Source organism: Streptomyces sp. XH2, from assembly GCF_049725035.1.
Lineage (GTDB): Bacteria > Actinomycetota > Actinomycetes > Streptomycetales > Streptomycetaceae > Streptomyces > Streptomyces roseoverticillatus.
The window spans coordinates 399,218-454,577 of sequence record NZ_JBMMMZ010000002.1 but is presented as its reverse complement, the minus strand read 5'-3'; the positions used below and the strand labels follow the sequence as shown (position 1 = coordinate 454,577).

The window sequence follows — 55,360 nt, the reverse complement described above, 5'->3', positions numbered from 1 at the left end:
GGCCGCCCGCCGCGAGCGCCCGCAGCCCCTCTTCGATCCACTTGTCGCGAGGCGTGCGAATGGCGCCCATGACTGTGTCTCCCCTCACGTGACACCCATCTATACGGCACCGTATAGACGGGTCTACCTTTGATCTATACGGCATCGTATAGATCGTATGGATGGGGGACGACGACCATGAGGCTGCCGGTCACCGCGCACACCACCCGGCCCTGGCGGATCCACGAGATCGCCTACGACTTCCGCGTGGAGGACGTCTGGGAGCTCCCGACGCCGGGCGGTCCGGACGACCTCGCGCACCTGGTCACACAGTTCACGACCGGCACGGGGGACTACGTCGACTCCCCCGTGGCGCGCACGCTCTTCGCCATCCGCTGGAAGCTCGGGGCGCTCCTCGGCTGGGACAAGCCCGGCACCGGCGTGGGCGACCGGCAGCCCGGGCTGCGGGACCGGCTCCCCGCGGACCTCCGCGACGCCCCCCGGGCACCCGACTTCCGCAAGTTCACGTCCGTCTACCAGACGCACGACGAGTGGGCGGCCGAGATGTCCAACGAGACCTGCCGCGGGGTGCTGCACCTCGGCTGGGTCCCGGACGCGGACGGGAACGGGGGCTACCACGCGCAGATGGCCGTCCTGGTGAAGCCGAACGGCCTGTTCGGCGCCGTGTACATGGCGGGCATCAAGGCCTTCCGGTACGTGGGGGTGTATCCGGCGCTGCTCCGGATGATCGGACGCGGGTGGGAGGAGAGCGCGGGCGAGAGGAGCGCGAGCCGAGGAGCGTGATCCGGGAGCGCGGCCGGGGCAGCGGGAACGGGTGCGCCGGAGCCATCCCGTAGGCTGGACGGCTTGCCCCGCACCCCCGTTCGAAAGGCCTCCTCATGCCCGTGGCGCTGCTGGCGCTCGCCGTCTCGGCCTTCGGCATAGGGACGACCGAGTTCGTGATGATGGGCCTCCTGCCCAACGTCGCCGACGACCTGGGGACCTCCGTCCCCACCGCCGGCTACCTCGTCTCCGCCTACGCCCTGGGCGTCGTCTTCGGCGCCCCGCTGCTCACCGCGCTCGGCTCGCGCATCCCCCGCAAGCGGATGCTGATCCTGCTCATGGGCGTCTTCACGCTCGGGAACCTGGCCTCGGCGCTCGCCCCCACCTTCGGGACGCTCGTCGCGGGCCGGGTCCTGGCCGGGCTGCCGCACGGCGCGTTCTTCGGCGTGGGCTCCGTGGTCGCCGCCCGCCTCGCGGGCGAGGGGCGGCAGGCGCGGGCCGTCGCCATGATGTTCCTCGGCCTGACCGTCGCCAACATCGTCGGCGTCCCGGCCGCGACGCTGCTGGGCCAGCACCTGGGGTGGCGCGCGACGTTCCTCGTCGTGACCGGCATCGGCCTCGCCGCCATGGCCGCACTGGCCCGGCTGATCCCCGACCTGCCGCACGAGCAGGGCGCGGGCCTGGGCCGCGAGCTGCGCGCGCTCGGCGGCCGCCAGGTGCTGCTCGGCCTGCTGACCACCGTCTTCGGCTTCGCCGGCGTCTTCGCCGTCTACAGCTACCTGTCGGCGATGGCCGTCGAGGTCACGGGCTTCTCCGAAACCTCCGTGACCTTCGTGCTGGCCCTGTTCGGCACCGGCATGACCCTGGGCGTCCTGGCCGCGGGCCCGTTGACCGACCGGGCGCTGCGCCCCACGCTCTACGGGGCCCTGGCCGGGCTCGCGGCGGTCCTGGTCCTCTTCGACTTCACGGTGCACGTGAAGTGGGCCGCACTGGCGACCGTCGTCCTGATCGGAGCCGCCGGCTCCATGACCAGCACCCCCCTGCAGATGCTGATCATGAACAAGGCCAAGTCCGCCCCCACCCTCGCCGCCGCCTCCAACCACTCCGCGTTCAACCTCGCCAACGCGGGCGGCGCGTGGCTGGGCGGCGTCGCCATCGCCGCAGGCTGGGGCTGGACGTCCCCCACCCTCGTCGGCGCGGCCCTCGCCGCGGCGGGCCTGCTGTGCGCGGTGGTGTCGGGAGCGCTCGACCGCGACGGCGCGGAGCCGTCGAAGGTGGTCGCCGGCGGCGAGACGAACCGGGCTCCGGCCCCGGACCGGGTGGCGTAGAGACCCCGCTCTGCCGTCGGCGAATCTGCCGGGGGCAGAGAAAGCTGCCGGGGCGATGCCGGTGGCCGGAGAGTGGGAGGACAGCGTCCACCGCTCCCCGGCCCAGGAGGTCCCATGTCCCCACTCGCCCTCGAACCCCGCGCCACCGACGGCGACCCGTCACCGGCGGCGACCCGCTTCGACGACCACCTCGCCTCGCTGCTCCTCATGCAGCGCATCGTCGTCCTCGGCACGGAGGTCAACGAGGTCTCCGCCAACCGCGTCTGCGCGCAGCTGCTCCTCCTCTCCGCCGAGGACCCCCGCACCGACATCGCCCTCTACATCAACAGCCCGGGCGGCTCCGTCACGGCCGGGCTCGCGATCTACGACACGATGCGGCTCATCCCCAACGACGTCTCCACCCTCGCCATGGGATTCGCCGCCAGCATGGGCCAGTTCCTCCTCACCGTCGGCACGCCCGGCAAGCGTTACGCCCTCCCCAACGCGCGGATCATGATGCACCAGCCGTCCGCCGGCATCGGCGGCACCGTCGCCGACATCGCCATCCAGGCGGAGAACCTCGAATTCACGAAGAAGACCGTCGAGCGCCTCCTCTCCGAGCACACCGGCCAGACCCACGAGACCATCTCCCGCGACAGCGACCGCGACCGGTGGTTCACCGCCCAGCAAGCACTGGAGTACGGCATGGTCGACCGCGTCGTCACGTCCCTCGACGACGTCCGCCCGGCCGGCACGAAGCGACGCATCGGACTCTGAGGGTCTGAGGAACTGAGGAACCGACACCATGAGCCAGTACACGATCCCGACCGTGGTCGAGCGCACCCCCAACGGAGAGCGCGCCTTCGACGTCTACAGCCGGCTGCTGTCCGAGCGCATCATCTTCCTCGGCACGGAGATCGACGACGGCGTCGCCAACGTCGTCATCGCCCAGCTCCTGCACCTCGAATCGTCCAGCCCGGACTCCGAGATCTCCCTCTACATCAACTCGCCGGGCGGATCCTTCACTTCCCTCATGGCCATCTACGACACCATGACGTTCGTCCAGGCCCCCATCTCGACGTTCTGCGTCGGCCAGGCCGCCTCCACCGCGGCCGTCCTCCTCGCCGGAGGCGACCCGGGACGGCGCTTCGTCCTCGAACACGCGCGGATCCTGCTCGGCCAGCCGGCGAGCGGTGGCCGCCAGGGGACCGTCTCGGACCTCGCGCTCCAGGCGAAGGAAATGCTCCGGATCCGCTCGGAAGTGGAAGAGGTCCTCTCCCGGCACACCGGCCACGACGTCGCGTCCCTCCGCGCGGACATGGACCGCGACAAGATCTTCACCGCGCGGGAGGCCGTGGCCTACGGGCTCGCCGACGAGGTCCTGAGCCGCAGGGCGCTGTCGATACCGGCTGCCGCCTGAGGACGGAGGCGGCTGCACCACGGGGGTGTGCGGCCGCCTTTGCCTTGTCAGGCCGCGAGGCGCACTTCGCCCTGGCGGGCGGGTTGTGCGTGGGCGGGCTGTACGTGCTGTACGTGGGTGTACGTACGGCTGGCCAGCCGGATGAGCTCCTTGTGTACGAGAACGAGGAGTTCGGCCAGGCTGAGGCCGAGCGCCTGCGCGGCGGCCGCGAGCACTTCGGACGACGCCTCCTTGCGCCCGCGCTCCACCTCGGAGAGGTACGGCATGGAGATCCGCCCCGCGTCGGCCACGTCCTTGAGCGTCCGCTTCTGCGCCAGCCGCTCACGACGGAGGACGTCTCCGACGACGTCCCGCCAGAGGGGTTCCCTGGAGAGGGGCTCCCCGGCGGGGCGCAGGGGGATGACGCGGGCGGCGGCCGCGGCTGTCTTGGGCGCTTGGCTGGTCACCGTCCCAGCGTAGAAGGGCGGCAGCGGTTCAGGGGCGTTGAGCCGTTCTGCCGCCCGCGAAATATTCTTGCGCCGGTAAGAACCCACCGACCGCAGGAGACTGGCTGTGATTCTTGAGATCCGCACGTACCGGCTGAAGCCCGGCACCGGCGACGAGTTCGTTCGCGTGATGCGGGAGGAGTCGGTTCCGTTGCTGGAGAAGGCCGGAATCCGGGTGGTGGACTGCGGGGCTTCCCTGGTGGCCGAGGACGGACACGAAGAGGCGTACCTGATCCGCGCGTTCGCCTCGCTTGAGGAGCACCGCGGACAGGAAGAGGCGTTCTACTCCAGTGACGCCTGGCGACAAGGGCCCCGCGAGGCCATCGTGTCCCGGATCGACAGCTCCCACACCATCGTTCTCGACGTGCCGGAGGAGGCGGCGGAGGCGTTCCGGCGTGGGTAGCAGGCCTCCGGCCGCCAGCTCATTCTGACCCGCAGTCACACCACGGATGTGAAGGCGACGAAGTGGGCCCAGGCGGCCGCCGGAACGGCCAGTTGGGGGCCCTGTGGGCGCTTCGAGTCCCTTATGTGGACAGCTTGGGAGACGGCGGCCACTTCGACGCAGTCGCCAGCTGTCGTCCCACTGTGGCTGGACTTACGCCACGAGCAGGCGACTTCGACACAGTCGCCTCCCGCGGTTCCGCTGTAGCTGGACTTGCGCCAGGAAAGGGCCACCTCAACGCACTCGCCCCCATCGCCCTGGCTGTAGCTGGACTTGAACCATATGAGGCCGTCGCTGTTCATAGCTCTTCCGCCAACCTTCTAATGAACCGTGCCGAGTCGTCGGGGTCGAGGGCGCACTGGGCGATCATGACATGGCTCTGCACAAGGGCGTTGACCTTCTCAGGGCTGGAATGCAGCGTGCTGCTCGTCGGACCCTCTTCGTACGCGTACCGCTCGTGCGTCGGTGACTCCAGGAGGACGAACGGCCCATTGATCCCCGGGTTGGCGCCCTCGGTCGGCAGGACCTGAATGACGACGTTGCGCTGTCGCCCCACTTCCAGCAGGTGGAGGAGCTGCCGCTTGTGCGCCTCGCGACAGCCGAGAGTGTTACGGAGCGCCGCCTCACCGATGGCGAAGGTGAACGCCTTGGTCTGCGTCGCCATAATTGCCTGCCGCGCCAGACGGGCCTTTACGCGTTCTTCGACCGTCTCGTCGTCCAGCGGCGGCCAGTGCACGTCGAAGAGCCGTCGCATCGTCTCCTCTGTCTGCAACAGCCCGGGGATCAGCAGTGGCTGATACGAGGTCAGCGCAACCGCCTCCGCCTCGTACCGCATGAAGTCCTTGGCGTACGGCACGAACGGATCCGGCTGCAGGTATTCCTGCGTCGCGATCAGCTTCCCCCGTGCCCCGCACATCTGGTCGGCGACCTCCAGGAACCGCGGCGTGGGGCGCCGCCGCCCCTGCTCCATGGACTTGACCGTCTCCTCTCCGTACCCCGCCTCGCGGCCCAGCTCCTCACGTGTGACACCCGCATCCGTGCGCCACAGCTTGACCTGGTTGCCGCAGAGCCGCCAAGACATCGGCGGCTGAGAAAGCGAACTCACGATTCCCCGCCCCTTCCCGTACCTCGTCCGTATCAACGGACGCTACGGCGGACAAGGCCGGTACAAGCCGGGTTCGAACCCGCATCCCACGTGTGAGTGAACGATCGCTACGGTGACGCCCATGGCCGACCGCCGCGCTCTCCCCGTCCCCGTCCCGGGCGTCCGCGCCCGCGTGACGTTGAACATCGGCGGCTGCGGGCCGTACGCGCACATCGTCGCGGACTTCGAGCCGCCGGGGCCCGGCGGCGAAGGCGGCGGGGCGCTGGAGCTGATCAGCATCGTGCCGAAGCGGCGGCTGCCCAAGGCGATGCTTCCTGCTTTGCGGGAGGGGCTGTTGGAGGGGCTCGGCGGGGTGGCGGCGGCCGTGCTCGTCACGGACGGGAGCTTCGACGACGTGAGCTCCTGGGACCTGGGGTACCGCCTGGCCGGGCAGGAAGCGGGCCGCGCCGCGCTCATCGGGGCGGGTCTGCTGCCGCCCGCGGAAGCGGACACGCTGCGCTGGACGACGTGGCCGGGGCGGCCCCGGACGCGACCGAAGCGCCGTCCGCGCTCATATGGGTGAGAACCCCCGTAACCCGCCCTTCCGCCCCCACCCCTGCGGAAGGCTCGCCGTATGGACGCCGTACGGGTCGCACTGCTGAGGGAAGTGCTCGCCGGGACCGAGTGGTTGCAGGACACGCGCCGGTTCGCCGGGGCGTTGCGGGCCTCGGTGGCGCGGCGGCACGGGGGGCTGTTGCTGGTGGGGACGGAGGGGTACGAGCCGTGGCATCTCGCGGCGCATCTGGATGACGAGGCCGCCTGGTCAGGGCTGCCGGAGCTGTCGCCGACGCTCGTGCGGCACCGGGTGCCGCCGGGTGTCCCCGCGCACCTGTCCGTCGGCCTGGGCAGGCTGGAGGCCGCACGGCGGGGCGAAACCCTCCTCGTGGTGACCGCGGACGAGCCGGGGGACGGCCTGCTGGAGCGGGTTCACGACGCGCGGCGGGGCGGGGCGACCGTGCTGTCGCTGGACGGGGCGCCCGCGGAGGCCGGTGCGGAGCTGCGCGCGCTCGCGCACGACCGGCTGGCCGTGCCGCCGCCCGCGCCGTGTTCGACGAGGACGGAGCTCGATCTGGACACCGTGCAGCACCTGGTCAGCGCGGCCGCCGGGGAGAACGGACTGCCCGCGCCGCGCGGTGGGCGGCGGCGGTTCCGGGACCGGCTGGCGCGGCTGGCCGATCAGCTGACGGCGCCGCCTCCGCCGCGCTGGTAGGCGCGTCGAGCGAAGGCTTTGGTTCGAAAAAGCGTTTGCTGCCGATCTTCCGCTTATGGACCATGGTCTTCCGTGACTGCGCAAGACCCCCCTCCCCCCTCTTCTTCCTCTTCCCGGCGGCTCCGTGCCCTGCTGCCCGATCTGACGCCGTGGCACTCCTCGCGTGACTTCCGCCGCATGTGGGTGGCGGGTCTCGTGACCGTCTTCGGCACGTTCCTGACGTTCATCGCCGTGCCGCTGCAGCTCAAGGAGCTGACCGGGTCGGCTCTGGCCGTCGGCGCGGTCGGGGTGGTCGAGCTGGTCCCGCTGGTGGTCTTCGGGCTGTACGGGGGCGCGCTCGCCGACGCCCTCGACCGGCGCAAGCTGATCCTGTGGACGGAGGCCGGTCTCGGCGTCCTCTCCGCGCTCCTGCTGCTGAACACGCTCTTGCCGCGCCCCATGCTGTGGCCGCTGTACGTGGTCGCGGCGCTGGTCAGCGCGCTGAGCGGGCTGCAGCGACCGGCTCTGCAGGCAATCGTGCCGCGCGTCGTCGCGCACGACCAGCTGCCCGCGGCGATCGCGCTGAACTCGATGCGCTGGCAGGTCGGTGCGATCGCCGGCCCGTCCCTCGCCGGCGTGCTGATCGCGTTCGCGGGCCTGCAGTGGGCGTACGCGCTGGACGTCGTCTCGTACGCGGTCTCCGCCGTGCTGCTCTTCGGGCTGGCCCCCTCCCCCGCCTCGCGCGAGGCCGACAAGCCGTCGCTGCGCGGCATCCTGGAGGGCGCGCAGTACGCGTGGAGCCGCAAGGAGCTGCTCGGCACGTACGTGATCGACATGGCGGCGATGCTGTTCGCCTTCCCGACGGCGATCTTCCCGTTCCTGGCCGACGATCTGGACGCGCCGTGGGCGCTGGGCCTGATGTACGCGGCGGGCGCGGTGGGATCTCTCGTCGTGAGCCTGACCAGCGGCTGGGCGTCGCGGGTGCACCGGCACGGCCGGATGGTCGTCTACGCGGCGCTGGGCTGGGGCGCGGCGATGGCCGTCGCGGGCTGGCTGGGCAATGTGTGGCTGGTGCTGCTGTTCCTGGCGGTGGCGGGCGGCTGCGACATGGTGAGCGGTCTGTTCCGCTCGGCGATCTGGGATCAGACGATCCCGGACGAGCTGCGGGGCCGGCTGGCGGGGATCGAGATGCTGTCGTACTCGATCGGGCCGCAGCTGGGCCAGGTCCGGGCGGGCGGCATGGCGTCCCTGACGAACGTGCGGGCCTCGGTGTGGGCCGGCGGGCTGGCGTGCGTGGCGTCGGTGGGGCTGCTGGCCGTGTCGCTGCCGAAGCTGATGTCGTACGACCAGCGGACGGACGAGCACGCGGTACGGATGCGCCGGCTTAAGGCCGCGGACGCGGTGGCTGAGGCGGCTTAGGCACCGCCGGACACGCCCGTGGGGGTTGCTCGCCGTCGCGGCGGGATTTTCTTGCCTGCGGCAAGAAAGGCAGTGGGGTCGAAAGGCCTCGCCTTTCACTCCCGCTGCGACGGCGATCAGCCCCCACCGGGGAGCCCGGCGGTGCCGAACCCCCTCAGCCCGTTTTCGGGTCCTCGCCGGCTTCGCCGACGTCGTCGTTCCAGCGCGGATCCGTCCGCCATTCCTCGTTCCGCTCGCGCGCCGTCTCCATCGCGTGCGAGGCCTCCTCACGCGTGCCGTACGGGCCGAGCCGGTCCGCGGCGCGGCACTCGGGGCCCTCCTCGACCCGGCCGTGCTTCAGGCAGTAGTACCACTCGCCCGGTTTGCCCTCCGGGCGCTTCTTGAACAGGGGCATCGGGATCTCCCTCACATCCGTTCTCTCGCCCACATGCTCCCCGATGGGCCCTGGCTACACTCGCTGACATGTCTGGCCAGTCGCTTCTCACGCCGGGGACCCTGTCCCCCACCCGCCCCGTTCCCGCCTCCATCGCGCGGCCCGAGTACGTCGGGAAGGCGGCGCCCACCCCGTACTCCGGCCCGGAGATCCAGGACGCGGAGACGATCGAGCGGATGCGCGTCGCGGGCCGCATCGCCGCGCGGGCGATGGAGGAGGCGGCCAAGCTGATCGCCCCGGGCGTGACGACGGACGAGCTGGACCGCGTCGCGCACGAGTACATGTGCGATCACGGCGCCTACCCGTCCACGCTCGGTTACCGCGGTTACCCGAAGTCGCTGTGCGCGTCGATCAACGAGGTCATCTGCCACGGCATCCCGGACTCGACCGTCCTGCGCGACGGCGACATCGTGAACCTGGACGTGACGGCGTTCATCGGCGGCGTCCACGGCGACAACAACGCCACCTACCTGTGCGGTGACGTGGACGAGGAGTCGCGCCTGCTCGTCGAGCGGACGCGCGAGGCCCTCAACCGCGCGATCAAGGCGGTCAAGCCGGGCCGCCGGATCAACGTCATCGGCCGGGTCATCGAGTCGTACGCCAAGCGCTTCGGCTACGGGGTCGTCCGCGACTTCACGGGCCACGGCATCAACTCGTCCTTCCACTCCGGCCTGATCGTCCCCCACTACGACAGCCCGCACCACGACACCCTGATCCAGCCCGGCATGACGTTCACGATCGAGCCGATGCTGACGCTCGGGACGTACGAGTACGACATGTGGGAGGACGGCTGGACGGTCGTCACGAAGGACCGGAAGCGGACGGCGCAGTTCGAGCACACGCTGGTGGTGACGGACACGGGTGCGGAGATCCTCACTCTCCCGTAACCCTGCGGGGCGGCCGCCCGGGCGCTAACGTTTTTACCGACGGGACGTCGGGAACTCATTGACTTAGGTAAGCCTAAGTAGCAAGAATGGCTTCCCGACGCCACGCCCGTCCCCTCGGTCACCCGGAGGTCCGCCTTGGACGCGCCCGCCAGCACCGCCGGCAGCACGCCGTTCTCCACGCTCATCCGCACCGCCTCGCACGAGCAGCACACGGAGGCGGAGAACTCCACGTTCATGAGCGACATGCTCGGCGGCCGCCTCGGCGTCGACGCGTACCGCCGCTACACCGAGCAGCTCTGGTTCGTCTACCAGGCCCTGGAGTCCGCTGCCGGGTCCCTCGCGGACGACCCCGTGGCCGGGCCCTTCCTCCGCCCCGAGCTGACCCGCACCCCGGAGCTGGAGCGCGACCTGACCCACCTCGGCGGCCCGGACTGGCGCGGCGGCCTCACGCCCCTGCCCGCGACGGCGCGGTACGCGGCCCGCGTGGAGGAGTGCGCCCGCCAGTGGCCCGCGGGCTACGTCGCCCACCACTACACGCGCTATCTCGGCGACCTCTCCGGCGGCCAGATCATCCGCGGCACGGCGGAGAAGACGTGGGGCTTCGCCCGCAAGGGCGACGGCGTCCGCTTCTACGTCTTCGAGGCCATAGGCAACCCGGCCGCCTTCAAGCGCGAGTACCGCGAGCTGCTGGACGCCCTGCCGGTGGACGACCTGGAGAAGCAGCGCGTCATCGACGAGTGCAAGCGGGCGTTCGCGCTGAACACGGCGGTGTTCCAGGAGCTGGGGCGGGAGTTCCCGCTCACTGCCTAGCAGGAGCGCTGGTAGGCCACGTCCGAGAAGAGGTTCTTCCAGTCCTCCTCGGGGACGCTCGACGGGGAGGTACGGCACAGTTCCGCGTAGAGGCGGTCGGTGTCGGGGTGCAGGAGGAAGGTCAGCGCGCCGAGGCCCGCCTTCGCGGACGAGACCGCGATGAGGGGCAGCCGGTCCGGGAAGAGGAAGACGCGGCTCGCCTCCGGCAGCTCGGCGAAGTGGGGCGTGCGCCAGTCCCCGCCGGGTCCGATGTTCCAGATCCGCCAGGGCTTGGCGCCCGTCAGGATCCGGCTGCGGTCCGGGCCCTTCTTGATCTCGGCGCGGCCCTGGATCTGGTCCACAGGCATGGTGCGCGTCTTCCGTGGGTGCCGGAGGTCCTTCACGTCCCAGAACGCAATGCTGTTGTTCCGGTCGACGGCTGCCAGTACGTCACTGCTGATCCACTGATATCCGCTCGCACCGAGCGGCAGCAGACCGCCGCGCCGCGGCCGGTAGAGGTCCGAGAGGTCCCACAGCGCCGCCTTCCGGCCGGGCTCCTCGGCCAAGAGCAGGTTCCGGGAGGCGGTGAAGCCGAGGCTTCCGTCGGGCTGGAGGCCCGTGACGGCCCCTGCCTTCCGGGGGTGGCCCGGATCGGCGACGTCCCAGAGCTGCAGCGTCTTCTTCTCCTCCACGGTCGCGACGGCCCGGGGTGTCAGGAACAGGATGCTCGCCGACCAGTCCCTCGTACTGCCCTCGAACACCGACCGGCGCACCGGTGTGCGCGGCCTGCTCACGTCCCACAGCTCGATGCGGCGGTCGAACGCCCGCCCGATGGCCAGCAGCCGGCCGTCGGGGCTGAAGCCGAGGTTCACGTCCGGGGCGTTGAGGGTGATGTCGCCGCCCGGGACCGGGGCGCCGGGCCCGCTCATGTCCCACAAGCGGAAGACATGCTCTTTGGTGCTCTTCGTCCACTTGTGGACCACAAGGACGGACGTTCCGGGCAGGAAGTTGCGGGCCTCCCAGGGCTGGGGGAGGGTCAGCTTCAGCCGCGGGGCCGTCCACCGGCTGACGTCCCACACCCGGAACGTCTCCTCCGACGAGCCCTTCGTCCGCTCCCCCGTGACCATGAGGGTGCCGTCGTGGCTGATGGGGCTGGTCCCGAAGTCGGTGTCGGGCAGTTCGCCGACGGCCGCCGGGGCGGTCGGCCGCAACGGCCACAGCCGTACCGTGCCGTCCTCCCCTCCCACGGCGACGTACGCCCCTCCGGGATCCCAGGCGACGGCCTGGGTGGGTGAGCTCACGGGCAGCTCGCTCTCCGTCGTGAGGCTGTCGGAGAGTGCGGAATCCTTGTCACCGACGCGCCGCAGAAGCACGTTGCTCGGCGTCGTGTCAGAGGCCCGCTTGCCCGCCCACGCCAGCGTGGCGCCGTCCCCGCTGAAGCCGAGGGCGGGCAGGTCGTCGAACTTCCAGTACGCGTAGGACTTGTCCGGCGCGAGGAACTTCAGCCGCTCGCCTTTCTCCACCGTCCATCCGGCCGGCTCGCTCTTCCGGCTCGCCCCGGCGAGCAGATCGCGCCGCGGGTGGAAGGCGAGGGCCGTCGCCGTGCCGGTCTTCACCGTGTCCTTGAGGACAGGCCGCGCCGCATCCCGTACGTCCCACAGCCCGATCGCGCCCGATCCGCCCGTCCCGTCCTCCGCCCCCAGAACGCCACTGCTCACCGCCAGCAGCCGACCGTCCCGGTTGAACGCGACGGACACCACGTCCTCCGCGGCGACCGTCCGGTCAGTGCGCAGTTCCGGCCGGGCGGGGTCGGCCAGGTCCCAGAGCAGGAGGCGGCCCTTCTCCAGGCCCGCGGCCAGCGTCCTGCCGTCCGGGCTGAAGACGAGCGACGACGCCGCCCCGCCGGGTGCTCCGCGCGCCGCGAGGCGGCGCGGACGAGTCGGGTCGGCGGCGTCCCACACCGCGAACCCGCCGGCCGTCTGGGCGGCCAGCAAGCGCGTACGGGGGTGGAACGCGACGACCGCCGCGGAGCCGGGGTCCAGGGCGGCGGCCTTGCGCGGGGAGGTCGGGCGGCTCACGTCCCACAGCTGCACCCGGCCGCCGCTCTGGCTGGTCACCAGCACCTTGCCGTCCCCGCTGTACGCCACGTGGTGCACGGGCCCGTCCGTCCCCTTGAGGTCCACGGGCACCTGGGACATCTGCGCCGCGTACAGGCTCGACCGGCTCTCCGGGGTCTTCGCCAGGCGGTAGGCGGCGAGGCTCAGCCGGAAGGCCGTCAGGGGGTCGCGCCCGCGCAGGGTGTCGGCCTTGGCCGCCAGCTGCCGGGCGAGCAGCACCGACTCCCGGTCCTCCGCCCGCTGCTGCGCGCCCCTCGCCAGAACGGCGAGCGTGGACGCGAGGACCGCGAGGACGACGACGATCGCGAGCGCCGCCCGGCCGGCCGTCTTCCGGCGGCGCTCGGTGCGCCCGCTCGCCGCCAGGAAGTCCTGCTCCACCGGGCGGAGCGGCAGGCGCCCGAGCCCTTCCCCGGCGGTCACGGAGCGGGCCGCCGCCAAGTGCTTGCCCGCGTACAGGCCGCTGGAGGGGCGCCCGGCCTCCGCCCAGGCGTCGGCGGCGTCGCCCAGCCTGCGCCGCACCAGCAGCCCGTCGAGGTCGGCGTTGATCCATCCGCGGAGCCGGGGCCAGGCGTGGAGCAGCGAGTCGTGACACAGCTGGGCTTCGCCGTCATCGTCGACGACGACCAGGCGGGCGTCGGTGAGGCGCTTCAGCAGCGCCGCGTGGCCTTCGAGCTCGTCGGCGCGGACGCGGCGCCGTACGGCCCTGCCGTCGCCGTCCACCAGCCGCACCATGCGCAGCAGGAGTTCCCGTAACGCCTGCTGGCCGTCGGCGTCGAGGGAGTCGTGGATGCGTTCGGCGGCGGTGCCGACGGAGGTGCGGATGCCGCCGGTGGCCTGGTAGCCGGCGAAGGTCAGCCGGTTGCCGTCGCGGCGGGCCCAGGTCTCCTGCAGGGCGTGGGCGAGGAACGGCAGGGCGATGGCCCCGCGCGGGCCGGGGGCCTCGTCCTTGAGCTCCCGCAGCAGGTGGTCGACCAGGCCGTCCTCGAAGGCCAGCCCGGCGTGCGCGGCGGGCTTCTCGACGGCCGCGCGCAGTTCGTCGCCGGCCATCGGGGGCACGGTGAGCTGGCCGTTGCGCACGAGGCGGGCGAGCCTGGGGTCGCGCAGGCAGTGGCCGAAGTAGTCGGCGCGCAGGCCGAGGACGATGCGGGGGCCGGGGCCCGGTTCGGCACCGGTGAGGGCGCGGACGAACAGCTCGCGCTCCTCGTCGTCCTCGCAGTGCGTGAAGATCTCTTCGAGCTGGTCGACGATCAGGACGCGGGGCGGCCTCCTGCCGTCCGCCGGCCCGCCGAACCGCCCCGCCCCCAGGCCTCGTTCGACCTCGCTGAAGGGCCGGCCCGTGGCGTCCGACCAGGCCGCCGTGAGCGTGCGGAAGGGCCGGGCTCCGGGTGCGGGCACGAGCAGCACGGAGCCGTGTCCCTCGCCCTCCACCTCCGCGCCGAGGCCCGCCCGCAGCAGCGAGGACTTGCCGACGCCGGAGGGGCCCACGAGGACGACGGGGCCGCAGGGTCCGGCGGCCGTCACCCGGTCGACCAGGTCCAGGGTGAGCTTCTCGCGGCCGAAGAAGACGTCGTGCTGCTCGGGCAGGAAGGGGCGCATGCCGGGGTACGGGCACTCGCCCTCCGACGGCGGCTCCGCGCCGGGCGGGACCGCGGGCGCGTAGCGCGGATTGGGGGCGACGACCAGGTCACCGATCCGGCCCTCGCTGCCGGAGTGCGGCCGGGCGGGCGCGCTCTGGAGGCGGCGGTCGAGGTGGCGGTAGAGGTCGGCGAGCGTGAACCGCTTCGGGCCGCCCGCGTCGCCCTCCCGCAGCAGGCGCAGGAGTTCGCCGCTGAACAGCGTGTACTCCTCGTCCTCCGGGGCGAAGGCGGCGGCGTAGTGCGTGGCGGAGGCGAGGAGGAAGCTGCCGTCCGGGCGGGCCGAGACGTACGGATCGCGGCGCGGCTCCCGCTGGACGGCCTCCGCGAGCCCGGAGAAGCAGCAGTCCAGGATCACCACGGGGCGGGCGGAGGAGTCGCCGAGCAGGTTCCTGATCTCGGAGTACGGGACGGCGTCGGCGGTGTCCTGCGCGGAGTCGGTGGCCGCGGTGGCGAGGTAGAGCTGCTCGGCCGGGCCGAGGAGGCCGTGGCCGACGAAGCAGAAGAGGACGACGCCGCCTTCCGCCCGCTCGGCGACGTCCCTCATGGCGGACAGGACGACCGACGGTGCGAGCGGGTCGGTGATCAAGGTGACGCGGTCGCCGCGGCCGTCCGCCATGCCGCCGACCGTGCGGAGCGCCTCGGCGAGGGCGGCGGCGGAGCGGGCGGCGCTCGGCAGGCCGGCGAGCCGGGCGCCGGCGGGGTGCTCGCCCGTACCGACCACGAGGGCGTGGCAGTCCGGGCCGGCGAGATCCCTTCCGGGGTCCTCCTCCACCGAGGTCAGGACCCGTCCGCCGGGGGCAGTTCGCCTCGCTGGAGGGCCTCGGCCAGCCGCTGGGCCAGCTCACCGCTGTCCTTGGCGCTCAGATCGCGCACCCTCTCCGTGGTGACGGTGACCTGCGCGCCGCCGGGCAGGGTGATGGTGACCGTCTGATTGCCGCGGCGGTTCTGCAGCCAGGCGACGACCGCGGCCGACAGCGCGACCGTCACCCCGCCCGGCGCGAGCACGAGGGTGAGGAGCTCGGACGCCGCGCCCATCGTGCCGGGCGCGGGCTCGGGGGCCGGCTCCTGTCTGAGCAGCGACCGCAGCTCCGGGTGGCGCTGCAGCCACCGGCGGAGGTCGTTCACCGCGCCGGGGCCGGGGTGCCCGGTGCGAGTGCCGGAGCCGGTGCCCGGGCCGCTGACCGTCAGCGTTGCCTTCACTGCGCCCTCACTGCCCCTTTCACGCCTCACGTGACTGCCGAGAGCTATGACGCTACACCGCAACGCCGTTGTGCCGCACGGGAGTTCGGTCACGGTTGCATCGCACGCGGCGGCGCCCCCCGCCGGGGCCAGTGAAGGCAGGGGACGCCGGTCTGCGGGCGCGGGGGTCAGCCCTACGCGTGGTACGGCGCGGGGGTCAGCCCTACGCCGTGGTGCGGCCGCGGGGGTTGGCCCTACGCCGTGGTGCGGCCGCGGCGGCGCGTGGCGAACACGGCACCGCCACCGGCGAGCACGAGGGCGCCGGCGGCGCCGAGGAGGGGGCCGGTGGGGGTGTTGGCACCGGTGCTGGCGAGGGAGGTGGTGTCACCGGTCGTGGCGCCGGTGCCGCCGGTGGTTGCGGCAGTGCCGCCGGTGGTGTTGGCGGTGCTGGTGTTGGTGGCAGTGGTGCCGCTTCCGGTGCTACCGGTGGTGCCGGTGCTGCCGGTGCCGCTGCTGGTACCGGCCGGAGGCTCCGGGAGCTTGGCGTCCTTCACGGTGGCGACGGCCACGGTCACCGGGTCGAACTCCGCGCCCTCCTTGTAGCCCGGGAACGTCTTGCCCTTGTACGAGAACACCTTCGCGCCCTCGGCGGTCATCTTCGCGGTCACGGCCGGGAGGAAGACCACGCCGTCCTTGGCCTTGAGCGCGTCGGTGGGCAGCGTCAGGTCGGCGAGCTTCACCGTCTTGGTGGTCGTGCCGGCCTTGGGGTCCTTGGTGGCGACGTCAGCGGTGAGGGTGCCGGACGTGCCGGAGGCGTGGACCTTGAACTTGCTGAAAGCCAGGTCCAGCTGGCCCTCGTGGCCCGTGAAGTGCACCTGCCCCTTGAAGTTCAGGTCCAGGGTGGACGTGGCCGCGTCGAACTTGCCGTCCTCCTTGGTGAGGCGGTAGCCCTCACCGGACTTCACGGCACCGTCGGACAGCTCGACCTTGCCGTCGGCCGGGCCGCTGACGATGTAGTCACGGAAGGACTTCTTCACACCCCAGTGGAAGTAGCCGTCGTAGAGGACGCCGTTGGTCTGCGGGTCGCCGGTGCCGGTGCTGCCGCCGGTGGTGCCACCGCTCTGACCACCTGTGGTCTGACCGCCCGTGGTCTGACCGCCCGTGGTCTGACCACCGGTGGTCTGACCACCGGCAGCACCACCGGCAGCACCACCGGTCTGGCCGCCCGTGGTCTGGCCACCGGTCGTGCCACCTGTCCGGCCGCCCTGCGCCGCATCGTCCGCCTTGGCCGAGACCGTGACCGGGTCCAGCTCCACGCCCGCCTTGTAGACCGGCTTCCCCCCGTACGAGAACACCTTGGTCCCGGCCTCCGTCAGCGTCGCCCGTATCTTCGGGTAGACGATCGCGCCGCCCGTGCCGCCGGCCTTCACCCCCGTCAGGTCGAGGGCCGCTATCTCGACGTCCTGCTGAACCGGGGCGCCGTTGGTCGTGACGTCGGCGGTGATGCTGCCCTTCTTGCCCTCGGACTTGAACTTCAGGTCGTCGAGCTTGAGGTCGAGCTGCCACTTGCCGTCGTCGTCGGCGTGGCCGAGGAACCGCACGCTGCCCTTGAAGGTGGTGGTGACCGCGTGCTTGTCCTGGTCGTACGCGCCCGTCCCTTCACCGAAGGTGAAGGCGCCGTTGCCGGAAGCCTGCTTGGCGCCGCCGCCCACTCTGATCTGGCCGTCGGCCGCGCCGTTGACGACATAGTCCCGGAAGGACTCCTTCACACCCCACTCCAGAGTGGCGTCCTTCAGCCCGAGGGTCGACGGCTTCCCGTCGGTCTTCGGTGGGGCGTCCGCCGCGAACGCAGGCACGGCCAGCGCCGTAGCGCCCAGCACGGTCGCCGTGGCGAGCGCGGCAAGCGCCCGGCGGGAGGTGACGGTCATCGTCGGTGGTCTCCTTAGCTAGAGCAAGAGAAGAAAAGAGCGCGCCGGCAGTCGGCGCGGAGCCGTATCGGGCTCAGCCGGCGGACCGGCGCCGGCGGCGCCGTAGGGCGACGAGGGAGGCCGCGGCCACCACGACGACGCCCACGGCGCCCGCGACTACCGGAAGCACCGGGAAGGACGAGGTGGATGAGGTGTCGGTTGCACTTTTTGTGGCCACCTTACGGCCGGAATCCGCCTTTTGACCCGCCGTCGGGTCACCCCCGGCCGGCGCCGACGCCTTCCCGAGGTCGGGCAGCGGCGGAAGCTTCGCTTCCGCGCGTAGGGGGACAGCGAGCGAGACCGGGTCCATGGCCTCCCCCTTGCGGTACATCCCGGCGAACGCCTCCGCCCCTTCCGCCGTGAGCTCGGCCGGAGCTTCGGCAACCGCGGCGAGGCCGTCCTTCTCCTTGAGGCCCGAGGCGTCGAAGGTGACGAGCGGAACGTTCCGCCGCGGCTCGCCGCCGCCGCTCGCGACATCCGCCGCCAGCGTTCCCTTGCCGTCCTTCGCCGTCACCTTGACCGCGCTCAGGGCCAGGTCGAGGTGGTTGCCGGTGAAGCGGACCGTGCCGATGAACGCGGCGTCGAGGGTACGGGCCCCCTCGTCGAACGTGCCCCTGCCGGCCGGGAAGCGGAAGAGCGCGCCGCCGTCCTGGGCGCCGTCGGTCAGCTTCCAGGAGCCCTGGGCGATGGATCCGGTGACGTATTCGCGGAAGGTGCGGCGCACGCCCCAGTCGACGGCGGCGCCGGTGAACTCGCCCTTGGGAGCGTCCTTCTTCTCCGGTTCCGGCGCACCGGAGGACGGCGCTCCGGATGCCGGCGCGCCGCTCGCCGCGGCCAGGACGTCCGCTGACAGCGCGACCGGGTCCAGTGCCGTACCGGCCGTGTAGTAGCCCGCGAAGGCCTTCGCTCCGTCGTCCGTGAGCGTCGCGGGGACGTTGGCCAGGGAGACGGCCGTCCCCGCGCCGCGCATGTCCACGCCCTTGAGGTCGAGCGCGGCCAGCGGCACTTGCGAGGCGCGGGTGACCTCGCCCGTGCCCTTGGCCTTGCTGACCATGTCGGCGTAGAGCGTGCCGCTCGCGCCCGCGATGCGGACGGTGGGGCGGCTGAGGGTGAGGTCGAGTTCGTACGAGCCGTCGGGCTTCTTGTGGCCCGTGAAGTGCACGCCGCCCGAGAAGCCGGCCTCGAAGGCCCCGCTGCCCGCGTCGTAGCTGCCCTTGGCGGAGTGGAAGCGGAACCGGCTGCCGCCGACGGTGGCGGCGCCGCCCTGCAGGTCCCAGCGGCCCTGGGCGATGGGGCCGGTGACGTAGCTCTGGAAGGAGGACTTCACGCCCCAGTCCAGACGGCCGCCGGAGACGGTCCGCGCCGCGCCGTCCGCGTGCGCGACCCCGCTCGGCGCCACCCCCGGGACCACTCCCGGCACCAGCCCCGCCAGCACGGCGACGACGGGGGCGCGAGCGGGTCTGGACGACGGCAGCATCGGGAGGCCCCTTTCGGGCGGGACAGCAGGCATTGCCGGACGTCGCACTATGGCGACTTAGGTAAGGCTAACCTAAGCTACGTCCCATCAGGTCGGAAACCCCCGGCCGGAGCGAAAGGCAGACAGAACCGTGCTTCAACGGCAGTCGGCGGGCGCCGCGATACCTACCCCACGCCGCACCGGCATACGCGCCGCACTGCTCACTTGGCTCACTTTGCTCGCCCTCGCCCTCACCGGCTGCGGCTCCTCGGGGAGTTCGAGCAGCTCAGGGGCGCCCGCGGCAGCGGCCAAGACTCCGGCGGCCGACCGTATCGAGCCACTCGCCGGCGGCGCCCCCACGGCTCAACTGCCCGCGACCGTACGGTCCGCGGACGGCCACGACGTCACCGTCAGCAGCACGGACCGGATCGTTCCGCTCACTGGCGCCCTGTCCGAGATCGTCTTCAGCCTCGGCCTCGGCGACCGGGTCGTCGCCCGCGACACCACCGCCACCTTCGAGCAGGCGGCGAAGCTCCCCGTGGTGACCCGCGCCCACGACGTCTCGGCCGAGGGCGTGCTCTCGCTCAAGCCCACGCTCGTGCTGGCCGAGACCACGACCGGGCCCGCGGAGGCCGTCGAGCAGATCCGCGCCGCCGGCGTCCCCCTCGTCGTCCTCGACCCGGCCCGGAAGCTCGCCGACGTCGGGCCGCGCATCGGCAAGGTCGCCGCGGCCCTCGGCGTCCCCGCCGCCGGCGACGCGCTCGACCGCCGTACGCGGCAGCGCCTGGAGAAGGCCGCGGGGGCCGTCCCGCACGACGGCGGCAGGAAGCCCCGCGTCGCCTTCCTCTACCTGCGCGGCACGGCCTCCGTCTACCTCCTCGGCGGCGCCGGGTCCGGCGCCGACTCGCTCATCGAGGCCGCGGGCGGGGTGGACGCCGGCAAGGAGTCCGGGCTGAAGAAGGACTTCACGCCCCTCACGAGCGAGGCCCTCGCCAAGGCCGCGCCGGACGTCATCCTCGTCATGAGCAAGGGCCTCGCCTCCGTCGGCGGCGTGGACGGCCTGGTGAAGATCCCCGGCGTCGGGCAGACGCCGGCCGGCCTGGACCGCCGCGTCGCCTCCGTGGACGACGGCGTCCTGCTGAACTTCGGCCCGCGCACGGACACGGTCCTCGCCTCCCTCGTCCAGCAGATCCACAGCGGGAAGTGACGTGAGCCTTCTGAAGACCACGGGCTCCTCCCCCGTGTCCGCCCCCGCCGGACCCGACGGCTCGCCGCCGCCCGCCCGGCGCCGCCGCGCCAGCGCGCTCCTCACCGCCGGCCTGGTCGCGGCCCTGCTCCTCGCGTGCCTGCTCTCCGCCGGGCTCGGCGCGTACGAGATCCCCCTCGGCGACGTCCTGGGCTCGCTGCTGCACCGGGCGGGGCTCGGCGGGGCCGAGCTGGACCGGGTCCCCGAGAGCGTGCTGTGGAACGTACGGCTGCCCCGCGTCGCCCTGGCCCTGCTCGTGGGGGCCTCGCTCGGCTGCGCGGGCGCGCTGATGCAGGGCGTGTTCGGCAATCCCCTCGCCGAACCCGGCGTCATCGGCATCTCGATGGGCTCGGCGGTCGGCGCGGTCGCCGCGATCGCCCTGGGGCTGGACTTCCTCGGCAACTGGACCGTCACCGCCTGCGCGTTCGCCGCCGGGCTCGTGACCGTCCTGCTCGTCTACGCGCTCTCGCGCGCGGGCGGCCGTACGGAAGTGGTCACGCTCATCCTCACCGGCATCGCGGTGAACGCGTTCGGTGGCGCGCTCGTCGGCCTCGGCGTGTTCCTCGCGGACAACGCCCAGGTCACCCAGATCACGTTCTGGCAGCTCGGTTCGCTCGCGCAGGCGACCTGGCCGAAGGTGCTCGCCGTCCTGCCGTGCGCCCTCGTGGGGCTGGCCGTCGCGCCGCTGTACGGGCGGAAGCTGGACCTCCTCGCGCTCGGCGAACGGCCCGCGCGCCACCTGGGCGTGGACGTGGAGCGGTTGCGGCTGGTGATGGTCCTGGTGGTGGCGTTGCTGACGGCGGCGGCGGTGGCCGTGGCGGGGGTCATCACCTTCGTGGGGCTGCTGGTGCCGCACGTGCTGCGGATGGCCGCGGGCCCCGGTCACCGGTTCCTGGTGCCGGGCAGTGCGCTGGGCGGGGCGCTGGTCCTCGTCGCGGCGGACCTCGCGGCCCGCACGGCCGCCCAGCCGGCGGAGCTGCCGCTGGGCGTCCTGACGGCACTCTTCGGCAGCCCGTTCTTCTTCTGGCTGCTGCGCAGGACGCGGCGGAAGCAGGGAGGCTGGGCGTGAGGCCCACGCTGTTCACCCGACGCAACCGCCGTCTCCCCCTCCCCTCCCCCCTCGGCACCGTTCTCGCCGAGGCCCGTTCCCTCTCCGTGCGTCTCGGCGGCCGTGCCGTCCTCGACGGTGTCGACCTGGGCGTCGCCGCGGGCGAGGTCCTCGCCCTCGTCGGCCCCAACGGCGCCGGCAAGTCCACGCTCCTGGCCGCGCTCGCGCACGACCTGCCCGCCGCGGCCGGCGAGGTGCGGATCGACGGCGAGCCCGCCACCGCCTGGTCGGCCGCCGAACTCGCCCTGCGCCGGGCCGTGCTGCCGCAGTCGGCCGAGCTGTCGTTCCCGTTCCCGGTGGAGGAGGTCGTGCGCATGGGCCGCGCGCCCTGGGCCGGGACGCCCGCCGAGGGCGAGGACGACGCGGCCGTGCGGGAGGCGATGGCCGCCGCGGAGGTGACCGGATTCGCCTCCCGCCCGTTCGCCGCGCTCTCGGGCGGCGAACGGGCGAGGGTCGCGCTGGCGCGCGTCCTCGCGCAGCGCACCCCGCTCCTGCTGCTGGACGAGCCGACCGCCGCGCTGGACCTGCGCCACCAGGAGCTGGCGCTGAGGATCTGCCGCGAACGGGCGGCGGCCGGGGCGGCCGTCGTGGTCGTGCTGCACGATCTCGGGCTCGCGGGCGCCTACGCGGACCGGGTGGCGGTGCTGCACGGGGGGCGGGTCGCGGCGGAGGGGCCGCCGGCCCGCGTACTCGAAGCGGAGTTGCTCACTCGTGTCTATTTGCAGCCGGTGGAGGTAATTGATCATCCGCGCACCGGTGAACCTTTGGTGATCCCGTGGCGCGCGGGACGAGATTTTGCCTCGTGAGAGCAGAATCACGCACCCTTCCGGGAACAGGGTAGGCAAGCCTCAGATAAGTTAGGGCGGCCTTATTCGGCCAGCTGCTTTTCAGCCATGCCGTTTATGGCGTGTACGTCCTTTCCGTCCTCTCCGAGCACGCCTGGAGCCCTTATGCGCGCCTTCCGCTCCTCCGCCATAGCCGCCGTCGCCGCGGCCGCGGCCCTGACCGCCGTGTCCGGCTGCGCCGAGAAGTCGGACAGCAAGGACACGGACGCGATCAAGGTCACCGCCTCCGACGACAAGTGCGAGGTCTCGAAGACCTCGTTCCCCGCCGGGCACATAAAGATCAACATCGAGAACGCCGGCTCGAAGGTCACCGAGGTCTACGTCTACGCCGCGGGCGACCGGATCGTGACGGAGCGGGAGAACATAGGCCCGAAGACCAAGGCCGAGATCACCGCGACGATCAAGAAGTCGGGCGACTACGAAATCGCCTGCAAGCCCGGCATGAAGGGCGACGGCATCCGCCAGAAGATCACGGTGACCGGCGGCGGCAAGGCGGAGAAGGCGAACCCGGAGCTGGACAAGGCGGTCGCCGAGTACCGCAAGTACGCGCAGGCGCAGGCCGACGAGACGATCCCGGCGGCGCAGAAGTTCGCCGACGCGGTCAAGAGCGGCGACGTCGACGAGGCGAAGAAGCTCTACGCGGTCTCCCGCATCGGCTGGGAGCGCACCGAGCCGGTCGCGGAGTCCTTCGGTGACATCGACCCGAAGGTCGACGTCCGCGAGGACGGCCTGGAGAAGGACCAGAAGTGGACCGGCTGGCACAAGCTGGAGAAGTCGCTCTGGGACGAGAAGAAGATCGACGAGGACGACAAGAAGCTGGCCGACCAGCTGATGACGGACCTCAAGGACTGGCAGAAGCGCGTCGGCACCGCCGAGATCACCCCGACCAGCATGGCCAACGGCGCCAAGGAGCTGCTCGACGAGGTGGCGACCGGCAAGGTCACCGGTGAGGAGGAGCGCTACAGCCACACCGACCTCGTCGACTTCCAGGCCAACGTCGAGGGCGCCGAGAAGTCCTACGAGCTGCTGAAGCCCGTCGCCGCCAAGAGCGACGCCGCGCTCGTCACGGAGCTGGACAAGCAGTTCGCCGCCCTGAAGACGCTGCTCGGCGAGTACCGCGACGGCGACTCCTTCAAGGCGTACGACAGCGTCGGCAAGGACGACCGCAAGAAGCTGTCCGACGGCGTGAACGCCCTCGCGGAGCCCCTGTCCAAGCTCGCCGGCGCCGTCGCGAAGTAACGGGGGACCTCCGATGACTGACAAGACCGACGAGACCGGCAGCACCACCACCGCCACCACCACCGCCACCGCGGACTCCCCGGAGGCCGCGCAGGGCTCCGCGAAGCCCTCCCGCCGTTCCGTCCTCGGCTGGGGCGGCGCGGGCCTCGCGCTCGGCGCCGCGGTCGCGGGCGGCACCGCCACCGCGCTGCGCCTCGGGGAGGACGCCGCCCCGGCCGCCTCGGCCGGCGACGCGGTGCCCTTCCTCGGCGAGCACCAGGCCGGCATCGCCACCCCGGTCCAGGACCGGCTGCACTTCGCCGCCTTCGACGTGACGACGACCGACCGCGCCGCCCTGGTGAAGATGCTGCGGGAGTGGACGGCCGCCGCCGCGCGGATGACCGCGGGCCACGAGGTGGGCGAGGGCGCCGTCCAGGACAACGACGAGCTGCCGCCGGACGACACCGGCGAGGCCCTCGGCCTCAAGCCGTCCCGGCTGACCCTCACCTTCGGCGTCGGCCCCGGCCTGTTCGAGAAGGACGGCAAGGACCGCTTCGGCCTCAAGGACCGCCGTCCCAAGGCCCTGATCGACCTGCCGGCCTTCCCCGGCGACAACCTCGACGCGGCCCGCAGCGGCGGCGACCTGTGCGTCCAGGCCTGCGCCGACGACCCGCAGGTCGCGGTGCACGCGATCCGCAACCTGGCCCGCATCGGCATGGGCAAGGTCGCGATCCGCTGGTCGCAGCTCGGCTTCGGCAAGACGTCCTCGACGACGCCGGACGCCCAGACGCCGCGCAACATGATGGGCTTCAAGGACGGCACCCGGAACATCGCGGGCACCGACACCGACCGCCTCGCCAAGCACGTGTGGGTCGGCGAGAAGGAGGGCCCGGACTGGATGGTCGGCGGCTCCTACCTGGTCGCGCGCCGCATCCGGATGCACATCGAGACCTGGGACCGCACCTCGCTCGCCGAGCAGGAGGACGTCTTCGGCCGCGACAAGGCCGAGGGCGCGCCCGTCGGCAAGCAGCGCGAGCACGACGAGCCGCTGCTGAAGGCCATGAAGCCCGACGCGCACGTGCGCCTCGCCCACCCCGACAGCAACAACGGGGTGACGATCCTGCGCCGCGGCTACTCCTTCACGGACGGCACCGACGGGCTGGGCCGGCTGGACGCCGGGCTGTTCTTCATCGCGTACCAGAAGGACGTCCGCGACGGCTTCGTGCCGCTGCAGGCGAACCTGGCGCGCAACGACGCCCTCAACGAGTACATCCAGCACGTGGGTTCGGCGGTCTTCGCCGTGCCGCCGGGCGTCCGCGACAAGGGCGACTGGTGGGGCAAGGCCCTGTTCGCGTGACCCGACTGTCCTTCCCGAACGGAGGCGCCGCGTGTTCGGCAACTACCTGATCGGCCTGCGCGAGGGCCTGGAGGCCAGCCTGGTCGTGTGCATCCTCGTGGCCTACCTGGTCAAGACCGGGCGCCGGGACGCCCTGCGCCCGGTGTGGGCCGGCATCGCCGCGGCCGTGCTGCTGAGCATGGGCTTCGGCGCGCTGCTCCAGTACGGCTCGCAGACCATGACCTTCGAGGCCCAGGAGATGCTCGGCGGCTCGCTGTCGGTCATCGCCGTCGGCCTGGTGACGTGGATGGTCTTCTGGATGCGGCGCACCGCGCGGCACCTGAAGAAGGAGCTGCACGGCAAGCTGGACGCCGCGCTCGCGATGGGCACGACCGCGCTGGTCGTCACCGCCTTCCTGGCCGTGGGCCGGGAGGGCCTGGAGACCGCGCTGTTCATCTGGACGGCCGTGCAGGCCACCGACGACGGCGTCCGGCCGCTGGTCGGCGCGCTGCTCGGGCTGCTGACCGCCGTGGTGCTGGGCTGGCTGTTCTACCGCGGCGCGCTGCGGATCAACCTGGCGAAGTTCTTCACGTGGACCGGCGCCATGCTGATCGTGGTCGCGGCGGGCGTGCTCGCCTACGGCTTCCACGACCTGCAGGAGGCCGACGTCCTGCCGGGCCTGGGCGACAAAGCCTTCGACATCAGCGAGCAGATCCCGGTCGACAGCTGGTACGGCACCCTCCTCAAGGGCGTCTTCAACTTCCAGCCGGACCCGACCTGGCTGCAGGTGGCGGTGTGGGCGCTGTATCTGGTCCCCACCCTCCTGGTCTTCTTCGCCCCGGGTAGGGTGGCGCCGAACCGAGCAGCCACCAAGGAGTCGAAGCCCGATGAGACGACGGCGGGCCGGCGGACCGCGCACGACGCGGACGGCCGTGACGGCGGCGGCGCTGCTGCTGACGGCGACCGGGTGCGTGACGGTGCACGGCGAACGGGAGATCGTCCCGTCGGTGGGCAGGGCTGAGGCCGCCAAGGTCCTCAAGGCCTTCACCGACGGCTACAACGAGGGTTACCGCAAGCTCGACCCGGGCGTCATCGCCCGGGTCGAGACCGGTGCCCTGGCCGAGATAGGCAGGTCCGACCTGGCGGCGCAGAGCGCGCAGACGCCCGGCGGGAACCCGGACTACCCCTCCCTGGTCCTGGACGACGCCCGGTTCACCGTCCCGAAGCAGGCCGGCTGGCCGAAGTTCTTCCTCGCCGACACGCGCAGCAACCGCGACGGCAACCGCTGGCTCGTGGTCTTCACGCGGTACGGGGTGAAGGAGCCGTGGAAGGCCGCCTACCTGTCGATCGTGAACCCGGGGAAGGTCCCGGAGTTCGTGACGGACAAGGACGGCTACGCGGAGGCCGTGCCCGCGGCCAAGGGCAAGGACCACGGCCTGCTGGCCGACCCCGGCAAGGTGAGCGCCGCCTACACCGACTTCCTGCGCACGGGCGAGGGCAGGACCTTCGTGCCGGGGCCGCGCACGACGGGGCTGCGGGAAGAGCGCGACAAGGTGCGCCGTACGACCACGTTCTGGACGGAGTTCATCGACACCCCCGAGCAGGCCCCCGCCTTCCCCGCCCCGGCGCTGCGGGTCAAGGGCGGTGGCGCGCTGGTCTTCTTCACCGCGCACCACCGGGAGAAGCGGACCATGGCCGAGGGGCTGCGGCCCGCGGTCACCGACCCGCGGACGAAGGCGCTGCTGAAGGGCGACCTCAAGCGCTCGGTGACCTACACGCGGGTCTCGGAGGCGGCGGTCGAGGTGCCTCCGCGGGACGCGGACGGCGGGATGATCAACTTCCTCAACCGGATCGACACGATGACGGCGGCGCAGGGCGAATAGCCGCGACGGCGGCGTGCGGGCGGTTTCTGCAGATCCAGCGGCTTCTGCAGGTCAGCGGTTTCCGCGGCTCGGCGCTTCTACGGCTCGGCAGCTCTACAGCTCGGCGGCTCAGCGGCCGATGGGCCAGGCCGCCTCGTGGTCGGGGCGGTCCCCCGCGTACTGGGCGCAGGCGTCCGTGAGGGTCTCCAGGAGGGTCAGCGGATCCGGCAGGGGCCGCTCGGGGCCCTGCAGCCAGGCGACTCCGGCGTCCTCCGGCAGGCGTGAGGGGGGCAGCAGCACATAGCTCCCGCGGCAGTGCCAGCGCAGGCCCGGATGCTCGTCCATCGTCTCGGGATGGCAGTCGAGCTCGCAGGGCCACCACTCGTCCTCGTCGTCCGGGGTGCCGCGGGTGGCGGTGAAGAAGAGCATGCGGTCGGGGGCGACGGTGGCCACGGGGCCCGTCTCGACGCCGGCCTTCTGCAGCCGCTCCAGGGCCTGCCGGCCGGCCTCCACGGGCACGTCGAGGACGTCGTGGGCGATGCCGGTGGCGGTGACGAAGTTGGCCTCGGGCTGGCCGCGCAGCCATGCCGTGACCTTCTCGGCGTCGGTGGTGGCGAGGGTCTGCCAGGCGAAGGAGACGGGGTGGCGGCCCGGGGTGGGACAGCCGATGCGCTCGCAGGAACAGCCGTACCCGGACGGGTGGGCGGCCGGGGCCAGCGGGAAGCCTGCGGCCGCCGCGGCCAGGAGCAGTTCCTCGCGGGCGGCGCCGTCCGCCGCCCCCGTGCCCGTACCGCCGCCCGCTCCGCTCCTGGGACGGCGCAGCCACTGGGAGAACCTGCTCTTGCGTTCCATCTATCCCCTCACTTCGACCGCGGTCTCCGGTCAATGCTGCCACCATCCTGCGCCTGGTGTGACCGTCGGACGTATCCAAAAGGTGTGAGACCGGCCGCTCGCGCGGGCGGGGCCACCCTTCTCCCCGCCGCCGCGAGCGGCTCCCCCGGACGAGTGACGGGCCGGGCGCGGGTCAGGGGAGCCGCGGGGCCATGCCGCGCAGGGCCAGGTCGACGACGGTGTCGGCGTAGGCGTGGGTGAGCGGCAGGGTGCGGGTCTGCCAGCGGTGGAAGAGCGGGCCGACCAGCAGTTCCAGGGCGATGCGGAGGTCGGCGTCGGGGTCGACCTGGCCCGCTTCCTGGGCGGCGCGCAGCCGCCGGACGTACGCCTGGAGCTGGGGTTCGAGGACCTTCTCGGTGAGGGCGCGGCCGAGCTCGGGGTCGTTGGCGGTCTCGGCGGTCAGGGCGCGGGTGGGGGCGTCGAGGCGCGCGTCGTTGAGGTCGTCGACGGTGGCGCGCAGCACGGTCTTCAGGTCGGCGGTGATGTCGCCGGTGTCGGGGAGCTCGATGGAGGCGGGGTCGATGCCCTCGGGGACGCAGGCCTCGAAGAGGACCGCGGCCTTGGAGGGCCACCAGCGGTAGATGGTCTGCTTGCCGACGCCGGCGCGGGCGGCGATGGCCTCGATGGTGAGCTTGGCGAAGCCGGACTCGCCGACGAGTTCCAGGGCGGCGTCGAGGATCGCGCGGCGGGAGCGCTCGCTGCGGCGGGAGGCGTCGGGGGCCTTGGGCGGCGGGGTGGAGGCGTCGGTCATGGCGGCAATCCTAGCGACGCATGAAGCGAGACGTATCGTCTTGACAAGACGATACGTCTCGTTGCAAGCTGACGTCTCAAAGCGAGACGGAGCGTCTCGCACGATGAAGGGAGAACCCCCATGAGCCGAAGCGGTGCGGGCAGCATGCTCGGAGTCGGCGGCACCCGCAGCAACCTCTCCCGCAGCGCCCTGCGCGGCGGCGGCCGGGGCGGGCGCGCGGGCGGCGGCACCGACGCGGCGGCCCAGAAGCGGGAACTGCTGCGGAAGTTGCGGGAAGGGCGAAGCGGAACCACCGGCGCGTGAGTGAGCCAGCGGTAAACCACCCGTACGGTTCATGCGCCAAAGCCCTTGCAGCGTGGACGATTTGGGCACGCACGACGATCCCGTGCGTGCCCAACACCACCGTGAGGAGCACTCCTTGCGTAGTACAGCTCCACGCGTTGCCACTCCGCGGCGCTATCTGATGTGCCCCCCGGCCCACTTCAGGGTCACCTACTCCATCAACCCCTGGATGGATCCGGGCAAGCCGGTCGACCTCCCCCTCGCCCTCGCGCAGTGGGAGGACCTCAGGGACCGCTACCTGGCCCTCGGGCACACCGTCGAGGAACTCGAACCCCGGCGCGAACTGCCCGACATGGTCTACGCCGCCAACGGCGCGACCGTCGTCGACGGCCGGGTGCTCGGCGCGCGCTTCGCCCACCCCGAACGGGCCGAGGAGGCCGCGGTCCACGCCGCCTGGTTCCGCGCGCAGGGCTACGCCGACGTGCTCGAACCCGAGCACATCAACGAGGGCGAGGGCGACTTCGCCGTCACCGCCTCCTGGCTGCTCGCCGGGCGCGGCTTCCGCAGCAGCCCGCTCTCCCACCCCGAGGCACAGGAGTTCTTCGGCCGGCCGGTCATCGGCCTCGACCTCGTCAACCCCCGCTACTACCACCTCGACACCGCGCTGTGCGTCCTCGACGACTCCACCGACGGCGAGATCATGTACTACCCCGGCGCGTTCTCGGAGGGCAGCCGGGAAGTCCTGAGACGGCTCTTCCCCGACGCCCTCGTCGCGAGCGAGGAGGACGCGGCGGCACTGGGCCTCAACGCCGTCTCCGACGGCCGGCACGTGCTGCTGCCGCAAGCGGCGGTCGGCCTCTTCGAACCGCTGCGGGCACGGGGCTACGAGCCGATCGGCATGGACCTCGGCGAACTGCTCAAGGGCGGCGGCAGCGTCAAATGCTGCACGCAGGAGCTCAGGGCTTAGCGCGGTTCGGCACCGCCGGGCAGCGGCGTCGTGGCGACGCGCCGCTGCGGCGGGAAAAGGCCGCCTCGCCGCAGCGGCGAGACACCCCTGCGGCGAAGGTCCGCGCCCCGCAAGGGGCGCGGGGCGGCGCCGATCTGCGGCTCCGCCGCGTGGGCGCGATCAGCCGCGCACGGCCCGCGGCCGGCGGAAGAACGTCACACCCCGGCCGGAGGCCACTCGTCGCCCCAGTCCGCGTCCCGCGCCACCTTGTACGCGTCGCCATGCCGCTTCGTCACCGTCTCACGGGTCAGGCCGTCCTCGGGCGTGCACAGTTCGAGGAGGACCTGGCCCTTGCGGATCTGCGGCTTGCGGACGATGCGGGCGGGCACGGCCTCGGAAGCCTCCGGCAGGGAACCCCGCACGGCCGCCACGTACGCGAACTTCTCGTCCTCGTACGCCAGCGAACCGCCCTTGACCTGCCGGTGCAGCGAGGAGCGGCTCACCCGCGCCGAGAAGTGGCACCAGTCCTTGCCCGGCTCTATGGGGCACGCCCCGCTGTGCGGGCAGGGCGCGACGACGCGGAAGCCGGCGGCGATCAGCCGGTCGCGCGCCTCGATGATCCGCAGGTAGCCGTCCGGCGTGCCCGGCTCGACGATCACGACCGCCTGCGCGGCGCGGGCGGCCTCGGCCACGACCGCGGCCCGGCCGGCGTCGGTCAGCTCCTTCAGGACGTACGAGACGGTGACGAGGTCCGTGCCGTCCGGCACGCGCAGGCCGTCGCCGATGATGCCCCGCTCCCAGCGGGCCGCGCGCAGGGCCGGGTCGGAGGCCGTCCCGGCGAGCTCGGCGCCGAGGGCGAGGGCGGGGGCGGCCCAGTCCAGGACGGTCGTCTCCCGGACCGTGTCCCCGTCGCTCTCCCAGGCGGACGCCACGGCCCACGTCGCCGCGCCCGTGCCGCCGCCCACGTCGACGTGCGAGGCGGGGACGAAGGCCGGCAGCCGGTCGCGGAACGCCTCCAGCGCGGAGCGGACGGCCTCGAACGTCGCCGGCATGCGGTAGGCGGCGTACGCGGCCACGTCGGAGCGGTCGCGCAGTACGGGGGCGTCGGTGGGGGTCAGCCCCCGGTAGCTGGCGATCAGCCGCTCGACGGCCTGAGCGGCCTGGCGGGGCGGCAGTCCGTCGAGGAGGCCGGCGAGCGCGGAGCGGAGTTCCTCACCGGACCGGGGGAAATGGGGGGCGTGCATTTGATGGAGTCTATGCGGGCACGGTGGCGGCTCCGCCGAGGCCACGACGAACGGCAGTCCCGGCACCGCCGGGCCGCGCCGTCGGGGTGACTCGCCGTCGCGGCGGAGGAGCCTGCCGGGGCGGAAGCCCCGGCAGACCGGCCGCACCGTGAGGACCGGGCTCGCCCGCGCCGCGGCTGCGTCGAGGGCAACGGCTCGGAAGATTCCTCCGCCGCGACGGCGAAAGACCACCACGTACGTGACCGGCGGTGCCGGACCGGACGGCGGCGAGGCCGGCGCGGGCACGGCTGCAGCCGAAGCGCGGACCGCGCACCGTCCCCCGCCCCCGCCCCCGCCGGGAGGCTACCGTCGCTGCCAAGGCCGGCACAGGCCCAGGAAGCACGCCGCCGAGGCGACCGCGCACACCAGCTGCACCGTCGCCATCGGCACCGCCGTGCCCTCCCCCGCGATGCCCACGAGCGGGGAGACCAGCGCGCCCAGCAGGAACGTGGACGTGCCCAGCAGGGCCGAGGCGGAGCCCGCCGCGTCGCGGGAGCGCATCAGGGCCTGGGCGTTGGTGTTGGGCATGGCGAGGCCCATCGCGGACATCAGGACGAACAGCCCGCCCGCGATCGGCGCGAGACCCGCCTTCCCGAAGACCCCGGAGGCCATCAGCAGCAGGGCCGCGGCGGCCAGGGCGATCACCACGAGGCCGACGGCGAGGGCCTTGTCGAGGCTGACCCGGCCGACGAGCAGCTTGCCGTTGATCTGGCCGACCAGCACGAGGCCGATGGAGTTGAGGCCGAAGAGGAGGCTGAAGGTCTGCGGGGAGGCCCCGTAGATGTCCTGGACGACGAACGGCGACGCCGAGATGTAGGCGAAGAGCGCGGCGAAGGCGAAGCCGCCGGCGAGCATGTAGCCGGTGAAGACCCGGTCCGCGAGGAGGGCGCCCATGGCGCGCAGGGCGGCGCCGAGGCCGCCGGCCTGGCGCTTCTCCGGCGGGAGGGTCTCGTGGAGGAAGCGCCACACGGCGAGGGTGAGCAGCACGCCGACGGCGGTGAGGACGACGAAGACGCCGCGCCAGTCGGTCAGGCGCAGGATCTGGCCGCCGATGAGGGGTGCGACGACGGGGGCCACGCCGGAGATCAGCATGAGGGTGGAGAAGAAGCGGGCCATGGCCACGCCGTCGTAGAGGTCGCGCACGACGGCCCGGGCGATGACGATGCCGGCGGCGCCGGCGAGGCCCTGGACGAGGCGGCAGCCGATCAGCAGCCCGGCGGTGGGGGCGAGGGCGCACGCGGCGGTGGCGAGGACGTAGACGACCATGCCGGCGAGGAGGGGGCGGCGGCGCCCCCACTTGTCGCTCATGGGGCCGACGACGAGCTGGCCGAGCGCCATGCCCATGAGGCAGGCGGTGAGGGTGAGCTGGACGGTGGCGGCGGGGCTGTGGAGCGCGCCGGTGACCTCCGGGAGGGCCGGGAGGTACATGTCCATGGAGAGCGGTGGCAGCGCGGTCAGGCCGCCGAGGACGAGGGTGACGATCAGGCCCGTGGCACGGGCCCCGGATATGCCGGGGCCCGCGGGGTCCCGTTCGGCGGGCCGGGCGGGCTGCTGCTGCTCGGCCGTGTCCTGGCCGGGATCCGTCATGCGTCGCGCTCCATGGGTTGTCGTCCGTTCAACCATGGTGTCATGACCGCGGCCAATACTTGGGTCTTACATGTTATTCAGGGGGCCGATGTGACGGGACGCACGGGTTCCGGGGCGCGTCACGCCCCGTGGAGCCCCGGCGCGCCCGCTTCCGAGACGAACGACGCGGCGGTCGCGATGGGCGCGCCCGGCGTCGTGACCTTCGCGATCGTACGGAAGTCGCCCCGCACCCGCTGCGGGTCGAGCGTCACCACCACGTAGCCGCGGCGCCCGTCGTAGTACTTCAGGTGCGGATTGGCGGCGAGCGTCGTCTCCCAGTCCGGGGGCCGCTCGTCGCCGTCGAAGCCGCTGGAGACGGAGGTGCCGAGGAGCTCCACGCCGAGCGTGGCCGAGTCCGGGTCGTCGAAGTCCTTCTTCACGTCGTACGCGAAGTGGACGTGGTCGTCGCCGGTGAGGACCACCAGGTTCCGGACGCCGGCCTGTTCGACGCCGTCCAGGACGCGGCCGCGGGAGGCGGAGTAGCCGTCCCAGGTGTCCATGCTGACGCGGGCGTCGTCGTCCGGCGTCTCCTTGTGCTGGGAGAAGGCCACCTGCTGGGCGACGACGTTCCAGGTGGCGGTGGAGGCGCGGAAGCCGTCGAGGAGCCAGCGCTCCTGCGCGTCGCCGGTGATCGTGCGGGCCGGGTCCCGCGTCTCGGGCCCGGGGGTGTGCCAGCCGTCCCCGTAGGCCTGGTCGGAGCGGTACTGGCGGGTGTCGAGGATGTCGAACTGGGCGAGCCGCCCGTAGGAGAAGCGGCGGTACAGGTTCATGTCCGGCCCGGCGGGCCGCTGCGGTCTTCTCAGCGGCATGTTCTCCCAGTAGGCGCGGTAGGCGGCGGCGCGGCGGGCGCGGAACTGGTCGACGGGGTCGTTGTCCTGCGAGATGTCGCCCGCGTAGTTGTTCGCGACCTCGTGGTCGTCCCAGGTGACGTACCAGGGGTGGGCGGCGTGCGCGGCCTGGAGCTCGGGGTCGGACTTGTAGAGGGCGTAGCGCTGGCGGTAGTCCTCCAGGGTGAGCGTCCAGTGGTCGTAGAAGGACGGGAGCGGGTTCGCCAGCCGGCGGGCGCCGCCCTGGGCGTTGATGGCGTTCTCGTAGATGTAGTCGCCGACGAAGAACACCGCGTCGAGGTCCTCGCGGGCGAGGTGGCCGAGGGCCGTGTAGTAGCCCTCGTCGAACTGCTGGCAGGAGAGCAGGCCGAAGCGGGCGGTGGCGACGTGCGCGTCGGGCCGGGGCGCGGTGCGGGTGCGGCCCACGGGGCTGATCCAGCGGTCGGCGCGGAAGCGGTACCAGTAGACGCGGTCGGGTTCGAGGCCGCGCAGGTCCAGGTGGACGGTGTGGCTGTCGGCGGCGGGCGCGTCGGCGGTGCCGCTCCGCACGAGGCGGCGGAAGGTGTCGTCCTCGGAGAGCTCCCACTGGACGGCGATGCTGCCGTCGGCGGGCAGCCCGTTGCCCGGCTCGTGGGGCGCGGGGGCGAGCCGGGTCCACAGCACCACGGAGTCCGGCAGCGGGTCGCCGGAGGCCACTCCGAGGGTGAACGGATTTTCGGAGAGGGGGGTCATGTGTTCAGACTGCGCGCGGGTGGGGCGGCTGTGAAGGGGTGCGGCGCGGGCGGGAGCCGGCGAGCGCGCTCAGAACCCGGCCCCGTCAGGCCCGCGCCGCAACCCCGCCGCCTCCCGGGCCAGTTCGGTCACACGCCCCCAGTCGCGGCGCGCGAGGACGTCGCGGGGCAGCATCCACGAGCCGCCCACGCAACCGACGTTCGGCAGGGAGAGGTACGCGGGTGCCGTGGCCGGGCCGATGCCTCCCGTGGGGCAGAAGCGGGCCTCGGGCAGCGGCGAAGCCAGGGAGGCGAGGTACGGGGCGCCGCCCGCCGCCTGCGCGGGGAAGAACTTCATCTCGCGCACCCCGCGCTCCAGCAGGGCCATGACCTCCGACACCGTCGAGACGCCGGGCAGGAACGGCACCCCCGCCGCCCGCAGCGCCGCGAGCAGCGGGTCCGTCCAGCCGGGGCTCACCAGGAAGCGGGCCCCGGCCCGCACGGCCGCGGCGGCCCGGGCCGGGGAGAGGACCGTGCCCGCGCCCACGGCCGCCTCCGGCACCTCCGCGGCGACGGCCCGTATCGCGTCGAGGGCCGCGTCCGTCCGCAGGGTCACCTCGATCGCCGGGAGCCCGCCCGCCACGAGCGCGCGGGCGAGGGGCACGGCGTCGGCCGCGTCGGAGAGGACGGCGACGGGGAGGACGGGGGCGAGGCCGAGGACGGAGGCGGTCACGCCGCCATCCTGTTCCCCTGCCACGGCTCACGCAACGGGCGTTGCGTCATGCGCAACGGGATGTGACGGCCCCTACAGCTCCGTCACGATCACGTCCAGCGCCCACGGCCTCCCGCCCTTCGCCGGGGCGCTCCCCTCCACCGCGTACCCCAGGTCGCGCAGCGCCTCCGCGAGTTCGCCGGGCCCGCCGGGCTCCGCGCCCGCCGTCAGCAGGTCCCGGACCAGCCGCCCCTTGGTGGCCTTGTTGAAGTGGCTGACGACGGACCGCTTCTCGACCCCGTCCACGACCTTCGCCTGCAGCACCCGGACCGTCGCCGTCCGCTCCGCGACCTCGCCCTTCGGCTTCCACGCGGCGGCGTAGGCGGCCGACCTGAGGTCGAGCACCAGCCCGTCACCCGCCTCCTGCGGCAGGTGGTCGTCCATGACCCCGCGCCAGTACGCGCCCAGCGCGCCCAGGCCCGGCAGCTTCACGCCCATCGAGCAGCGGTACGAGGGGATCGCGTCACCGACGCGGACCGCGCCCCACAGCCCCGAGAAGACCAGCAGGGACCGCTCCGCCCGCTCCCGCGCCGCGGCGTCCAGCGAGGCCAGGCCCAGCGCGTCGTACAGCACGCCCGTGTAGACCTCCCCCGCCGGGCGGGTGCCCGCGGTCCGCAGCTCCGCGTTCTTGGCGATCTCACCCCGCAGCCCCGGGGACAGGCCGAGCACCTCCGCGGCCTTGTCCTCGTCGCCCGCGCACAGCTCCACGAGCTCCGTCAGCACGGCCTCCCGCGCCCCGGTCAGCCCCGGCAGCGACAGCGCACCGACCTCCAGCACGGCCCCGGCGCCGGTTCCGACGGCGGCGGCCTTCCCCTCGGACGGCGGCAACAGCACGAGCACGGTGTCTTCTCCCATCGGTACGGATACGGGTCGAGTCGACGAGCCTAATTCCTTCCGTTCCTGGCGCCGCACCGTCACCCGCCCCTCACCCGCCCGGCGCCGCCGCGCCGCTCGCCGTGCCCTGCGCCCGCACCGGAAATACGCTCGTCCCATGCCACGGCGCAAGATGCACGTGACCGACGCGGACGGCAGCCCCCTGCGGGCCGCCCTGCGCAGGCTGCGTGAGGACACCGGCGTGACCGAGGACTTCCCGGCGGCCGCCCTCGCGGAGGCCGAGCAGGCCGCGCGGCAGCCCCGCCTCCCCGCGCACGACGCCACCGACCTGCCGCTCTTCACCATCGACCCGCCGGGCGCGAAGGACCTCGACCAGGCCATGTACCTGGAGCGGCGCCGGGGCGGCGGCTTCCGCGTCCACTACGCGATCGCCGACGTCGCCGCGTTCGTCCGCCCCGGGCAGGCCCTCGACGCCGAGACCCACCGCCGCGCCATGACCCTCTACTACCCCGACGGGCGCGTCCCCCTGCACCCCGGCGTCCTCGGCGAGGGCGCCGCCAGCCTCCTCCCCGACCACGACCGGCCGGCCCTGCTGTGGCGCTTCGACCTCGACGCGGACGGCCGGGTGACGGCGACCGGCGTACGGCGCGCGCTCGTCCGCAGCCGGGCCCGGCTCGACTACGCGGGCGTCCAGCACGCGATCGACACCGGCATCGCCGAGGAACCGCTGGCCCTGCTGCGCGACATCGGGCTGCGCCGGGAGGCGCTGGAGCGCGCCCGGGGCGGGATCTCGCTCAACGTGCCCGAGCAGGAGATCGTGCGCCGCGACGGCCACTACGAGCTCGCCTACCGCGCTCCCCTGCCCGCGGACGGCTGGAACGCCCAGGTGTCCCTGATGACCGGCATGGCCGCGGCCGACCTCATGCTGCGCTCGGGCACCGGCATCCTGCGCACGCTCCCCGCCGCGTCCGAGCGCGCGGTCGAACGGCTGCGGCGCGTGGCCGCCGCCCTCGGCGTCACCTGGCCGGAGGACATGCCGTACGGGGCGGTGATCCGCGCGCTCGACCCGTCCCGCCCCCGGCACGCGGCCTTCCTGCAGGAGTGCACGGCGCTGCTGCGGGGCGCCGGCTACACCGTCTTCGACCGCGAACGCCCCACGGAACGCCCGGTGCCGGCCGATCCGGGCCACGCCGCCCTCGCCGCCCCGTACACCCACTGCACCGCTCCCCTGCGCCGCCTCGTCGACCGCTACACCGGCGAGCTGTGCCTCGCCGCCGCCCGCGGCGCCGGACCGCCCGAGTGGGTGCGGGCCGCCCTCGACGCCCTGCCCGGCGAGATGGAGACGGGGGCGCGGCGCGCGGGCCGGGTGGAGCGGGAGTGCGTGGACCTGGTCGAGGCGGCGCTGCTGCGCGACCGGATCGGCCAGGTCTTCGACGCGTACGTGGTGGACGTCCAGGAGGACCGGCCGACCGCCGGCACCGTCCACCTCTACGAGCCCGCCGTGATCGGTCACGTCGAGGGGGACAGGGACGGGCCGCTGCTGGCGGCGGGCCACCGGATGCGGGTGCGGGTGATCGAGGCGGCCCCGGGCCGCGACAAGGTGTGGTTCACACCGGCCTAGCGGGCGGGCTCGGCGGCCATGAGCCCCCGTATCGCCTCGACGGCGGCGTGCGGCTCGTCGGCGTGGAAGCGGACCGTACGGACCTCGCGGGGCCGCCGGAAGAGCCGGGTGACGGTGACGGGACCGGTGAGCTCGACGGTGACGGAGGTCTGGGAGGCGACGGGCACCTCAAGGGTGCCGTCCGGGGTGCCGCTGCCGGGAAAGAACAGGTCGCGGCGGACGGCGCCGATGAGCGACGCCGGGATGCGCAGGTCCAAGGTGGCGCCCTGGCGGATCCGCAGCCCCTCCGGGCCGGCGGTGTGCGGGCGGACGACGCTGCCGGCGTGGAAGCCGAGGACGAGCAGCAGGGTGTAGACGTCGAGGGCCAGGACCACCCAGTGGAGGACGGGGTACGCGGCGGTGAAGAAGGACATCCCCGCCGTCTCCACGACGCACACGAACAGGAAGGCGTACATCGTCGACGCCTGGGCCCGGGCGTAGGGCAGCGCCCGGACGCCGTCGCCGACGCCGTCGCGGCGGCGGGTGAGCCACAGCGCGAGCCCGGCCCAGACGCGGGCCTCGTGCACGGCGAACGCCCTCGCGAGGCTCATGCGGCCGGCTCCTCTCCCGTGACGATGCGGATCGCCCGGCGCAGGGCGGCGGCCTGGGCGGGGGCGAAGTCGGCGAAGAAGGCGGCGAGGAAGGGATCGTCGCCCCCGGTGCGCCCGGCCGTGCCCTCGGCGAGCCCGGGCGGGACGACCGCGGCGAGCGCCCGCGCGGCCTCCTCCACGCGGGGATCGCCGGGGTCCACGGGCTCCGTGACCGCGGCCAGGGCGTCGAGCAGCGCGTAGGCCTCGTAGACCCGCCGGACGTCGCCGGGGCCGCGGAAGGCCGAGCGCAGCTGCTCCAGCAGGCGGTCCCGCTCCCCGGGCCCGGCCGCGGTCTCCAGGAAGGCCAGCAGCTCGCGGTCCTTCGCGGCCATGGCGGGCTCGGGGCCGGGCAGGCCGCGGGCGGCGTGCGCCAGCTCGCCGAAGAGGTCGGCGAGCCCGGCGGAGACCGGCCCCTCCGCGGGCAGCCCGCCGGTGCCGGCGCGGCGCAGCAGGTCGGCGAGACGGGCGCGGCGGGCCCGGATCGCCTCCTCCTGCCGGGCCAGGTCGGCGTCCAGCTCGGCGAGGACGTCGCGCAGCTCGCGCCCGGCGTCGTCGGCCAGGACGTCCCGCACCTCGTCCAGGCCGAGGCCCAGCTCGGTGAGGCGGCGGACGCGGGCGAGCGCGACGGCGTCGCGGAGCCCGTAGACGCGGTAGCCGTTGGCCCGCCGCGCGGGCTCGGGCAGCAGCCCCAGGTGGTGGTAGTGCCGCACGGTCCGGGTACTGACCCCGGCCAGCGCGGCGAGCTCTCCGATCCTCATGCGATCACCGTCATGGAACCAGTAGAGACGTTGACGCTGCGGCAAGGTCAAGGACCGGGCCGAGGACGCCGGCGCGGTGGGGGCGGGGCGGAGACCCGGGCGGAGACCGGGCGGCGATCGTGACAGCCCCCGCCAGGTAGCATGGTCGGCACGGCGGACGAGCCGGCCGGGCGGCCGCGTGGGATCTTCGGATCTCCCGAGGAACGTCCGGGCTCCACACGGCAGGGTGGTGGGTAACACCCACCCGGGGTGACCCGCGGGACAGTGCCACAGAAAACAGACCGCCGGGGGCCGCAAGGCTTCCGGTAAGGGTGAAACGGTGGTGTAAGAGACCACCAGCGCCTGAGGTGACTCAGGCGGCTAGGTAAACCCCACCCGGAGCAAGGTCAAGAGGGGCCGCTTCACGGCGGCCCTGCGCGGACGTTCGAGGGCTGCCCGCCCGAGTCCGCGGGTAGACCGCACGAGCCTGCCGGCAACGGCAGGCCTAGATGGATGGCCGCCTCCCCGAGGGCCGCAAGGCCCCCGGGAGACAGAACCCGGCGTACAGGCCGACTCGTCCGCCGCCCCCCTTTTTCTCCTCCCCCTGCGGGGGCGGGACTCCCTTTCCGCCGCGCGGTGTCCCGCTACAGCCAGCCGTTCTGCCGCGCCGCCCGGACCGCTTCCATGCGGTTGCGGGTCTGGGTCTTGCCGATGGCCGCGGAGAGGTAGTTGCGGACCGTCGCGGGCGACAGGTGGACCTTCGCCGCGATGTCGGCCACCGTCGCCCCGTCGACCGCCGCCGCGAGGACGTCGCGTTCGCGCTGGGTCAGGGGGTTGGGGCCGGCGCTGAGGGCGGCGGCCGCGAGGGCCGGGTCGATGACGCGCTCACCGGCGAGGACGCGGCGGATCGCCGCGGCCAGGTCCTCGACCGGGCCGTCCTTGACGAGGAAGCCGGCCGCGCCGGCCTCCATCGCGCGGCGCAGGTAGCCGGGGCGGCCGAAGGTGGTGAGTATGAGGACCTGGCAGGCGGGCATGCGGGCGCGCAGGTCCGCGGCGGCGTCGAGGCCGCTGCGGCCGGGCAGTTCGATGTCGAGGAGCGCGACGTCCGGCTTCGTCTCCAGGGCCTTGGGAACGATCTCGTCGCCGTCGCCGACCTGGGCGACGATCTCGATGTCCTCCTCCAGCCCGAGCAGCAGCGCGAGCGCGCCGCGCATCATTCCCTGGTCCTCGGCGAGGAGCAGCTTGATCATGAGCGGTGGTCCTCCTCGGACTCCGAGTCCACGGGCAGTTCGGCCACGAGCCGGAAGCCCTTGCGCCCGTCCGGGCCGGCGGTCAGGTGGCCGCCCGCGGCGGCCAGCCGCTCGGTCAGGCCCTTGAGGCCGTTGCCCGGCGAGCCGGCGGTAGCCGTGTCCGAGCCTACGCCGCTGCCGTTGTCCGTGATCTCCAGGCGTACCTGGTCGGTCTCGCCGCGCACCTCGACCGTGCAGCGGCCGGCGCCGCTGTGCCGGACGACGTTCGTGACGCCCTCCCGTACGACCCAGCCCAGCAGGGCCGCGCTCTGCGGCGGCAGCGGGGGCCCGGACTGGCGGATGTCCGGGGTGATGCCGGAGGCCTCCAGGAGGGAGCGGGCGCGGTCGAGTTCGGTGGTAAGGGTGGATTCGCGGTAGCCGGTGACGGCCTCGCGGATCTCGGTGAGGGCCTGCCGGCCCACGGCCTCGATGTCCGCCGCCTGTCCTATCGCGGCGTCCAGGTCGCGCGGGGCGAGACGGCGCACCGCCTCCGCCTTGACGACGACGACGGACATGGTGTGGCCGAGCAGGTCGTGCAAGTCGCGCGAGAACCGCAGCCGTTCGCGCTCCACGGCGCTGCGGGCCAGCTCCTCGCGGGTGGCGCGCAGTTGGGCCACGGTCTCGAAGAGGCTGAGGATCGCGGCGGTGACGAAGCCGGAGAGCAGGGTGCCGTAGGCGACAGTAAGGGTCTCCGACGGGCCGCCCCGGAAGCTCGCGATCACTCCAGCCGAGCCGGCGATGGCGAGGACGACGATGCCCAGGCGGCGCCCGCTCTCGGTCAGCCCGCGCCGCAGCACGATGCCGGTGGCCAGCGACAGCAGCGGGAAGCACAGCAGCCAGTCGCCGCCGTAGCCGATCGTCAGCGCGTACGTCATGACGGCCAGTCCGGCGAGTGAGAGGACCGGAAGGCGGGTCGTCCGCTGCTGCTTGTCCAGGCCGGTGAAGACCGTCATGGCGTACAGCACGGCGAAGGCCAGCACGCCCAGTCCACCGAGCCAGGGCAGCGGCACCTCGCCCCGGAACAGGCCTTCGACGTCCCCTGTGAGCATGAAGAGCCAGGGCAGGAAGGCGAACTTCCCCGGGGGTTTGTGCCGCTCAATCTCGGACTTGCGGCCGGCCTTGCGCGCGGACTTGCTGTCGGTCATGGCTCAGACTCTACGAAGTGCGCCGCTGAGCTGGGCAGATGCAAGTGTGGGCGGCCACCCGTGACATTTGTCCCGGGCCCGGCTATACATGGGGTCCATCGGATCGGCTAGAACGCGTTCTAGGAAGGTTCCCGATGCCCATCGACGCACGCCAGGCCGTCGCCGCCGAGCCCCGCCGCACGTCCCTGACCTGGGACCACAAGGACGTCCTGCTCTACCACCTCGGCATCGGCGCCGGCACCCCGGCCACCGACCCGGACGAGCTCCGCTACACCCTCGAAAGCCGGCTGCACGTCCTGCCGAGCTTCGCGACCGTCGCCGGCGGCGGCATGGCCCAGACCGGCGGCCTCGCCGCGCCCGGCATCGACATCGACCTCGCCGCCGTGCTCCACGGCGGGCAGTCCGTCGAGGTGCACCGGCCCCTCCCCGCCCGCGGCGCCGTCTCCCACACCTCCCGCGTCACCGCCGTCCACGACAAGGGCAAGGCCGCCGTCATCGTGCTGCGCGCGGAAGCAGCCGACGCCGAGGGGCCGCTGTGGACGAGCGAGAGCCAGATCTTCGTCAAGGGCGAAGGCGGCTTCGGCGGCGAACGCGGCAGCTCCACCCGCCTGGAGCAGCCCGCCCGCACCCCCGACCACACCGTGGAGCGCCCCGTCCGCGAGGACCAGGCCCTGCTCTACCGCCTCAACGGCGACTGGAACCCCCTGCACGCCGACCCCGACTTCGCCAAGCGCGCGGGCTTCGACCGGCCCATCCTGCACGGCCTGTGCTCGTACGGCATCGCCCTCAAGGCCGTCGTCGACACCGCGCTCGCCGGGGACGTCACCCGCGTCCGCGCCTACCGCACCCGCTTCGCCGGCGTCGCCTACCCCGGCGAGACGCTGCGCGTACGGATGTGGCGCGAGACCCCGGCGCCCGGCCGGATCCAGGTGACCGTGACCGCCGTGGAGCGCGACGACGCCCCCGTGCTCGCGGACACCGTCGTCACGCACGGCTGAGTCCGCGGCCGCACCCGTGGGACACCCACCGGATGCGACCCGCACGGCCCCGCCGTAGCGGCGGAAACGGCAGCGGAAACAACAGCCCGCCGCCGGGGCGAGGCCACCACGACGGCGGGAGTCCGGCGGATCCCGCAGCCACCGCAACCGACACGCACTGCGCATCGGAAACCGCGTCAGAGGAGTGGTCATGCGCGCAGCCGTACAGCACGAGACAGGACGGCCCGAGCTCGACGTCCGCGACGACGTCGAAGCGGTGGGCTTCGGCCCCGGCAAGGTCCGGCTGCGCATGCGGGCCACCGGGCTCTGCCACTCCGACCTCTCCGCCATGACCGGGGTGCTGCCCCAGCTCGTCCCCTTCGTCCCCGGCCACGAGGGCGCCGGGGAGGTCGTCGCGGTCGGCGACGGCGTCACCGGACTGCGGCCCGGCGACCGCGTCCTCGTCTGCTGGCTCCCGTCCTGCGGTGGCTGTCCCGCCTGCAAGCGCGGCCAGACCCAGCTGTGCCTGGCCGGCCTCATGGCGGCCGGCGCCCCCAACTTCCGCCTGGGCGGCTCCGGTGCCGACCTCTTCGGCTTCGCCGGCACCGGCACCTTCGCCGAGGAGGCCGTCGTGGGCGCGGGCTGCGCCGTGCCCATCCCGGACGACCTGCCCTACGACATCGCCGCCCTCATCGGCTGCGGCGTCACCACCGGCCTCGGCGCCGCCCTCAACACCGCCGACGTGGAGGCCGGTTCCTCCGTCGCCGTCATCGGCTGCGGAGGCGTCGGGATCTGCGCGGTCCAGGGCGCGCGGGCCGCGGGCGCCGCGCAGATCGTCGCCGTCGACCCGGTCGCCTCCCGGCGCGAGGCCGCACTGCGCTTCGGCGCCACCGAGGCCGTGCCGCCCGACGCGCTCGCCGACGCCCGGGCGCGCGTCACCGGCGGGGAGGGCTTCGACTACGCCTTCGAGGTCGTCGGCACCTCCGCCACCGCCCGCGCCGCCTACGACGCCACCCGGCGCGGCGGCACCCTCTGCGTCGTCGGGGCGGGCGCCATGGACGACCTCTTCCAGGTCAACATGTTCGAGCTGTTCTTCGACGAGAAGAAGATCCTGCCCTCCCTGTACGGCGGCGGCGACGTCCGGCGCTCCTACGAACGGGCCATCAGCCTGTGGCGGGCCGGCCGCATCGAGCTCGCGGGCCTCATCACGCACCGGGTCCCGCTGTCCGGCGTCAACGACGCGCTGGAACAGATGCGGACGGGCGAGGCGCTCCGTACGTGCATAGAGATCTGAGGGGGGTGACGGACATGGTGTCCCTGCACGGCAGGACCGCGATCGTCACCGGCGCGGGGCGCGGCCTCGGCCGCGCCGAGGCCCTCGAACTGGCCCGGCTCGGCGCCCACGTCGTCGTCAACGACTACGGGCAGCCCGGCCCGGACGGCTCCGGAGAGGCGTCCTCCGGGCCCGCCGAGGCCGTCGCCGCCGAGATCCGGGCGGCGGGCGGCCGGGCCACCGCCCACGCCGGCGACGTCGCCGACTTCGGACAGGCCCGCGATCTCGTACGGCTCGCCGTCGAGACCGGCGGCGGCTCGCTCGACGTCCTCGTCAACAACGCCGGCATCCTGCGCGACCGCATGCTCTTCTCCATGAGCGAGGACGAGTGGGACGCCGTGATCCGCGTCCACCTCAAGGGCCACTTCAACACCCTGCGCTTCGCGGCCGCACACTGGCGGGAGCGGGCGAAGGCGACCGGGCGGCCGGTGTACGGACGGGTCGTCAACACCTCCTCCGAGGCGTTCCTCATCGGCTCGCCCGGCCAGCCCAACTACGCGGCGGCCAAGGGCGGCATCGTCGGCCTCACCACGTCGACGGCGGAGGCCCTGCGCAAGTACGGGGTGACGGCGAACGCCATCTGCCCGCGGGCCCGCACCCGGATGACGGAGCAGGTCTTCGCCGGCGTCGGCGCGCCGGAGGCCGGCGGGCCCGACCCGCTGGACCCCGGGCACGTCGCGCCGCTCGTCGGCTACCTCGCCGCGCCGTCCGCGGCGGGGGTGACCGGGCAGGTGTTCCTCGTGCACGGCGGGATGGTCGCCGTCATGGAGCGGCCGAAGGTCGCGGCGCGGTTCGGCACGGCGAAGGACGTCTTCACCGCCGAGGAGCTGGACGGCCTCCTCACCCCGCACTTCGCCGGCCGCCCGCCGGGCGAGACGTTCGCGGCACCGGAGGTGTGGCGGCTGGGCCCCGGCTGACGGGGCGCCGGCTCACATGGCGCGGGGCCCCGGAAACGCCTCGGGCGCCGGGGGTCTCCGCTGAGCGGGACCACCCGGCGCCCGAGGGCTGACCGGAGCCGTGGACGGCTGCGGTCAGTGGCCTTCCGGCGTACGGCGGTGCTTGCCGTGGGCGGGTGCGCTGTTGTCGTCGGGGGAAGCGGGACCGCGGTGCCTGCCGGAGCCGGCGGCTGCGGCCTGGGCGGACGCCTCAAGGGGGCGCGCCTCGGTCGTGTCGGTTCGGGCGTCGGGCATGGGGAAAGTCACTCCGTCGGATGGGGATGCGTGCTGTGCGCGTAGGGGCTGCCACGGCAGTGGCGCACGGTGTCGGCGGACGCCGACACGCCCTCCGCGCACGGCCGTTCGGCTCACGAAACGGTGTCCGCCCGGTACAGCCACGCAACCCCCGCCCGGATTCTAACGGGACCTTGATCGCCGAGGCCACCCGGCCGGGCGGCGAGTCGGCTCCCGCTGCACGCACCTTCCGGGACCTTCCGGGGCGCCTCTCGGCGCGCCGCTTCAGGTCCGGGGCTCCCGGCCCAGCGGGGCCTGCTGCAGGGGCACGGGCCTGGACGCGGCCGCCGACCACGCTCCCGGCATGGCCGCTCCGGAGAGGCCGTGGGCGCCGGCGGGGTCCACGGCGGTCCAGACCGAGGCGGGCGACTCGGCGCGCTCGGCGGGCGCCGTGCCACCGGTCGGGGGCATGGCCACGGGCCCCTGCGGACCCGCCTGCGGCACGCCGGGTGACAGCCCCTCATGCGGCCGCTCCAGCAGCGGGCCGTCCTGCGGCGGGACGGGAACGCGGAGCAACGGCATCTGCGGCGGCGCGGCGGGGGGCGCCTGCTCGGCGTGGGCCCGGGGGCCCGGCTGCGGCGGCGTGTCCGCCCGGGGCGCTTCCCGCACCGGCGGAAGCGGCGGCTCGGAACACGGCGCGGAGGTGGCCGTCGGGCGGGGCACCTCTTGCAGCAGCGACGCGGGCTGCGGCGGCGCGGCGGCCGACTCGGGCCGGGGCAGCAGCGGCGATACGGGCCGCGCGGCCTCGTGCGGCAGCGGTACGGCAGTGCTCGCCTCGGGCCAGGGCAGCGGCGGCGATGCGGGCCGCGGGGCCTCGTGCAGCGACGGTGACTGCGGCGGTACGGCAGAGCTCGCCTCGGGCCGGGACGACGGCGATGACGCGGGCCGCGAGACCTCGTGCAGCGAGGGTGACTGCGGGGGTACGTCGATGCTCGCCTCGGGCCGGGACAGCAGCGACGATGACGCGGGCCGCGGGGCCTCGTGCAGCGACGGCGGCTCCGACGCCACGGGAGACAGCTGCGGCGGCACCGGTCGCAGGGCCTCGCCCGCCGGCGGCTGCAGCGCCCCCGGGGAGAACTGCTCCGGCCGGGCCGCCCGCAGCGGCTCAGGCTGCGGGGCCTCACGCAGCAACGGCGCTTGCGGCGCCCCCGGAGGTGTCTGTTCCGGCCGCGCCCCGGTGAAGGCCGGCTCCGGCGGCTCGGGCTGCGGGACCGTGCGCAGCGGCGGCGCGCCGAGGGGCGCCCGGCCCGGTGCCGGCTGCGGCATCCCGGGCGCCGCGCGGGGCAGCCCGTGCAGCAGCGGAACCGGCTGCGCGGCGGGCGCCACCGCCGGCTCCGGCTCCGGGCGAAGCCCGTCGTGCCGCGTCTGCGCCTGCGGCTGCACTTGCGGCTGCATCCCGGGAGAGGCCGGCTCCGGCCGCGGCACCTCCTGCAGCAGCGGCTGCTCCTGACCGGGCCCCGGACGGGGCACTTGCAGCGACGGCGCCGGCCGCCCCGCCCGGGGCGCCGCGCGGGGCGCCGCGCGGGGCGCTTCTTGCCGCAGCGGAACCGGCTGCGCGGCAGCCTCCTGCGCCGGCGGCTGCTCCTGGCCGGGGCCCGGACGGGGCACCTGCGGCAGCGGCTGCGACGCGGGCCGCGAGGCCTCCCGCGGCGCGGCCGGCGCCCCGGCCGGCGCCGACGGACCCGCCGCGCCCCGCACCTCGCCCGCCGCCGGCCCCGCCCCGCTCGTGGCACCGCCGCGCCCGCCGGTATCCCGTGTTTCTCCGCGCTCGGCCTCCGGCAGCCGCAGGCGGGCCAGGCCGCAGCGCACGTAGGGCGTCACGAACGGCAGCCGCAGCTCGCCGCCGCTGGTCCACAGGCCCGCGCCGACGAGCCAGCCGGCGGGCGCCGGGAACTGCTGGAGCTGTTTGCCCGAGGGGCGCCAGACGCCCACCCAGCTGCCGGTCGCGCCCTCGACCCGGAAGGAGACCGCGCACCCTTCGGGGGTGAGCTCCTGACCGGGCTGGGTGGCGAAGGGGGTGAGCACGGCGCCCGCGGGGCGCAGGCACTCGGGGAAGCGGACGGGCCGGGCGGAGCCGAGCACGCCCCAGCCGAGCCGGTCCTGCCCGGGGGCGTCGGAGCGGACGAGGAGGAGGCCGCTGTACGGGTCGGCGAGGAGCAGCCGGTCGTTGCTGTCCTCGGTGATCTGGAGGAGCGGGCTGGTCTCGCCGCCGCGCTCCAGGTCCACCACGACGGTCTTGGTGCGGCCGTCCAGCTCGCGGTCGAGGGCGAGGAGCCGGCCCGTGCGGTCGAGCCAGGCGCCGCCCGTGCAGCGGCCGGGCACCTCGACGACCCGCTCGGGCCCGAAGGCGCCCCCGTGCAGCCGCCACAGCGCGGTCGAGCGCTCGGCGTGGACGAGCCCGTAGGCGGAGGAGCCGCCCGGCGCGGGGGGCAGCAGGGAGAGCCGGGCGCACTCGACGGCGCCGACCGGCAGCTCCCCGGTGCCGGGGCCGGTGGGGTAGAGCAGCGAGAGCGTGTGCCGCTCGGCGACCCGGCGGCGGATGAGGACCCGGCCGTCGGCGAGCGGCTGGACCTCGCTGTCGGGCTCCTCGGGCTGGCTGCCGGGCAGCGGCACGGCGTAGGGCTCGGGGCCGTCGAGGGTCCAGCGCTCGGGGAACCAGCCGCCCGTGGCGCCGTCGAGGGCCAGCCGGGCGGCGTACGAGCCGTTCGCCGTGACCGTGAACGCCGGGCGCCTCATGTCCGTCGAGCCACTCCGCGGGGTGCTCTGCGGGGTGCTCTGGGGGGCACAGACCGTCATGAGAAACGTCACCTCCGGCACAGAACGTAGTTATCGCACTTCCTGCCGAACAATGAGAGTCGGCCCGCTTCACGCGTAAGGGTGGCTCTTGTCCGATTCGCCTGAGGGGTACGAGGAGGGTGTGCTTCGCGCGTTCCATGCCGTCACGTAAGGTAAGGCGAGCCTAAGTAGTCGCGGGGGGTGGCTGAAGAGGCCCCCTTGACCACCCGCCGGCCGTGACGGCCGGTCGGCCGGACCCGACCCTGGAGTACGTGATGTCCCTTCGCCGCCGCGGCACCGCCGCCGTCGCCCTGTCCGCAGTCGCCGCGCTCGCCCTCGCGGCCTGCGGCTCATCGGACGGCGGGAACGGCAAGGACGACGGCAGCGGCTCGAAGGCCGTGTCGGAGAGCGGCAAGGACTTCGGCAAGGCCGGCGAGCAGACGGCGAAGATGGGCACCGACGCCGCGCCCGGGCAGTTCCCGCGCACGATCAAGCACGCCCTCGGCACGACCGAACTCAAGGAGCGCCCCAAGCGCGTCGTCGTCCTCGACGTCGGCGAGCTCGACAACGTGGTCTCGCTCGGTATCCAGCCGGTCGGCTGGGCTCCCAGCGAGGGCAGCCAGGAGCTCCCGGAGTACCTGAAGAAGGACGCCGGCGACCCGAAGAACGTCGGGACGATCAACAACCTCAACCTGGAAGCCATCAACGAGCTCCACCCGGACCTGATCCTCGGCAGCAAGCTGCGCGCGGAGAAGAACTACAAGGACCTCGCCAAGATCGCCCCGACCGTCTTCTCCGTCCGCCCGGGCTTCACGTGGAAGGAGAACTACCTCCTCAACGCGGCCGCGCTCGACAAGACCGCCGAGGCGAAGAAGAACCTCGGCGCGTACGAGGCGAAGGCGAAGAAGCTCGGCGAGGACCTCGGCGGGAAGAAGCCCACGATCTCGATGGTCCGCTACCTGCCGCAGTTCACGCGCCTGTACGCCGGCCAGTCCTTCATCGGCACGATCCTCAAGGACGCGGGCCTGCCGCGCCCGAAGAACCAGCAGGCCGACAAGCTCGCCGTGGAGATCAGCCCCGAGCAGATCGACCAGGCCGACGCCGACTGGATCTTCACCGGCGTCTACGGCGCCCCGGACAAGACCAAGCGCGACACCGTCCAGGACAACCCGCTGTGGAAGAACCTGAACGCGGTCAAGGAAGGCCGCGCCAAGGACGTCTCGGACGAGACCTGGTACCTGGGCCTGGGCGTCACCGCCGCGGACAAGGTCCTCGACGACCTGCGGGGCTTCCTCGTGAAGTGACGCCCGGCGTGCGCCCCGGATCGGGCGGAGCCCGCGCGGGCACGGCGGACAGGTAGCCTTTCCTCCGTGCCCGCACTGTCTGAAGTCATCGCCGCCCTCGACGCCCTCTGGCCCCCGGAGCAGGCCGAGCAGTGGGACGCCGTCGGCACCGTCTGCGGCGACCCCGCGGCCCCGGTCGGCCGGGTGCTGTTCGCCGTCGACCCCGTGCAGGAGGTCGTCGACGAGGCCGTGGCGCTCGGCGCCGACCTGCTGGTCACCCACCACCCGCTCTACCTGCGCGGGACCACGACCGTCGCGGCCTCGACCTTCAAGGGCCGCGCCGTGCACACCCTGATCAAGCACGACATCGCCCTGCACGTCGCGCACACCAACGCCGACCGCGCCGACCCCGGCGTCTCCGACGCCCTCGCCGGCGCGCTCGACCTGCGCGTCACCGGCCCCCTCGTGCCCGATCCGGCGGACCCGGCAGGCCGCCGCGGCCTCGGCCGCGTCTGCGAGCTCGACCCGCCCATGAGCCTGGCCGCGTTCGCCGAGCGCGCCGCCAAGCACCTGCCCGGCACGGCGCAGGGCATCCGGGTCGCCGGCGACCCGGAGCGCACCCTCCGCACCGTGGCCGTGTGCGGCGGCTCCGGCGACTCCCTCTTCGACGAGGTGCGCGCCGCCGGCGTCGACGCCTACGTCACCGCCGACCTGCGCCACCACCCCGCCTCCGAGGCCCAGCAGCACAGCCCGCTGGCGCTCGTCGACGCGGCCCACTGGGCCACCGAATGGCCGTGGGTGGAGCAGGCCGCCGCCCAGCTCGACGAGATCTCCGACCGGCACGGCTGGGGACTGCGCACCCACGTCTCCAAGATCGTCACCGACCCCTGGACCGCCCACGCGGCGTCCACCGTCACCAACCACTAACAGGAGCCCCCAACTGAACGCCGCGCCCGCAGACCAGATCCGCCTCCTCGACCTCCAGGCGCTGGACACCCGCCTCGGTCAGCTCGCCCACAAGCGCCGGAGCCTGCCCGAGCACGCCGAGATCGCCTCCCTCGAGGCCGACCTCACCCAGCACCGCGACCTCCTCGTCGCCGCGCAGACCGAGGAGAGCGACACCGCCCGCGAGCAGACCAAGGCCGAGCAGGACGTCGACCAGGTCCGCCAGCGCGCCGCCCGTGACCAGCAGCGCCTGGACACCGGCGTCGGCATGTCCGCGAAGGACCTGGAGAACCTGCAGCGCGAGGTGGCCTCGCTGGCCAAGCGCCAGGGCGATCTGGAGGACGTCGTCCTGGAGGTCATGGAGCGCCGCGAGTCCGCGCAGGAGCGCGTCACCGAGCTGACCGGCCGCGTCGGCTCCGTCCAGGCCAAGGTCGACGACGCCGTCGCGCGCCGCGACGCCGCCGTCGCCGAGATCGACGCCGAGACCGCCTCGGTCACCAAGGAGCGCGAGATCGTCGCCGCCTCCGTCCCGGCCGACCTGCTGAAGCTCTACGACCGGCTGCGGGAGAAGCAGGGCGGCATCGGCGCGGCGCGCCTGAACCAGCGCCGCTGCGAGGGCTGCCGCCTGGAGCTGGACATCACCGAGCTCAACGAGGTCCGCGCCGCCGCGCCGGACCAGGTCGTCCGCTGCGAGAACTGCAGCCGCATCCTGGTCCGCACCAACGAGTCGGGCCTGTAAGCCCGATGGCTCCTCGCTTCATCGTCGAGGCGGACGGCGGTTCCCGGGGCAACCCGGGCCCCGCCGGCTACGGCGCCGTCGTCCTGGACGCGGTGACCGGCGAGGCGCTCGCCGAGGCCGCCGAGTACATCGGCACCGCCACGAACAACGTGGCCGAGTACCGGGGCCTCATCGCCGGCCTGGAGGCCGCGAAGGCCCTCGACCCCGCGGCCGAGGTCCGGGTCCGGATGGACTCCAAGCTCGTCGTGGAGCAGATGTCGGGCCGCTGGAAGATCAAGCACCCGGACATGCGGCCGCTGGCCGCCCGGGCGCGGGCGCTCTTCCCCGCGGGGCAGGTCGCCTACGAGTGGATCCCGCGCGAGGAGAACAAGCACGCGGACCGGCTCGCCAACGAGGCGATGGACGCGGGCAAGGCGGGCCGGCAGTGGGACGCGGGCGCCTCCGCGGCGGCGCTCGCCGAGCGGACGGCCGCCCGGACGGCCGTCCGCGCGGCCGGGCCCGAGGCCGAGCCCCTCGCGGAGCCCAAGGCCGCCCCCGTCGGCTGGGCCGCCCCCGCCGACCTCGGGGCGCCGACCACGTTCGTCATGCTGCGGCACGGCGAGACGGCCCTCACTCCGCAGAAGCGATTCTCCGGAAGCGGCGGCAGCGACCCGGAGCTGTCGCCCGTGGGCCTGCACCAGGCCGAGCGCGCCGGTGCCGCGCTCGCCGCCCGCGGCACCATCCAGGCCGTCGTCTCCTCGCCGATGCGGCGCTGCCGCGAGACGGCCGCGGCCGTGGCCGCGCGCCTCGGCCTGGAGGTCCGCGTCGAAGACGGCCTGCGCGAGGCCGACTTCGGCGCCTGGGAGGGCCTGACGTTCGCCGAGGTCCGCGAGCGCTGGCCCGACGACCTCGACGCCTGGCTCGCCTCCTCCAAGGCCGCCCCGACCGGCGGCGGCGAGAGCTTCGCCGCGGTCGCCCGCCGGATGTCCGTCACGCGGGACAAGCTCCTCGCCCGGTACGCGGGCCGTACGGTCCTGCTGGTCACGCATGTGACGCCGGTCAAGACGCTCGTACGACTGGCCCTCGGCGCCCCGCCGGAGTCCCTGTTCCGCATGGAACTCTCGGCGGCGTCGGTGTCGGCCGTGGCCTATTACGCGGACGGCAACGCGTCGCTGCGGCTGCTGAACGACACGGGGCACCTGCGGTGAGCCTGCGGCGGTGTTGCACCCGACTCGAGCTCGGTTCGGCACCGCCGGTCAGGCACGTGGTGGTTTCGCGCCGCTGCGGCGGAAGAAGTTGCCGACCGTAGCCCCGTAAGGGGCGCGGGGAACTGCGCGACCAGCCACGCACGGCCCGCAGCCGAACGACTGCCCGCCCGGCGGAGCCCCGCACCCGGCAGGCGCACCGCACCCGCCGGCGGGCGCACCGCACTCCGCGAACCCCTCACTCGCCCGCCCGCAGGGCCATCGCCTCCTCCAGCGCGGCGACGGCCACGACCCGCTGCCGCTCCCGTTCCTCGATGTCCTGCGCGCTCTCACCCGTGGCCGCGACCCGAGGGCATTGGGGGCACTGCCACCGGTCCGGGGCTCCGGGCGGCGGCGGGGTCATGGCGACCTCGCAATGGGGACAGTTCACGGTCACTCCTTCGACGTGGCCGCACGACGCGCAGACCCACACGGGCCCTTCCGCGTCCTGCTGCCGCCACGCAGTCCTCAGGCACTGCGCGCATCCGGTGGTGACGATCCCGGCCCGGCTCATGACAGGCGGCTCCGGGGTGGTGTCCGCGTACTCGATGATCCGTGCCCTGACCCGGTCGTCCGTGGTGTTGGCCATCCGGAGCAGGTGTGCGACGCGCGAGCGTGCTTCGTCAACGAAATCGTTCATGGCGGGAGCAGGCTACGGCGCGGGGAGCGGCGCCCGGGGCCGGCGGCGCACACGATCACCCTTGCGAGTGCCCCGCCCTTGCGTTCGAACTCATGCGAAGGACGTGCTCACGCGATGAACACGCTCACGCGAAGGGCACGTTCACACACGCCAGCCGCGCCCCCGCCGTGCCCGCCCGGCCCGGGGCCGTGTCGGTGGCGTGCTCGTGGATGACGACGGAGCGGGCCTCGCCGGGGCGGAAGCGCCAGGCGACCGAGGTGGACGACGCGCCGTCGCCCCGCCGGTCGGTGGTGAGGTCCAGCCAGACCTCGTTGCGCGGATTGGCGTACGCGGGGTCGGTGGAGGGCTGCTCGGGGTCCTTGACCTGCTGGTAGTGCGCGCCGGAGTCCTCGGGGCGGGTGCCGCACGGGTTCGTGTGGACGTGGGCGCCGAACGTGCGGTCCGGATCGACGCCGTACAGGCGCAGGTGGATGCGGGTGCCGTCGCGGCCGGTGCGTTCGGTGACGGTGACGCGGGCGCCCGGCGGGATCGCGTCGCCGTCGAACGTCACGGCGCGCAGCACATCGCCCGTGGGGTCGGCGAAGACGGCGCTGACGTCGGCGCCGTCCTTGTGGGCGTCGCCCGCGGGAGAGAGGCCCACGGGGGAGAGAGCGAGCGTCGATGCGGCGAGCAGCGCTACGGCGAAGGACATCTTCCGCCCCTTTCGGGAGCTTTGACAGCGGCTTCCTGCGTCCCCCGCTCGTGCTTCCCACGGTATCGGCCCCTCACGCACCGCGCGCGGCGGCCGGTGAGGACAATGAGCCGACCACCGCGTACCCCCAGGAGGACGACACATGCCGCCCAAGCCCGAGATAGTCGCCGCGTTCGAGGCGGCCAAGGGGTTCATGCCGCTCGACGAGGGGCTCGCCCTCCACGCCGCCGCCGAGGAGGCCGCGGGGCTGGGGCTGCCGCTGCTCGAAGTCGGCACCTACTGCGGCCGGTCGACGATCCTGCTGGCCGCCGCCGCCCGGGAGGCGGGGACGACGGCGGTCACCGTGGACCACCACCGGGGCAGCGAGGAGCAGCAGCCGGGCTGGGAGTACCACGACGCCTCGCTCGTCGACGAGACCGTGGGGCGGATGGACACGCTGCCGGTGTTCCGGCGCACGCTGCATCAGGCGGGGCTGGAGGAGCACGTGCTGGCGCTCGTGGGGCGGTCGCCGCTGGCGGCCTCGCTCTGGGGGAAGCCGCTGGGGCTGGTGTTCATCGACGGCGGGCACACCGACGAGCACGCGACGGCCGACTACGAGGGCTGGGTCCCGCACCTCGCGCCGGGCGGGCTGCTGGTCATCCACGACGTGTTCCCGGACCCGGCGGACGGCGGGCAGGCCCCGTACCGCGTGTACCTCAGGGCACTGGAATCCGGGGAGTTCACCGAGGTGTCGGTGACGCGGTCGCTGCGGGTGCTGCGGCGCGGACCGGTTACGGCGTAGGGTCCCTGCGCGGCGGGGCGGCGGCGTAGCATCGCCGGGTGTCCAAAGGCAGCTTTCCCCGCTTCCCCCGCTCGCCGCGCGCCGGCCGCCCCGGCCGCCCGGCCGGCTTCCGCACGCCCGTAGTCGTCGCGGTGGCGGCCCTGGTCCCGGCCGGGGTCGCGGGCTGGCTGCTGTGGGACGCGGAGGCGGACGGCGGGAAGAAGGCGCCGGTGGCCGCCGCGTCGGCGGCGTCGCCCGGCGGGGCCCCCGCGTCGCGGGCCCCGTCCCGGCAGCCCTCGCCGGAGGGCAAGGAGCCTTCGGCGCCCGGGTCGTCCGCGCCGGCGGACGCGCAGAGTCCCTCGCCGGCCGCGGCGGACGACGGGCCGCTGCCCGACGGGCCCCTCAAGGGCAAGGTGGTCGTGGTCGACCCCGGGCACAACATCCGCAACAGCGAGCACACCGCGGAGATCGACCGCTCCGTCGACATCGGCACGGGCCGCAAGGAGTGCGACACCACCGGCACGTCCACGGACGACGGCTACGCCGAGGCCTCGTTCAGCCTCGACGTCGCGCACCGGCTGCGCACGATCCTGCGGGCGCAGGGCGCCAAGGTGGTGTTCACGCACGACGGGGAGCGTCCGTACGGCCCGTGCGTGGACGAGCGTGCGGCGATCGGGAACCGGGCGCACGCCGACGCCGCCGTCTCCGTGCACGCCGACGGCTCGGCCGTCGGCAACCGCGGCTTCCATGTGATCCTGCCCGCTTCCGTCAAGGGCGGCCGCGCGGACACCGCGCCGATCGTCGGGCCGTCGAAGGAGCTCGGCGTGCGGATCGCGGGCCACTTCGTGCGGGTGACGCGCAGTGCCGCGTCCAACTACATCGGCGGCGGTACGGGCCTGGACACCCGCGGTGACCTCGGTGGCCTCAACCTCTCGACCGTGCCGAAGGTGTTCATCGAGTGCGGCAACATGCGGGACCCGAAGGACGCGGCCCTGCTGACGGACGGGGCCTGGCGGGAGAAGGCGGCGCAGGGTATCGCCGACGGCATCACGGACTTCCTGGACGGGTAGGTCCGAAGCGGGCCCCGGGGCCGCCGGCGCGGCCGTCCGCGCAGACCACGGGCTTGTCACGAGGCAGATACGAAGAAGACGCCCCGACCGTGCAGGCGATAGGTTCACCCGTACGATGGGGGGCCACCCCCGCGCCCCCGCATCCTCGCGTGCCGGCGACAGCGACGTTAATGATCACACTGACAAAGGACATGAGAGTGAACATCCGCTCCCTCACTCGAGGCGACGGCGTGGTGATCGGAGCAGCGGTGTTGCTGTTCATCGCCTCGTTCCTCAGCTTCTACTCGTACGACTGCGCGGGTTCGATCTGCCCCACGGAGCCCAACGGCTGGAAGGCCGGCCTCTTCCCCGTCCTGCCGTCGATCTTCCTCGCCGGGATCATCGCCGCCGGTCTCATCGTCGCCGCCCGCTTCCAGCCCGAGGGCCGCAAGCTCGTGGGCCTGGAGCTCGGCCAGTGGGGCACCGCGTTCGCCGTGTTCGCCGCGTGGTCCTCGCTGTGGACGATCATCGGCGGCGCCCAGGGCGTGTCCCCGGGCGTCGGCCAGATCCTGGGCCTCCTCGCCAACGCGGCCCTGGCCGCCACGGCGCTGATGACCCCGCGCATCCCGGCCCTGAAGGCCCCGCTGGTGAACGCCGCGGGCCCGCAGGCCCCGTCCCCGTACGGCGCCGGCCCGAACCCGGGCTACGGCTACCCGGGCCCGGGCGGTGCCCAGGCCGGTCCGTACGGCGGCGCCCAGCAGCCCTACGGCGCCCAGCAGGGCCAGCCGGACGCGAGCCTCGGCGGTGCCGCGGCCGCGCCGTCGCCCGCCGCCGGCCAGTCCGCGGCCCCGGCCGGGGACTTCGCCCCGTTCTGGTTCGCGGTGCCGGTGCCGCGCCCGCTGTACGGCGAGGACGGTTCGCCGACGCAGATCGCCGAGCTCGCGCCCGGCACGTGGTACCTCGCGGTGGAGCAGCGCGGCCAGGCCCTGGTCGCGCAGACGCAGGACGGCCGCCGCGGCCTGCTGCAGGACACGACGGGCATCCAGCGCGGCTGACGCGCGCGGTGCACGGACGGGGGGCCCGCCCCGGGTAAGCGCGGCGCGCGCGCCCGTGCGCGGCGCGGGG

The 55,360-nt window shown here is 73.6% G+C and carries 54 protein-coding genes and 1 other RNA gene (1 of these 55 only partly in view); 31 read left to right on the top strand and 24 right to left on the bottom strand.

What is annotated here, in order from left to right; genetic code table 11:
* Positions 1-70, bottom strand: partial view of a TetR/AcrR family transcriptional regulator gene (locus ACOTKD_RS05700; RefSeq protein ID WP_424887751.1) — the 5' portion only. It extends 491 nt beyond the left edge of the window; only the first 70 of its 561 coding nucleotides appear in the window; its start codon is at positions 68-70; its stop codon lies beyond the left edge, outside the window.
* 107 nt (positions 71-177) lie between these two features.
* Between ACOTKD_RS05700 and ACOTKD_RS05695 the strand changes: the two genes are divergently transcribed.
* The 4 genes from ACOTKD_RS05695 (at position 178) to ACOTKD_RS05680 (ending at position 3,489) form a co-directional block, all read left to right on the top strand.
* Positions 178-783, top strand: a complete 606-nt coding sequence (locus ACOTKD_RS05695) for a DUF2867 domain-containing protein (protein WP_424887750.1) — start codon at positions 178-180, stop codon at positions 781-783.
* 95 nt (positions 784-878) lie between these two features.
* Positions 879-2,090: an MFS transporter gene (locus tag ACOTKD_RS05690; protein WP_424887749.1), complete on the top strand. Its 1,212-nt coding sequence runs from the start codon at positions 879-881 to the stop codon at positions 2,088-2,090.
* A 114-nt stretch (positions 2,091-2,204) separates the two neighbouring features.
* On the top strand, positions 2,205-2,846 hold the full coding sequence (locus ACOTKD_RS05685; RefSeq protein ID WP_424887748.1) for a ClpP family protease: 642 nt from the start codon (positions 2,205-2,207) through the stop codon (positions 2,844-2,846).
* A gap of 28 nt (positions 2,847-2,874) precedes the next feature.
* On the top strand, positions 2,875-3,489 hold the full coding sequence (locus tag ACOTKD_RS05680; RefSeq protein WP_424887747.1) for a ClpP family protease: 615 nt from the start codon (positions 2,875-2,877) through the stop codon (positions 3,487-3,489).
* A 47-nt stretch (positions 3,490-3,536) separates the two neighbouring features.
* On the opposite strand, the gene ACOTKD_RS05675 is transcribed toward ACOTKD_RS05680, so the two are convergent.
* Positions 3,537-3,935, bottom strand: a complete 399-nt coding sequence (locus ACOTKD_RS05675) for a helix-turn-helix domain-containing protein (RefSeq protein ID WP_424887746.1) — start codon at positions 3,933-3,935, stop codon at positions 3,537-3,539.
* Between the two features lie 106 nt (positions 3,936-4,041).
* Here ACOTKD_RS05675 and ACOTKD_RS05670 point away from each other — a divergent pair, with 106 nt between their 5' ends.
* A complete protein-coding gene (locus ACOTKD_RS05670) occupies positions 4,042-4,377 on the top strand; it encodes an NIPSNAP family protein (protein WP_424887745.1) in 336 nt (111 codons plus the stop codon).
* A 35-nt stretch (positions 4,378-4,412) separates the two neighbouring features.
* Here the strand turns inward: ACOTKD_RS05670 and ACOTKD_RS05665 are convergent, their stop codons facing one another.
* Both ACOTKD_RS05665 and ACOTKD_RS05660 read right to left on the bottom strand, forming a co-directional pair.
* Entirely contained in the window at positions 4,413-4,718 is a 306-nt protein-coding gene (locus tag ACOTKD_RS05665; protein WP_424887744.1) for a DUF397 domain-containing protein, read from the bottom strand.
* Positions 4,715-5,521, bottom strand: a complete 807-nt coding sequence (locus tag ACOTKD_RS05660; protein WP_424887743.1) for a helix-turn-helix domain-containing protein — start codon at positions 5,519-5,521, stop codon at positions 4,715-4,717. The genes ACOTKD_RS05665 and ACOTKD_RS05660 overlap by 4 nt, the downstream gene beginning before the upstream one ends.
* A 121-nt stretch (positions 5,522-5,642) precedes the next feature.
* Here ACOTKD_RS05660 and ACOTKD_RS05655 point away from each other — a divergent pair, with 121 nt between their 5' ends.
* The 3 genes from ACOTKD_RS05655 to ACOTKD_RS05645 all read left to right on the top strand — a co-directional run bounded on the left by ACOTKD_RS05655 (position 5,643) and on the right by ACOTKD_RS05645 (position 8,168).
* Entirely contained in the window at positions 5,643-6,083 is a 441-nt protein-coding gene (locus ACOTKD_RS05655; RefSeq protein WP_424887742.1) for a hypothetical protein, read from the top strand.
* A 51-nt stretch (positions 6,084-6,134) separates the two neighbouring features.
* Entirely contained in the window at positions 6,135-6,770 is a 636-nt protein-coding gene (locus ACOTKD_RS05650; protein WP_424887741.1) for a hypothetical protein, read from the top strand.
* Between the two features lie 177 nt (positions 6,771-6,947).
* Positions 6,948-8,168 carry an MFS transporter gene (locus ACOTKD_RS05645; RefSeq protein ID WP_424887981.1) on the top strand — a complete coding sequence of 407 codons (1,221 nt, stop codon included), beginning with the start codon at positions 6,948-6,950 and terminating at the stop codon, positions 8,166-8,168.
* Positions 8,169-8,322: 154 nt separating this feature from the next.
* Here the strand turns inward: ACOTKD_RS05645 and ACOTKD_RS05640 are convergent, their stop codons facing one another.
* Entirely contained in the window at positions 8,323-8,562 is a 240-nt protein-coding gene (locus ACOTKD_RS05640; protein ID WP_424887740.1) for a hypothetical protein, read from the bottom strand.
* Positions 8,563-8,630: 68 nt separating this feature from the next.
* On the opposite strand from ACOTKD_RS05640, the gene map reads away from it, so the two are divergent.
* Positions 8,631-9,488 carry a type I methionyl aminopeptidase gene (map, locus tag ACOTKD_RS05635; protein ID WP_424887739.1) on the top strand — a complete coding sequence of 286 codons (858 nt, stop codon included), beginning with the start codon at positions 8,631-8,633 and terminating at the stop codon, positions 9,486-9,488.
* A 135-nt stretch (positions 9,489-9,623) separates the two neighbouring features.
* Positions 9,624-10,298 carry a heme oxygenase (biliverdin-producing) gene (locus tag ACOTKD_RS05630; protein WP_424887738.1) on the top strand — a complete coding sequence of 225 codons (675 nt, stop codon included), beginning with the start codon at positions 9,624-9,626 and terminating at the stop codon, positions 10,296-10,298.
* Here the strand turns inward: ACOTKD_RS05630 and ACOTKD_RS05625 are convergent.
* The 4 genes from ACOTKD_RS05625 to ACOTKD_RS05610 form a co-directional block, all read right to left on the bottom strand.
* Positions 10,295-14,803 (bottom strand): caspase, EACC1-associated type, encoded by a 4,509-nt coding sequence (locus tag ACOTKD_RS05625; protein WP_424887737.1) that lies wholly within the window; start codon positions 14,801-14,803, stop codon positions 10,295-10,297. The two genes, ACOTKD_RS05630 and ACOTKD_RS05625, sit on opposite strands and share 4 nt — an antisense overlap.
* Before the next feature lie 5 nt (positions 14,804-14,808).
* Positions 14,809-15,231, bottom strand: coding sequence for an effector-associated constant component EACC1 (locus ACOTKD_RS05620; RefSeq protein WP_424887736.1), 423 nt, complete (start codon positions 15,229-15,231; stop codon positions 14,809-14,811).
* A 233-nt stretch (positions 15,232-15,464) separates the two neighbouring features.
* Complete coding sequence (locus ACOTKD_RS05615; protein WP_424887735.1) at positions 15,465-17,138, bottom strand: HtaA domain-containing protein; 1,674 nt, start codon at positions 17,136-17,138, stop codon at positions 15,465-15,467.
* 73 nt (positions 17,139-17,211) lie between these two features.
* Positions 17,212-18,654: an HtaA domain-containing protein gene (locus ACOTKD_RS05610; RefSeq protein ID WP_424887734.1), complete on the bottom strand. Its 1,443-nt coding sequence runs from the start codon at positions 18,652-18,654 to the stop codon at positions 17,212-17,214.
* A gap of 160 nt (positions 18,655-18,814) precedes the next feature.
* On the opposite strand from ACOTKD_RS05610, the gene ACOTKD_RS05605 reads away from it, so the two are divergent.
* The 7 genes from ACOTKD_RS05605 to ACOTKD_RS05575 all read left to right on the top strand — a co-directional run bounded on the left by ACOTKD_RS05605 (position 18,815) and on the right by ACOTKD_RS05575 (position 26,269).
* Positions 18,815-19,840, top strand: a complete 1,026-nt coding sequence (locus ACOTKD_RS05605; RefSeq protein WP_424887980.1) for a heme/hemin ABC transporter substrate-binding protein — start codon at positions 18,815-18,817, stop codon at positions 19,838-19,840.
* A 10-nt stretch (positions 19,841-19,850) separates the two neighbouring features.
* A complete protein-coding gene (locus ACOTKD_RS05600; protein WP_424887979.1) occupies positions 19,851-20,948 on the top strand; it encodes a FecCD family ABC transporter permease in 1,098 nt (365 codons plus the stop codon).
* An 8-nt stretch (positions 20,949-20,956) separates the two neighbouring features.
* Positions 20,957-21,793, top strand: a complete 837-nt coding sequence (locus tag ACOTKD_RS05595) for a heme ABC transporter ATP-binding protein (protein ID WP_424887978.1) — start codon at positions 20,957-20,959, stop codon at positions 21,791-21,793.
* A gap of 144 nt (positions 21,794-21,937) precedes the next feature.
* Positions 21,938-23,071 (top strand): iron uptake system protein EfeO, encoded by a 1,134-nt coding sequence (efeO, locus tag ACOTKD_RS05590; protein ID WP_424887733.1) that lies wholly within the window; start codon positions 21,938-21,940, stop codon positions 23,069-23,071.
* A gap of 13 nt (positions 23,072-23,084) precedes the next feature.
* Entirely contained in the window at positions 23,085-24,407 is a 1,323-nt protein-coding gene (gene efeB / locus ACOTKD_RS05585) for an iron uptake transporter deferrochelatase/peroxidase subunit (RefSeq protein ID WP_424887732.1), read from the top strand.
* Positions 24,408-24,438: 31 nt separating this feature from the next.
* Positions 24,439-25,407 carry an iron uptake transporter permease EfeU gene (gene efeU, locus ACOTKD_RS05580; protein WP_424887731.1) on the top strand — a complete coding sequence of 323 codons (969 nt, stop codon included), beginning with the start codon at positions 24,439-24,441 and terminating at the stop codon, positions 25,405-25,407.
* The gene (locus tag ACOTKD_RS05575; RefSeq protein WP_424887977.1) at positions 25,319-26,269 is read left to right on the top strand and encodes a hypothetical protein; all 951 of its coding nucleotides are present in this window, start codon (positions 25,319-25,321) and stop codon (positions 26,267-26,269) included. The genes efeU and ACOTKD_RS05575 overlap by 89 nt, the downstream gene beginning before the upstream one ends.
* 108 nt (positions 26,270-26,377) lie before the next feature.
* Here the strand turns inward: ACOTKD_RS05575 and ACOTKD_RS05570 are convergent, their stop codons facing one another.
* Together ACOTKD_RS05570 and ACOTKD_RS05565 are read right to left on the bottom strand one after the other, a co-directional pair.
* Complete coding sequence (locus tag ACOTKD_RS05570; RefSeq protein WP_106677158.1) at positions 26,378-27,100, bottom strand: bifunctional DNA primase/polymerase; 723 nt, start codon at positions 27,098-27,100, stop codon at positions 26,378-26,380.
* A 172-nt stretch (positions 27,101-27,272) separates the two neighbouring features.
* Positions 27,273-27,890, bottom strand: a complete 618-nt coding sequence (locus tag ACOTKD_RS05565; RefSeq protein WP_424887730.1) for a TetR/AcrR family transcriptional regulator — start codon at positions 27,888-27,890, stop codon at positions 27,273-27,275.
* Positions 27,891-28,010: 120 nt separating this feature from the next.
* On the opposite strand from ACOTKD_RS05565, the gene ACOTKD_RS05560 reads away from it, so the two are divergent.
* Entirely contained in the window at positions 28,011-28,193 is a 183-nt protein-coding gene (locus ACOTKD_RS05560) for a DUF6243 family protein (RefSeq protein WP_302860213.1), read from the top strand.
* Positions 28,194-28,308: 115 nt separating this feature from the next.
* A complete protein-coding gene (ddaH, locus tag ACOTKD_RS05555; RefSeq protein WP_424887729.1) occupies positions 28,309-29,139 on the top strand; it encodes a dimethylargininase in 831 nt (276 codons plus the stop codon).
* Between the two features lie 194 nt (positions 29,140-29,333).
* On the opposite strand, the gene ACOTKD_RS05550 is transcribed toward ddaH, so the two are convergent.
* The 5 genes from ACOTKD_RS05550 to yaaA form a co-directional block, all read right to left on the bottom strand.
* Entirely contained in the window at positions 29,334-30,362 is a 1,029-nt protein-coding gene (locus ACOTKD_RS05550) for a small ribosomal subunit Rsm22 family protein (RefSeq protein ID WP_424887728.1), read from the bottom strand.
* A 342-nt stretch (positions 30,363-30,704) separates the two neighbouring features.
* Positions 30,705-31,988, bottom strand: coding sequence for a multidrug effflux MFS transporter (locus ACOTKD_RS05545; RefSeq protein WP_424887727.1), 1,284 nt, complete (start codon positions 31,986-31,988; stop codon positions 30,705-30,707).
* A 119-nt stretch (positions 31,989-32,107) separates the two neighbouring features.
* On the bottom strand, positions 32,108-33,586 hold the full coding sequence (locus ACOTKD_RS05540; RefSeq protein ID WP_424887726.1) for an alkaline phosphatase D family protein: 1,479 nt from the start codon (positions 33,584-33,586) through the stop codon (positions 32,108-32,110).
* Between the two features lie 69 nt (positions 33,587-33,655).
* Positions 33,656-34,297 carry a bifunctional 4-hydroxy-2-oxoglutarate aldolase/2-dehydro-3-deoxy-phosphogluconate aldolase gene (eda, locus tag ACOTKD_RS05535; protein WP_424887725.1) on the bottom strand — a complete coding sequence of 214 codons (642 nt, stop codon included), beginning with the start codon at positions 34,295-34,297 and terminating at the stop codon, positions 33,656-33,658.
* A gap of 72 nt (positions 34,298-34,369) precedes the next feature.
* On the bottom strand, positions 34,370-35,176 hold the full coding sequence (yaaA, locus tag ACOTKD_RS05530; RefSeq protein WP_424887724.1) for a peroxide stress protein YaaA: 807 nt from the start codon (positions 35,174-35,176) through the stop codon (positions 34,370-34,372).
* A 151-nt stretch (positions 35,177-35,327) separates the two neighbouring features.
* On the opposite strand from yaaA, the gene ACOTKD_RS05525 reads away from it, so the two are divergent.
* On the top strand, positions 35,328-36,791 hold the full coding sequence (locus ACOTKD_RS05525; protein ID WP_424887723.1) for an RNB domain-containing ribonuclease: 1,464 nt from the start codon (positions 35,328-35,330) through the stop codon (positions 36,789-36,791).
* Here the strand turns inward: ACOTKD_RS05525 and ACOTKD_RS05520 are convergent.
* Both ACOTKD_RS05520 and ACOTKD_RS05515 read right to left on the bottom strand, forming a co-directional pair.
* Complete coding sequence (locus ACOTKD_RS05520; protein WP_424887722.1) at positions 36,788-37,381, bottom strand: hypothetical protein; 594 nt, start codon at positions 37,379-37,381, stop codon at positions 36,788-36,790. The genes ACOTKD_RS05525 and ACOTKD_RS05520 overlap by 4 nt on opposite strands.
* Entirely contained in the window at positions 37,378-38,178 is an 801-nt protein-coding gene (locus ACOTKD_RS05515) for a MerR family transcriptional regulator (protein WP_424887721.1), read from the bottom strand. Before ACOTKD_RS05515 ends, ACOTKD_RS05520 begins: the two co-directional genes overlap by 4 nt.
* 158 nt (positions 38,179-38,336) lie before the next feature.
* On the opposite strand from ACOTKD_RS05515, the gene rnpB reads away from it, so the two are divergent.
* Positions 38,337-38,738, top strand: an RNA gene (gene rnpB / locus ACOTKD_RS05510) — RNase P RNA component class A.
* Positions 38,739-38,801: 63 nt separating this feature from the next.
* Here rnpB and ACOTKD_RS05505 read toward each other — a convergent pair.
* Positions 38,802-39,407, bottom strand: a complete 606-nt coding sequence (locus ACOTKD_RS05505; protein WP_424887720.1) for a response regulator — start codon at positions 39,405-39,407, stop codon at positions 38,802-38,804.
* Complete coding sequence (locus ACOTKD_RS05500) at positions 39,404-40,591, bottom strand: sensor histidine kinase (RefSeq protein ID WP_424887719.1); 1,188 nt, start codon at positions 40,589-40,591, stop codon at positions 39,404-39,406. The genes ACOTKD_RS05505 and ACOTKD_RS05500 overlap by 4 nt, the downstream gene beginning before the upstream one ends.
* A gap of 134 nt (positions 40,592-40,725) precedes the next feature.
* Between ACOTKD_RS05500 and ACOTKD_RS05495 the strand changes: the two genes are divergently transcribed.
* The 3 genes from ACOTKD_RS05495 to ACOTKD_RS05485 all read left to right on the top strand — a co-directional run bounded on the left by ACOTKD_RS05495 (position 40,726) and on the right by ACOTKD_RS05485 (position 43,818).
* Positions 40,726-41,589, top strand: coding sequence for a MaoC/PaaZ C-terminal domain-containing protein (locus ACOTKD_RS05495; protein WP_424887718.1), 864 nt, complete (start codon positions 40,726-40,728; stop codon positions 41,587-41,589).
* Between the two features lie 190 nt (positions 41,590-41,779).
* Entirely contained in the window at positions 41,780-42,862 is a 1,083-nt protein-coding gene (locus ACOTKD_RS05490; RefSeq protein ID WP_424887717.1) for a Zn-dependent alcohol dehydrogenase, read from the top strand.
* Between the two features lie 14 nt (positions 42,863-42,876).
* Entirely contained in the window at positions 42,877-43,818 is a 942-nt protein-coding gene (locus tag ACOTKD_RS05485) for a 3-oxoacyl-ACP reductase (RefSeq protein ID WP_424887716.1), read from the top strand.
* Between the two features lie 114 nt (positions 43,819-43,932).
* Here the strand turns inward: ACOTKD_RS05485 and ACOTKD_RS05480 are convergent, their stop codons facing one another.
* Both ACOTKD_RS05480 and ACOTKD_RS05475 read right to left on the bottom strand, forming a co-directional pair.
* Positions 43,933-44,091 carry a hypothetical protein gene (locus tag ACOTKD_RS05480; RefSeq protein ID WP_424887715.1) on the bottom strand — a complete coding sequence of 53 codons (159 nt, stop codon included), beginning with the start codon at positions 44,089-44,091 and terminating at the stop codon, positions 43,933-43,935.
* A 264-nt stretch (positions 44,092-44,355) separates the two neighbouring features.
* Complete coding sequence (locus ACOTKD_RS05475) at positions 44,356-46,866, bottom strand: hypothetical protein (protein ID WP_424887714.1); 2,511 nt, start codon at positions 46,864-46,866, stop codon at positions 44,356-44,358.
* Between the two features lie 314 nt (positions 46,867-47,180).
* On the opposite strand from ACOTKD_RS05475, the gene ACOTKD_RS05470 reads away from it, so the two are divergent.
* The 4 genes from ACOTKD_RS05470 to ACOTKD_RS05455 all read left to right on the top strand — a co-directional run bounded on the left by ACOTKD_RS05470 (position 47,181) and on the right by ACOTKD_RS05455 (position 51,059).
* On the top strand, positions 47,181-48,209 hold the full coding sequence (locus tag ACOTKD_RS05470) for an ABC transporter substrate-binding protein (protein ID WP_424887713.1): 1,029 nt from the start codon (positions 47,181-47,183) through the stop codon (positions 48,207-48,209).
* A gap of 66 nt (positions 48,210-48,275) precedes the next feature.
* Entirely contained in the window at positions 48,276-49,115 is an 840-nt protein-coding gene (locus ACOTKD_RS05465) for a Nif3-like dinuclear metal center hexameric protein (protein WP_424887712.1), read from the top strand.
* A gap of 13 nt (positions 49,116-49,128) precedes the next feature.
* The gene (locus ACOTKD_RS05460; RefSeq protein WP_424887976.1) at positions 49,129-49,872 is read left to right on the top strand and encodes a zinc ribbon domain-containing protein; all 744 of its coding nucleotides are present in this window, start codon (positions 49,129-49,131) and stop codon (positions 49,870-49,872) included.
* A gap of 5 nt (positions 49,873-49,877) precedes the next feature.
* A complete protein-coding gene (locus tag ACOTKD_RS05455) occupies positions 49,878-51,059 on the top strand; it encodes a bifunctional RNase H/acid phosphatase (RefSeq protein WP_424887711.1) in 1,182 nt (393 codons plus the stop codon).
* A 235-nt stretch (positions 51,060-51,294) separates the two neighbouring features.
* On the opposite strand, the gene ACOTKD_RS05450 is transcribed toward ACOTKD_RS05455, so the two are convergent.
* A complete protein-coding gene (locus tag ACOTKD_RS05450; protein ID WP_424887710.1) occupies positions 51,295-51,735 on the bottom strand; it encodes a hypothetical protein in 441 nt (146 codons plus the stop codon).
* Positions 51,736-51,859: 124 nt separating this feature from the next.
* Positions 51,860-52,426 (bottom strand): superoxide dismutase family protein, encoded by a 567-nt coding sequence (locus ACOTKD_RS05445; protein ID WP_424887709.1) that lies wholly within the window; start codon positions 52,424-52,426, stop codon positions 51,860-51,862.
* Between the two features lie 142 nt (positions 52,427-52,568).
* On the opposite strand from ACOTKD_RS05445, the gene ACOTKD_RS05440 reads away from it, so the two are divergent.
* From ACOTKD_RS05440 to ACOTKD_RS05430, 3 genes are all read left to right on the top strand, one after another.
* The gene (locus ACOTKD_RS05440) at positions 52,569-53,207 is read left to right on the top strand and encodes a class I SAM-dependent methyltransferase (protein ID WP_424887708.1); all 639 of its coding nucleotides are present in this window, start codon (positions 52,569-52,571) and stop codon (positions 53,205-53,207) included.
* A 38-nt stretch (positions 53,208-53,245) separates the two neighbouring features.
* Positions 53,246-54,256: an N-acetylmuramoyl-L-alanine amidase gene (locus tag ACOTKD_RS05435; RefSeq protein WP_424887707.1), complete on the top strand. Its 1,011-nt coding sequence runs from the start codon at positions 53,246-53,248 to the stop codon at positions 54,254-54,256.
* A gap of 197 nt (positions 54,257-54,453) precedes the next feature.
* Positions 54,454-55,290: a hypothetical protein gene (locus ACOTKD_RS05430; RefSeq protein ID WP_424887975.1), complete on the top strand. Its 837-nt coding sequence runs from the start codon at positions 54,454-54,456 to the stop codon at positions 55,288-55,290.
* Positions 55,291-55,360: the final 70 nt, after the last annotated feature.

Coding starts and splice junctions, on each gene's coding strand:
- ACOTKD_RS05695 (WP_424887750.1), top strand. CDS start 178: ATGAGGCTGCCGGTCACCGCGCACACCACCCGGCCCTGGCGGATCCAC.
- ACOTKD_RS05690 (WP_424887749.1), top strand. CDS start 879: ATGCCCGTGGCGCTGCTGGCGCTCGCCGTCTCGGCCTTCGGCATAGGG.
- ACOTKD_RS05685 (WP_424887748.1), top strand. CDS start 2,205: ATGTCCCCACTCGCCCTCGAACCCCGCGCCACCGACGGCGACCCGTCA.
- ACOTKD_RS05680 (WP_424887747.1), top strand. CDS start 2,875: ATGAGCCAGTACACGATCCCGACCGTGGTCGAGCGCACCCCCAACGGA.
- ACOTKD_RS05665 (WP_424887744.1), bottom strand. CDS start 4,718: ATGAACAGCGACGGCCTCATATGGTTCAAGTCCAGCTACAGCCAGGGC.
- ACOTKD_RS05655 (WP_424887742.1), top strand. CDS start 5,643: ATGGCCGACCGCCGCGCTCTCCCCGTCCCCGTCCCGGGCGTCCGCGCC.
- ACOTKD_RS05650 (WP_424887741.1), top strand. CDS start 6,135: ATGGACGCCGTACGGGTCGCACTGCTGAGGGAAGTGCTCGCCGGGACC.
- ACOTKD_RS05645 (WP_424887981.1), top strand. CDS start 6,948: ATGTGGGTGGCGGGTCTCGTGACCGTCTTCGGCACGTTCCTGACGTTC.
- ACOTKD_RS05640 (WP_424887740.1), bottom strand. CDS start 8,562: ATGCCCCTGTTCAAGAAGCGCCCGGAGGGCAAACCGGGCGAGTGGTAC.
- map (WP_424887739.1), top strand. CDS start 8,631: ATGTCTGGCCAGTCGCTTCTCACGCCGGGGACCCTGTCCCCCACCCGC.
- ACOTKD_RS05615 (WP_424887735.1), bottom strand. CDS start 17,138: ATGACCGTCACCTCCCGCCGGGCGCTTGCCGCGCTCGCCACGGCGACC.
- ACOTKD_RS05610 (WP_424887734.1), bottom strand. CDS start 18,654: ATGCTGCCGTCGTCCAGACCCGCTCGCGCCCCCGTCGTCGCCGTGCTG.
- efeO (WP_424887733.1), top strand. CDS start 21,938: ATGCGCGCCTTCCGCTCCTCCGCCATAGCCGCCGTCGCCGCGGCCGCG.
- efeB (WP_424887732.1), top strand. CDS start 23,085: ATGACTGACAAGACCGACGAGACCGGCAGCACCACCACCGCCACCACC.
- ACOTKD_RS05570 (WP_106677158.1), bottom strand. CDS start 27,100: ATGGAACGCAAGAGCAGGTTCTCCCAGTGGCTGCGCCGTCCCAGGAGC.
- ACOTKD_RS05565 (WP_424887730.1), bottom strand. CDS start 27,890: ATGACCGACGCCTCCACCCCGCCGCCCAAGGCCCCCGACGCCTCCCGC.
- ACOTKD_RS05560 (WP_302860213.1), top strand. CDS start 28,011: ATGAGCCGAAGCGGTGCGGGCAGCATGCTCGGAGTCGGCGGCACCCGC.
- ACOTKD_RS05550 (WP_424887728.1), bottom strand. CDS start 30,362: ATGCACGCCCCCCATTTCCCCCGGTCCGGTGAGGAACTCCGCTCCGCG.
- ACOTKD_RS05545 (WP_424887727.1), bottom strand. CDS start 31,988: ATGACGGATCCCGGCCAGGACACGGCCGAGCAGCAGCAGCCCGCCCGG.
- ACOTKD_RS05540 (WP_424887726.1), bottom strand. CDS start 33,586: ATGACCCCCCTCTCCGAAAATCCGTTCACCCTCGGAGTGGCCTCCGGC.
- ACOTKD_RS05525 (WP_424887723.1), top strand. CDS start 35,328: ATGCCACGGCGCAAGATGCACGTGACCGACGCGGACGGCAGCCCCCTG.
- ACOTKD_RS05520 (WP_424887722.1), bottom strand. CDS start 37,381: ATGAGCCTCGCGAGGGCGTTCGCCGTGCACGAGGCCCGCGTCTGGGCC.
- ACOTKD_RS05515 (WP_424887721.1), bottom strand. CDS start 38,178: ATGAGGATCGGAGAGCTCGCCGCGCTGGCCGGGGTCAGTACCCGGACC.
- ACOTKD_RS05505 (WP_424887720.1), bottom strand. CDS start 39,407: ATGATCAAGCTGCTCCTCGCCGAGGACCAGGGAATGATGCGCGGCGCG.
- ACOTKD_RS05500 (WP_424887719.1), bottom strand. CDS start 40,591: ATGACCGACAGCAAGTCCGCGCGCAAGGCCGGCCGCAAGTCCGAGATT.
- ACOTKD_RS05495 (WP_424887718.1), top strand. CDS start 40,726: ATGCCCATCGACGCACGCCAGGCCGTCGCCGCCGAGCCCCGCCGCACG.
- ACOTKD_RS05490 (WP_424887717.1), top strand. CDS start 41,780: ATGCGCGCAGCCGTACAGCACGAGACAGGACGGCCCGAGCTCGACGTC.
- ACOTKD_RS05485 (WP_424887716.1), top strand. CDS start 42,877: ATGGTGTCCCTGCACGGCAGGACCGCGATCGTCACCGGCGCGGGGCGC.
- ACOTKD_RS05480 (WP_424887715.1), bottom strand. CDS start 44,091: ATGCCCGACGCCCGAACCGACACGACCGAGGCGCGCCCCCTTGAGGCG.
- ACOTKD_RS05475 (WP_424887714.1), bottom strand. CDS start 46,866: ATGAGGCGCCCGGCGTTCACGGTCACGGCGAACGGCTCGTACGCCGCC.
- ACOTKD_RS05470 (WP_424887713.1), top strand. CDS start 47,181: ATGTCCCTTCGCCGCCGCGGCACCGCCGCCGTCGCCCTGTCCGCAGTC.
- ACOTKD_RS05455 (WP_424887711.1), top strand. CDS start 49,878: ATGGCTCCTCGCTTCATCGTCGAGGCGGACGGCGGTTCCCGGGGCAAC.
- ACOTKD_RS05450 (WP_424887710.1), bottom strand. CDS start 51,735: ATGAACGATTTCGTTGACGAAGCACGCTCGCGCGTCGCACACCTGCTC.
- ACOTKD_RS05445 (WP_424887709.1), bottom strand. CDS start 52,426: ATGTCCTTCGCCGTAGCGCTGCTCGCCGCATCGACGCTCGCTCTCTCC.
- ACOTKD_RS05440 (WP_424887708.1), top strand. CDS start 52,569: ATGCCGCCCAAGCCCGAGATAGTCGCCGCGTTCGAGGCGGCCAAGGGG.